Below are 57,671 nucleotides of genomic sequence, written 5' to 3' on the forward strand. Positions count from 1 at the left end.
AGCCGGAAACCGGCAACCGGCAACCGGAGAGCGAGGTCAGACGGTGGCCTGGCCCGGCTCGGGCGCGGCGGCCGTTTGCTCGGCGACCGCGCCGGGGCCGCCGCTGCCGGTCTTGACGACCGCGACGAGGGCGCAGGCGACGAGGGTGGCGATACCGCAGACCACGAGGCCCTGTGAAAGCCCGCTGCCGAGGGCTTCGAAGGCGATGTCGTGCGCGGCGTTCACGGGTGGCGTCGGGATGGCGTTGACGGCGAGTGGGCCGCTCGCGTCGAGGACACCGGCGACGGCCCCCTTGGTCTCGGCGGGAAGCGAGGAGGCAGCCAGGTCGGTGGTGATCTGGGAGGTGGCGAGCCTCATGGCGATGGCTCCGGTGACGACGGGACCGAGAGCGAAGCCGAGCATGCGCAGCATGGACGTGGACGCGGCGAGCGTGCCCGCGTCACGGGCGGGGCCGGCGTCGACGGCCATGTTGGTGACGGAGGCGATGGTGAGGGCGAAGCCGATGCCTACGGGGACGACGGCGAGGATGATCGGGGTGAGAGAGGTGTCGTTGATGTCCAGGCTGGCCGCGATGAAGTAGCCCGAGGCCATCAGGAGCAGACCGGCGCACAGCGGCCAGCGGGAGCCGGCCCGAGCCAGGAGCCGTGCGGTCACCGGCACGAGGAGCAGGGTGAAGGCCACCAACACGGTGAACGCGAAACCGGCGTGCGACGCGGCCTGGCCCTGGACGGACCGGACCCGGACGATGACCGCGTAGACCGTCCCGGAGAAGCCGAACAGGGCCACGACCGCGACGAAGGAGCTGACCGTGAACGCCCGGCTGGCGAAGAGGCGGAGCGGAAGCAGCGGGTTCTCGGTCCGCAGCTCGACGACGACGAACAGGCCGACGAAGACCGCGGCAGCGATGAAGCCGACGACGACACGGGTCTCGGACCAGGTGTGGGCGGCGCCTTCCACGAGCGCGTAGACCAGCGCGAACATGCCGACGGCGATGGTGATCTGACCGGCGAGGTCGAGCGAACGGCCTTCGGACGCCTTGGAGTCCTGAGCGAGCAGTTGACTCACCACGACGCTGACGCCCGCGAGGACGGCCAGCAGGGAGAACGACCAGTTCCAGGACTGCACGTCGCCGACCCGGGTGACGCCCAGGGCGACAAAGCCGCCGGCGCCCAGCGCGGCGGTCCACAGGGACAGGAGCATGGCCCTGCCGCGAGCGCTGCCGGAACCCGCGGTGATCAGGGCCAGGGAGGCCGGGAACAGCGCCGCCGCGCCGACGCCCGTGATGGCCTGGCCGACCCACAGCTGGTGAATGCCGTCGCCGGCCGCGGCGACGGTCTCACCGACGACGACCACAAGCGCTCCGCCGACCAACAGGCGCTTGCGCCCGAAGCGGTCACCGAGCATCCCGAAGGTGAGCGCCAGCATGACGACAGGCACCAGGAAGGAGTTCGAGACCCAGGACAGCTGGCTCCCGACGGGCTGAAGCGAGGCCTGGAGGATTTCGTTGGTCGTGTTGGTGGTGAACAGGGCCCCCTGGGCCAGGCAGACGGCCAGGCAGGCTGCGATCAGTGTCCCTTTGGACGGTTCGTTCGCGAGAACTCTGTCTTGGCCCTTGGACGGCGTTGTCTCAACGGACACGGGTGCTCTCCCAGTAGATGAGGGTCGGGTGACGCCCCGCAAGGACCGCACAATCCTGTTCCCACACCTGGGGCAAAAAGGAACACCAGGGGCAGGGCGGGGCAACTCGCATAATCCGGGAGGGTGGTGAAGAAGCTCGACGAATGTATGGCCGGATTCAACCGTCGTCAATGGACCGGTCAAAGATCGATTCTGTGAATTTCGAACGTGGCGGGGCGACCGCCTTCGCAGGTGCCGGGACCGGCGTCAGCCGACTGCTGGACGCGATGCCCGGCCCCCGTCGCGAAGACGGCGCGATGCCCGTCGAGAAGGGTGTCCTCACCCGGGGAGCGGAGCGGCTTCCGCTGCGACTTCAGGAACTTCCACTGCGGCTTCAGGAACTTCCACTGCGACTTCAGGAACTTCCACTGCGACTTCAGGACGTGGACAGGGGCGCGGGGGAGAACTGCACGGGCAGTGCGGTCAGCCCTCGTAGCCATACGGAGGGCCGCCAGACCAGCTCCTCCGGCTCCACGGCGAGCACCACGTCCGGCAGCCGCTCCAGCAGGGCCTCCACTGCCGAACGGGCGATCAACTCGGCCAGCAGCGGGGCGGGATAGGGGCAGCGGTGCTCGCCGTTGCTGAACGACAGGTGCGCCGAGTTCCCGGCCGCGCCGACATGGCTCTCCGGCCAGATCTGCGGATCGGTGTTGGCGGCTGCCAGCCCGAGGATCAGGCAGTCGCCCTCCCGGATGTGCCGGCCGCCGAGCTGGATGTCGCGCACGGCCCAGCGGCCGATGAAGTTCTGCGTCGGGGTGTCCAGCCACAGCACCTCGTTGAGGGCCTGGCCCACGCTGAGCCGGCCCCCCGACAGGTCCAGGGCGAACCGGTCGTCGGTCAGCAGCAACCGCAGGGTGTTGCCGATCCAGTTCGCGGTGGGCTGCTGGGAAGCGGCGACCACCCCGATCAGGTCATTCACGATCTCCTCGTCGCTCAGCCCGGCCGGATGGGCCAGCATCCGCGAGGTCACGTCCGCGCCCGGCTGCGCCCGCTTCTCCTTGAGCAGCTGCTGGATCCGCGCCCCGACCCTGCCGTAGGCGGCGACCGGGTCCTCGCCCTCGGCGGCGTCCCCGACCATCCGCAGATCGTCGACGAGCGCTTCGGTGTCCTCGCCGGCCACCGGCATACCGGCCATCATGACCGCGGCCCGCAGCGCCAGCGGGTGGGCGAAGTCGGCTGTCAGGTCCGCCGCGCCCCGGCCGGCGAAGCGGTCGATGAGCACATCGGCGATCCGGCGGCAGCGCGTCTCCAGCTCGAACTGGTCCACTCCGTCGAGCGCGGCGCTGATCACGCCCGCCCGCCGCTGGTGCTCCGCCCCTTCGGTGAACAGCGCCGACGGCTGGTAGGCGACGAACGGCAGCAGCGGCCAGTCGTCCGGAACGGCGTCCCAGGCGTTCCAGCGCCGCGAGTCCCGGGCGAACAGCTCGTCGTGGCTGGTGACGTAGTGCACCTCGGAGTAGCCCATGACCAGCCAGGCCGGGATGCCCCCGTCCAGCAGCACCGGAGCGACGCTCCCGTGCTCCCGCCGGAGCCTGCGGTACAGCTGGGCCGGGTTCTGCCGGTACTCGTCGCCCTCAAGGGGTACGGCGCCGGGGTGCACCGGGCAGCGGGCGGCGGGCCGGGACTCGGCGGAGGTGGGCAGCGGGTCGGTCACGGTGTCATCTCCCGGGCCAGGGACAGCTCGTACAGGTGGTTGACAAGGGTGACCAGCACGTCCTTGCCTGACGGCGTTCGGCGTGCGTCACAGTCGATGACCGGTATGTCGTCGCCCAGCGACAGGGCCTTGCGGATCTGCTCCAGGGAATGTCTGGGGGCGTCGTCGAAGCGGTTCACGGCCACCACGAACGGTGTGCGGTGGTGCTCCAGCCGGTCGATGGCGTACCAGGAGTCGGCCAGTTTCCGCGTGTCGACCAGGACGACCGCACCGAGCGTGCCGCTGAACAGCCGGTCCCACAGAAACCAGAAGCGCTCCTGGCCGGGCGCTCCGAACAGGTACAGCACCATATGGTCGTTGAGAGTGATCCGGCCGAAGTCGAAGGCCACGGTGGTGGTGACCTTCCGCCCGTCCTCGGGCAGCTCGTCGATCCCGACGCCGGCCTGCGTCATGATCTCCTCGGTGCTCAGCGGCCGGATCTCGCTGACCGAGCCCACGAGCGTCGTCTTGCCCACGCCGAAGCCGCCGACCACGACGATCTTCAGCCCGGTGTCCACGGTCTGGCCCAGCGGGGTACGGGCGGGCGGTGCGGAGATCTCCGCCGGGTCAGAGGTTTTGGAGTCCATCGAGAACCTGCTTCAGGAGCGCGGATTCGGGCAGGGCGGCGCCGGTGGGTGTCCTGCGCGGGTGACGAGCCGTGATCTTCCGGGTCGCGAGGAGATCACTCAGAAGGATCTTCACCACGGTCACGGGCAGGTCCAGTTCCGCCGCGACCTCCACGACGGCGGCCGGATGCCGGCACACCTCCAGGATCCGGCGGTGCTCCGACTGCATGCCGGGCACTGGTTCGCACTCGCTGACGATCAGGGTGACCAGGTCGAAGGAATCGTCCACACGATGCCGACCACCTGTGATCATGTAGAGCCGGTCGGGATCACCGGTGTCGACGGGCCGCCGGGGAGTCATGACTGGGGGCTCTCCAGCGATGAGCGCGGCGCGGCCCTGAGGTGGTCGGCGAGTTGCTCCACCAGCTCGCTCATACGGTGGCCCACGACACCGGGGTCAGCGGTGTCGGCGGCGACCACGGCCAGGTGTGCGCCGTCCCCCGCCTCGACGATGAACAGCAGGCCGCCGTAGAACTCGGTCATCGACTGCCGCACTCCGCCGGAGCCGTCGCCGAACTCCATCGAGGCTCCGTGCGCCAGGCTCTGTATGCCCGAGGCGACGGCGGCCAGGTGATCGGCCTGGTCGATGCCCAACTGCTCGCTCCAGCACAGCTTCAGGCCGTCTCGCGAGAGGACGAGCGCGTGCCGGGCGCCGGGCGTCTGGGAGAGCAGGTTCTCCAGCAGCCACGTCAGGCTGCGGTCTGTCGTCTGCATCGTGGTCGTAGGCCACCGACCGCTGAGCGCGGCCGGCCGGCCTGTGCCTCCAATCTCGAAGCAGGGAGAGCACCCTCCGGGGTGCCCGCCCGATGTGTGGGGTGCGGACGTACTGCTACCGAGGTACGGACCTATGGAGTGCGGGCGGGTCGGGCGCGCATGAGGCCCCGGGGCCTGCCCCCTCCCGCTAAGACGGCGGCTGCTCGGCCGAGGGGGGAGCAGCGGGGTCGTCCGCGGTGGTGCGGTCCTGGCCGGCCGACTGACTGGCCTGGCGGAAGGCGCTGAAGCGGTTGCCGATGTCCTCGGGTGAGCGCTTGGGGGCGGCCGGCGTCGGCGCCGGCCGGGCCCGGCCCTGCGAGGCCGCTGCGAGGGTCGCCCCGCGAGGCCGCTGCGGCAGGTCTCCCAGAGTCAGCTCCGCCGTCCGCTCGTCCTCCGGCTCCTCCCGGGGGCCCTCGGCCGCCGCTCCCGGCCACGTGCCGGAATCCGACCGCGTGTCCGCCACCGTTTCCGCCCCCGTCCCCGTCTCCGCCGCCGTCTCCGTCCGCGTCGCCGCGATGTCGCGTACGGTACCGCCGGCGTCCGGCGTGGCAAGGGCTCCGGTCGCCCCGGTCGAGCCCGTACCGCGGTGGGCCAGCAGCTGCTGCGGGATGAGGACGACGGCGCCGGTGCCGCCCCGCGAGGAGGGCCGGTAGGTCACGGACACGTCGAGCTTGCGCGCCAGGGTGCCGACGACCGCCAGGCCCAGCCGCGTGCCCTGCAGCTCGGCCAGGTCCGTGATTCTGCCGGACACCGCCTCCTCGGCCCGCCGCAGGGCGCCGTCGGACATCTGCAGACCGCCCTCGATCGTGACCACGATGCCCGCCATCCGCTCCTCCGCGTACACGTGCACCTCGTCGATGGGCGGCGAGAACCGGGTGGCGTTGTCCATGAGTTCGGCCAGCAGGTGCATGACGCCCTCGGCCGCGTAGCCGGCGATCGCCGCCGAACTCGTCGAGTGCAGCCGTACGCGGCGATAGGCGGCGATCCGGCCCACGGCGCCGCGCAGGATGCTCTCCATCACGATCGGCTTGGGCCAGGCGCGGCTGGCCCGGCCGCCCACCAGCAGCGCCAGCCGGTCGGTGAGCAGGCCCAGTTGGGAGGTGCTGTGATCCAGCTTGAGCAGGTCGCCGAACACCTCTTCGTTGTCCTGGCCGTAACGTTGCTGCATCTCGCGGAGGTCCGCGAGGATCGTCGTCGCCGACGCCTGTACCCGGCTGAGGCCCTTCGCGCTGGCCGCCATGGCCGCCCGGCTGCGTCGCTCGCTGGTCGCGAACTCGGCGACGACCGTGTCCTGCAGTCGCCGCAGCCGGGCATCGGCCGGGCGGCCGGCCTCCATCAGCACGGATTCCGCCGAGGCGCCCTGGTGCAGTCGCTCGATCACGTCCGGCAGCCCGGCGTCCACCAGTGCGTTGAGCTGTGCCGTCAGCTGGGCCAGTTCCTCGTCGACCGCCATACGGTCGGCGACCCCGGCGGTGGCGCGCTGCTCGGCGTCGGCCAGCAGGATGGCGAAGTGGCCCAGCAGGCTGTGCAGTTGCGGATCGGAGGGACGGCGCACCTCCGCGAGCGTCACGTCGGCCGACGCGCCGTCGCGCAGCCGCTTCGCCACAGCGGGCAGGGTGACGTTCATGAACTCGGCGACCTCGGCACTGGCGTGGGCCGCGTGCCCGCGCAGTTGTACCAACTCGACGCGCGCGGCTGCCCCTCGTTTGGCGTTCCGCCGCAGGGTCCAGGCGAGGGCGGCCGTCAGGAACGCGACGCAGCCGCCGCCCGCCGCCGCCGTCGCACCGACCCAGACGGTGCTGCTCTCCGGCGCCGCGACGGTCACCGCGACACCGGCGGCGGCCACCACGAGCATGGCCAGAAGTGCCGCGGGGACTGTGCGAGGAGACGGCGCTGCCGCCGAAGGGTGAGCCGTCACGGGGGCTGACATCAAATCGATCGGTCCTCTGCTTGGAGGGGAGGAGGCAGACCGGCCGGCGCACAACTGGCGCTCCCCGCACGGCCGCATGGTGTCGGCCCAGACGGATCACGCGGGCCGAACGCGGGCCTCATGCTAGTTACGCGGCACGGGAGTGCGAGCACCATCGGCCATTACAGAGCGAGTACGACCGAATTCGACCTGATCACAACGCTCAAATCTCCCTGATGTGGTAGTGGTGACACGCGTAATTTCCAGCTCTGGCGACACTTTGGCCGACTCTGACGGGGTCGGCCCGCACGATTCCTTCACGTCATCGGCGCACAGATGGGGAAATTTCTGATCTTGCTCAGCCTCGGCGACCCACACGTAAGGCTATTTTCAGCCAATCGCACGAGCCCGAAGAGGCGGCATACAGATCACCGCCGGATGTGCGGCACAACCGGTTTCGATGCCGGACACCGGCAGGCGCCCGGCATCGAAACCGATCCGCGGTGCTTCCCGCGCCCATCGTGTACGCCGGGAACGCGACCGCGCATTGCCGATGTCCGGCAGCGTTCATTAGGGTCTGCATGCCGGTGCCTCGTTAAGAAACCGTCACCGGTACGTCAGGAAACCGGGGGAAGAGATGACAGGACAGGAGATACCTGATCAGTATCTGGCCGGGTATGCCCAGATCCTGGCCGACGTCGCAGCCACCGGCCGCCGGCTGAGCCGGGACGAGATCGAGTCGCGGCGGGCACTGGGGGAGCAGTCCGCGGAGGCCGGACACGGACTGCGCGCGCTCGTCGGGGCGCACCTGGCCGCCGCACGTGCCGCATGGCCCAGCGCCCCCGGCTCGGCCGACAGCGTGCTCGCGGCGATGCAGCAGGCGGTGGACGCGTTCGCCGAGGGCTACGAGCGTGCGCAGCGGCTCGCCGTACGGCAGGAGGAGGCGGCCCGCCGTGAGTTCATCGACGACCTGCTCTACGGCCGCAGCGACCTGGGCCGGCTGGCCGAACGTGCCGAACGGTTCGGCCTGCGTCTCTCGCACGCCCACGCCGTCGCCGTCGCCCAGGGCTCCAGCGCCTACGACGAAGGCGACCCGGTGCCCCGGCAGGTGGAGCAGGCGCTCGTCGTCCGCTTCGGACACCGCAGCATCCTGCTCACCACCAAGGACGGCCGCATGCTGTGCATCGCGCCCGGCGACCAGGACGACGTCCTCACCCACTTCGCCAAGCAGGCCCATGCGGCGACCGACGGCGGACGCGTCGCCATCGGCCGCCCCCAGCCCGGCCCGGGCGGCGTCGTCCACTCCTACGAGGAAGCCCTGGCCGTCCTCGAACTCGCCGACCGCCTCGATCTCGGCGAGCCCGTCCTGCGCGCCGCCGACCTGCTCGTCTACCCCGTCCTCACCCGTGACCGGCAGGCCATGGCGGACCTGGTCCTCGGGACCCTCGGCCCGCTCACCGCGGCCCGCGGCGGCGCGGTGCCGCTCCTGGACACCCTCACCGCCTACTTCGACTCCGGCTGCGTCGCCGCCGAGACCGCCCGCCGTCTCTCACTGAGCGTGCGGGCGCTGACGTACCGCCTGGCACGCATCCACCAGCTCACCGGTGCCGACCCCGCCGACCCCGGCCACCGCTACATGCTGCAGACCGCGGTCATCGGCGCCCGGCTGCTGGACTGGCCGGCCAAGGACCTCTGACCGGCACCGGGCCGGCAGACAGGCAGGCAGGCAGGCAGGCAGACAGACAGGCAGAGGCAGGCAGCCGCTACGGCCTGTCCGGCGGATCATCCGGCGTCGCGAGGGCCGGCACGCCCATCCGGGGCGTTGCCATCGGTTGCCGACTCCCCCACGGCCCCCCATCGCGTCGACGCCCTCCTCCGCCGTGCAGCCGGACGCACCGGACCCCGCTCACCCGCACCGATGAGGCGCCGTTCCGTGCGGCCGGCCTGATCCGCCGGACCGGTCCCAGGCGTACGACGCGCCCCGTATGTTCCGTGTCGATGTCCTGGCCCCCGCCCCACCCGCGTACCACGCTGGGACCAGGAGCTTTACTCGGGTTCGCCGCGCGGTGTCCGCGCCGGTCACCCCCGGCCGACCTGCATTTCTGCTGGGGGTCCGGGGGGCATCCCCCGGGAAGATGCAGTACCCGCAGACGAGGAGCCTGTCGTGCGCGCACGTGACCTGGCGGTCGGATACGAGACGGTGAGCGTCGCAAGCGACGCCCTGGAGGCGGCCCGCCTGATGGCCGAGCACAAGTTGCCGGGGCTGCTGGTGCTCGACGAGCACGGCGAGCCGAAGGCGATTCTGCCCGCGTCCCAGATGATCAAGGTGCTGGTACCGGCGTATGTGCTGGAGGACCCGGCACTCGCCGCGGTCGTCGACGAGAAGCACGCCGACCGGCTGTGTCAGGCGCTGGTCGGACGCCGGGTCGGGGAGTGCCTGCCCGGCAAGGCGGCGCCGCCGCCGATCGCGGACCCCGACGACACCGCGCTGGAGGTGGCCGCGCTGATGGCCCAGGTGCGCAGCCCGGTGGTGGCGGTGGTGGAGAAGGCCAAGGGCGGGAGCCGTCTCCTGGGCGTCATCACCGCCTCGCACCTGCTCCATGAGCTGCTCGCGGCGGCCGGCACAGCCAGCGGCACCTGAGGTTGTGACGTACGCCATACGGCGCCTGCGTGACTTTTCCCCGAGGCGCTGAATCGGACGGCGCCTCCGGTCCGTACTCCTTGGTGTCAGGGCCGGACACATCAGGAGGCACGATGCGCCTGTCGCGCAACAGGGTCGGAACCGTCTTCGTGGGCGGGGCACTGAGTCTGACCCTCGCCGCACTCGCGTATCCCGCGATGCTCGGGGTCGAGAACACCGTCAGCTCGCAGGATCGCGTCATCGCGAACACCCCGTACGGTCCGCTCACCGAGGCCGACCGGGACTTCGTGGTCAAGGTACGCGCGGCCGGGCTGTGGGAGCACCCGCTGGGCCTGATGGCGATGGAGCGCGGAACCACACCGGAGATGAAGGAGGCCGGCGAGCACCTGGTCGTCGGGCACGCCCGGCTCGACGAGACCTGCCGCAAGCTCTCGACCGAGCTCGGCATCACGCTGCCCAACCAGGCGAGCCCGCAGCAGCAGCAGTTCGTGGCGACGGTGGACGCCGAGACGGGCAAGCAGTTCGACACCACGGCGGCCAACATCATGCGGGTCACCCACGGGCAGATCTTCCCGACCATCGCCAAGATCCGGGCCAACACCAAGAACTCGCTGATCAGGCAGCTCGCCGATCAAGCCAATGACACCGTCCTCGATCACATCACGGTCCTGGAGAACACCGAGACGGTCAACTTCGACCAGACGGTCTTCCAGCAGACCAGCCCGCCGAAGCTCCCCAAGGACCAGACCACCCCGCCGCCGCCCCAGCCGGGCGCCCCGGTCCTCAGCCTTGAGATACCGGAGGGCCTGGAGGTGAACACGTCCGCGCCGACGCCGAGTCCGAGCGCGGGGTGACCTCCGGCGCCTCACGGCCCCACTCCCCCGCACCCCCGGCCTATCCCCACCCGAAGTAGCGCAGCCACACGTACCCCATCGCCACCACGACCGTGACCGCCGTGACGACGAGGCCGTACTTGGTGAACTGCCAGAAGGAGATGGGCTGTCGGTTGCGTTCGGCGATGCCGAGCACGACGACGTTGGCCGAGGCGCCGATGGCGGTGGCGTTGCCGCCGAGGTCGGCCCCGAGTGCCAGCGCCCACCACATGACGTGGTCGCTGCCGCCGCCCATGTTCTGCACGAGGTCGGCGGTGATGGGGGCCATGGTGGCGACGTAAGGGATGTTGTCGACGACCCCGGACAGTACCGCGGACGCGCTGAGCATGGTCATGGAACCGGCGAGTTCGTTGGTGCCGATCACGTCGGCCAGCGCCCGGGACACCTCGTCCACGACACCCGTGTCGATGAGCCCGCCGATCATCACGAACAGGCCCGCGAAGAAGGCCAGTGTGGGCCACTCGACCTCGGCGAGGACGTCGCCGGTCTCGACCGCGGACACGGCGATGAGCAGACCGGCGCCGAGCAGGGCGACGACGCTGGGCTCGTAGTGCAGTACGGGGTGCAGGACGAACCCGGCGACCACCAGGGCGAGGACGACCAGGCCCTGGATCAGCAGCCGCGGGTCCCTGATGGCCTCCCGCTCCTCCAGCTCCATGATCTCGGCGGCGCGGTCCTCGTCGTACACGAAGGACCTGCGGAACAGCCATCGGCACAGCAGAAGCAGAAGCAGTATCAGGACCGCGGACAGCGGGGCGAGGTGGATCAGGAAGTCGTTGAAGGTCAGGCCGGCCCGGCTGGCGATGATGATGTTGGGCGGGTCGCCGACGAGGGTCGCGGTGCCGCCGATGTTGGACGCGAACACCTCGGCGATCAGGAAGGGGGCGGCGGGCAGGGCGAGGCGTTCACAGACCAGCAGGGTGACCGGGGCGATGAGCAGGACCGTGGTGACGTTGTCGAGCAGGGCCGAGGCGATCGCGGTGATGACGACGAGCATGGCCATCACCCGGTAGGGGCGGGCGCGTGCCCGCTTCACCGCCCAGATCGCCAGGTACTCGAACATGCCGGTCTTCTTCAGCACGCCGACGATCATCATCATGCCCATCAGCAGGAAGATGACGTTCCAGTCGATGCCGGAGTCCTCGGAGTAGAACGCCGTGACATCGTCGGTGGCGCCGATCGCCAGCATCAGGCCTGCGCCGCCCAGGGCCACCGCGACCCGGTGGATCTTCTCGCTGATGATCAGGGAGTACGCGCCCACGAACACGACGAGCGCGGCCCAGCTGTGCCAGTCGTTCACGGGGCCGCCGGGGGTTCGTGGACGGGCATCGGCACGCACGTCATGACGGGGTCACCACCGATCGGAAGACAGACTGCTCCTGCTCGCCGACCAGGCTTCCCGGCACACCGCTGCGAACCCTACCGGCCCCTGACGCGCCTTTGACAGCTTGCCGTGCGCGCCCGCTCAGGTGCCGTACCGCGTGATCACGGTGTACGGCCCCACATCCTGGCGCAGGAAGCGCGACGGCGGGAAGAAGCCGACCGGGAAGACGACCTCCGAGGACCGGGTCACCGGGATGCGGGGGAAGTTGTGGCGGTACAGGTAGAGGCCGTAGCCGGTGTCGGTCTGCCGCAGGACGAACACGTCCGGCGCCGGGAAGCGGCCCGAGTCCAGCCGCCGCGCGAAGTCGTCCGCGTCGCGGGCGGCGAGCCAGCGCCGTACCTCGTCGTTGCGCTTCTCGTGCAGCGCCAGGGGGTTGGAGTAGCCGGGCGTCATGGCGAGGTACGCCCAGTAGGGCTCGATGGACAGCAGCCGGTGATGGTCCGTCAGGACGGTCAGCTCGTGCGGCTGCCTGCCGGTGCCGCGGGCGATCGCGCGGACCAGGGGGCGGATCCACAGGTCGGCGGTGCCGGGGTGCTGCACGCGGGCCGTGCGGGAGGGGGCCGTGCCGTCGTCCAGGGGGTAGCTCTGCCGGTGGGCCAGGTCGACCTCGCGGCCCAGTGCGCTCTGCGCGTGCTGCACGGCGGCGACGGTGAACACCGCCGCGACGACGGCCAGTACGCCGGCGGCGGTCCGGGCCTGCGCGGGGTGCCGTCCGCGCACGGTCCGCAGCAGGTCCCACAGGGCGAGGACGCCCGCGCAGTGCAGCGCGGTGAGCAGGACCGGGTGGACGCGGAAGGAGAGGAGCGTGGTGCCGGCCGCCGCGACGGCCAGCTGGGACAGCACGCACCAGGCGTAGCATCCGGCGACCAGTGCGAGCAGGCCCGCGGCGACGGGGCGGGTGCGGCAGCGGACGACCAGCCAGACCGTGCCGGCCAGGCACAGCAGTCCGCCCGGCGTGATCTCCGTCATCGGCAGCAGATACGTCAGCTGCTGGTAGGGGATGAACTTCAGCGCCGTCGTGTCGGGGGACCCTCCGGCGGCGTGTCCGGCCAGTTCGTACGGCAGCAGGACCACGGCCGCCGACGGTGCCGCGGCGATACCGGCCAGTGCGACCCGCGCGAGCAGCGTGCGCCACCGCCGCGGGCTGCGGAGCAGCAGCACCGCCGCCATCGCCGTGAGCGTGAACACCCAGAACGCGGCGAGCATCGTGTACGTCAGCACCGCCGCGCCGACCGCGACGCCGAACGCCAGCAGCGGCCACGGGCGGACGGCGGGCGCCCGCAGCAGCTTCAGCGCGATCACCGTGAGCGGCGCCAGTGCGGAGCCGACCAGCCAGGCGTAGGGCTCGCGGATGCCGAGGGACGGCTCGACGAACGCGGCCATCGTGGTCGCCGCCGCCAGCAGTACGGCGATCCGGGGCGGCACCAGCAGCCGCCACAGCGCCAGCGCCAGCGCCGCGGCGAGCGCGGCCGAGGTGATGCACAGCGGCTTGAAGGCGGCCCACGCGTCCCAGCCCAGCAGCGCGGCGATCCGGCCGCCGGCCCAGAACCAGCCGGGCGGGTACAGGGGCGGTACGTCCCGGTAGGCGAAGTCGGCCAGGGCGGGCGAGTCGGTGAGGCGGGTGAGGTACTCGACGCGGAACTGGTTGTCCGAGGCCAGCCCGCCGAGGAACCAGCGGGTGCCGTGCAGCGGGAGGGCGAGGAGCAGGGTGGGCAGCGCGGCGACCAGCGCATAGCCGGACCAGTGGACGAGCCCGCGTACGGCCATGCCGCGCCGTCCGGCGGACAGCACCGACAGCGCGAGGAGGACCACCACGGCCGTCGTGGTCAGCGTGGTCAGGAGGGTCGGCAGCAGCGACGGTTCGGGCAGCGGGAGCCGCGGTACGACGTACTGGATGCCGAGGCTCACAACGAGCGCGACGCCCGACCCGAGGACGAGTTCGACGGCGAAGCGGCCCGCGGTGGGGCGCCGCCGCCCCGTCCGCGGCGGTGCGGTGGGCGGAGCGGGACGCCCCGCCGATCCCTGCCCTCCGATCCGCACCCCAACCGGAGCGACCACCGCCGCACCCTCCTGCCCTTCCTCACCCCACCCCGACCAAGCAGTCCCCTGCCCACCCCCCTCCGGCCCCCGCCCCCGCCGAACGGGCACCGAGCCACCGTCCCGCGCCACCTGACCCCGGTCCCGACGGGCGGTCACCGGCCCGCCGTTCTCCGGTGCCTCAGCACGCTCCTGCCGTACGGACATCGAGCCCCCGTCCCGCACTTCCCGGCCCTGTTCCTGCCGAGCGGACACCTGCCCACCGCCCTCCGGCGCCTCAACTCGCCCCGGCCGAGCGGACACCGTCTCCCCCACCAGCCCTTCTCCGCCCTGTTCCCGGCGAGCGGGCAGCGGGCCCCCGTCCCGCGCCTCCTGGCCCCGGTCGCGGTGGGCGGTCATCGGGTCACTGCTCCGCGGAGGCGGCGGGCGAGGCGGGCGAGTGTGGAGCGGTGGCGGTGGACGAACGAGGTCTTGGCGAGCGGCAGCAGGAGGCGGGCTGCCGGGAGGCCGCCTGGGAGTCGTAGGCGGGTCAGCCGGAGCAGGCCCGTGTAGCGGGTGGCGACCGTCTTGGCGCGGGCGGCTGACAGCAGTTCCTCGGCGGCGGGGCGCAGATGGGCGTACGCGACGGGCTGCATGCAGAAGGCGACGGTCGCCACCAGCCGCCGCACCTCGGCGCGGGCCTCGACGGCCCCCGGTCCCGGCAGCACGCTGTCGGCGATGACCAGCGGGATGCGGTTGCTGTTCTCGTACGGCTTCAGGCGGCGCAGGACGAGGTCCGTACCGACGCGCACGGCGGGGATGCCGTACACCGTGGTGGCGGTGAACAGGGCGGTGGAGAAGCAGCCGAGGACGACGTCCGGGCGGAGGCGTTCGTAGAGCACCTCGGCGAGGACGGGAAGGTCGACGACGTGCAGGGCCACGCCGGCGCGTGCGGCCTCCTCGCGGAGCGATTCGGTGTGCCGGCGGGGTGCGCTGGGGTGCGGCTTGAAGAGGATCGACACCGCACCGCCCCGTACCGCCTCGCGCACCATGCCGGCGTGCAGGGCGTCCTCCTCGGCGGCGCTGACGATGCCCGCCTCGGCCAGGTACTGGCCCAGCAACAGGGCGCCGCCCCGGGGCAGTTCACGTACCGCCTCCAGTTCGTCCTTGGCGGCGTCGGCGAGGACGGTGAGCGTGCGGCGCAGGGCGTCGGCGGGCAGCGGGTGGTGCTCGGCGCCGGGCCACTCGTCGAGCAGGTGCGGGCGCAGACCGGGGACCAGGTCCGGGTAGACGAACCGGGCGACGCGGCGCAGGACCTGCTGTTCCAGGCGGGTGCGCAGGGGGCCGTAGCTCATCAGGCCGTCGGCGTAGACGTGCAGGGTCGCGTCGGCGAAGACGCGGGCCAGGGTGAGGGAGGGAGGGGACTGGACCGACTCGGCGACCAGTTCGACGGGGGCGTCGGGGGCGATCCCCCAGGAGCGGCGCAGCGCCTGCTCGAACAGCGGGCGGTCCTCGGGGCGGGGCGACCAGACCGAGGGGTGGTTGGGGAAGATCGTTTCGTTCCAGGAGACGACCGCGTCGAAGTACGTCGCCAGGTGGGCGAAGCCGGGCAGTTCCTCCCACGGGGGCTGGGCCTCGGGGACGCCCGCGTTGGTGGACGTCACCAGCAGCCTCCGGCCGCCCTCCGCGAGCGGCAGCAGGCCCTGCGCGACGGCCGCGCAGACCGTGGCGAGGCCGTAGAGCGTGGAGGCTTCGACGAGCTGGACCGGGACGGGATCACAGGGCTCCGTGGGAACGGGGACGTTCATCGGGGGCACGCGGTCTTCCTCGGACGGTAGAGGGCGGTCAGGTCGGATCTGCGCTGTTCGTCCATGCCGTCGAGGACCTCGCGGAGCAGGTCCTGCGGCAGGGACGCGGCCAGGGCCCGGTACCGCCCGGGGAACTGTCTGGCCACCCGCTTGTCGAGCCGGTCGGTCCGCTTGAGGTGGAAGTGCGTCAGGCCGAGCAGGGTCCGTACGGCCTTGCGGTGCGCGCTCCGGTCCGTGCAGTGGGCGAGGGCCTCCTCGATGATCCGCTGGGAGGCCGGGAGGAAGTCGAGCTGCCGGTCGTCACCGACGCTGGTGAGGGAGTTGCCCACGTCCCTGCGGTAGAAGAGGCCCGCGAGGCCCACCACGGCGAACGTCCGGGTGTGCAGGTGCAGCCGCCAGTTCCACAGCCGGTCCTCGCAGGTCCTGAGGGAGGTGTCGAAGTACAGCAGCCCGCTGTCCCGCAGCCGGCTGTTGAAGCCGCCCGACCACGCGTTGACGTAGTCGGCCATGGTCTCCCGGTTCTCCTCGCCGATGCCCTCGACCGACGGGATCGGCACGCCGCGCCTGCTCTCCGGCGCCCGCTGCAGCGTGCGCTTCCTGCCCTGGGCGCGCAGATGGTCGACGCGGACGAAGTCGGTGCCGAGCCGGGTGCAGGCCTCGGCGAGCCTGGGGTAGTAGCCGGGCGCCAGCCAGTCGTCGCCGTCGAGGAAGGTGACGTACTCGCCGCGTGCCTCGTCGATCCCGGTGTTGCGGGCGGCGGAGGCGCCCCGGTTCTGCGGGTGGACGATGAGCCGGCTGTTGGGGAGGCGGGCGGCGGCCTGTTCGAGCAGGGCGCGGGAGCCGTCGGTGGAGTGGTCGTCGACGAAGACGTACTCGATGTCCGGGCCGGTGTTCCTGCGCAGTGAGCCCAGGCAGTCGGGGAGATAGGCGGCGACGTTGTGGCTGATGACCACGGAGGTGAGTTTCATAGGGCTCTCGGTGAGTCGTCGGCCGGTCAGCGGCTCGTCGCCGGCTGCGGCTGCCCGGACGCGGCGACGAGCACCGCGCCCGGCGTGGAAGCCGCCGGGCGGAGGCGGAGGTTGTCGCTGCCGGGCGCCTCCCCCGCGGGCCGGGCCCGCCGCGGCGCCGGCATGCCGGTGGCGAGGACGACCGTACGGCTGGGCCCCGCTGTACGCGAACCGGGGCGGCGAAGGCGGGAGTCGGCGCTCATGGCGGGGGCACTCCTCGTTGGTCGGGGGGAGGACGGGCGGGAGGCGTCGAGGAGCGGGGGCAGCGCGCGGGGGCGGGTGAGGTCGTACGGGTCGTCGATCGCCGGAACGCGGGCGGGGTCGGCGCGGACGAGTCCGGTACGGCCGAAGAAGCGGTGCCGGCGCTCGCGGAAACCGGACGCGTCCAGCGCGTAGGCGGCGCCGGTCTGCGGCAGGTCCCGGGGGCGGTTCCGGCGGCGCGGGCGGGACGACTTGTCGTGGTCGACGCCATGACCGCCGTCGGCCGGCGCCTCGAAGGGCCGCTGGGCTGGGACATGTGCGGCTCCGCCGCGCGGGCGCGACCAGCCGCGACGGCTCCGCGGACAGCCGACACATCGTCGCGGCCCCGCGGCGGAGCCGCAGATCGACACAGCCGGCGGAGCACACGGCACGCCCTCGGAGCCGCCGCGCGCGGGGATGACCGCGAGCACGGATGTCATGGGAGCTCCTTGATTCAAGGGGAGTACTGCTCTCAAACGGCCGCCGGAGTGAGGGGGTTACCTCGACTGAGGCATTCGGGGGACCCAGGCGGTCTTCGAACCCTGCCGCTGATCATTAGCGGTTGTGACGTTTCACACAGATCGCCAGGAAACATGACAAACAACCCCGCCGCCTTCCGGGCGAGTTGAGAGCAGTCGTGAGCCGGGTCAGGTTTGCAAGAGGTAAGAAACAGGGCAAGTTCCCCTTTCAACCATGGCATTTCGGACATGTCCAGCTCACTCGGACCGGCCCGGTGCAGGTCAGTTCGGACCATCAGGAGCGCGTACTCATATGCCCCATTCACCCGGAACACCGGAAGTCCCCATCGATCCCCACCCAGTTACCGCCGCCGAAGTCATCCCCGGCGACCTCGTCACCCTCTCCCCGCGGGACGCGGAGGAGCATCGGTGGTATGTCACACTGCACACGCTCCCCGAGTCGCCGGAGACGATCCGGCTGACCCTCCGCCCCCCGCTGGGCGGCCCGGACCACGACCAAGTCCTCGGCCGGGACCGGCTGGTGACCGTCGCCAGCCGGCGCATGGACGTCGACGCGGTGCCCCTCCTCTCCTCCCCCCGGCTCGACTCCGTCGAGTTCCACGACGGCGACCGGGTCGGCGCACTGCGGGCCGTCGACCCGCGGGCGGCGGAGGTGACGTACTTACGGCGCTGGGGTGTCTGGCACCGGGATCTCGACGCCGGGACGGGCGAGACCGCGTCGGACGCCGAAATACGGCGGTGGGCCGCGGAAGCCGACCGCGCGGGGAACGTCGTACGGCATCACCCGCGACCGGCGGCCGAGGCGTCCGTCCCCGGGCCGCGGCGGGTCGTCGTCACCGGGCTCGGGGCCGTCACGCCGCTCGGGATCGGAGTGGGCGAGCTGTGGCAGGGGCTGCTCGACGGGCGGCACGGGATACGGGAGCTGGCGGGCGAGGAGTTCGCGGAGCTGCCGGTGCGGATCGCCGGGACGGTGCCGGTGGATCCGGCCGCGCTGCTGCCCCGGCCGGCGGCGCGGCGGATGAACCGGGCCGCGCAGTTCGCGGTGCTGGCCGCGCGGGAGGCGTGGGCGGACGCCGGGTTCACCGAGGGCGGCACCCGGGAGAGCGGGCTCGACCCCGGGCGGGTCGGGGTGAGCCTCGGCGCCATCCTCGGCGACGCCTCCGTGCTCGTCGGCGGCGACCGGAAACTGCGGGAGAAGGGGCCGCGCGGGGTCTCGCCGCTGACGACTCCCATGACCGTGCCCTCGCAGGCCGCCTCCCAGGTCTCCCTCGACCTGCACATCACCGGCGAGGCCCGCACCGTCACCAGCGCGTGCGCCTCCGGCACCGAGGCGATCGGGCAGGCCATCGACCGCATACGGTACGGCCGCGTCGACCTCGCCCTCGCGGGCGGCGCCGAAGCGGTCGTCACACCGGCGATCATGGCGTCCTTCGCCGCGATGCGGGCGCTGGCCTCGGGAGACATGGCCGGCGGATCGCCGTCACGGCCGTTCGCCAAGGACCGGGACGGGTTCGTGAACGGGGAGGGGGCCGGGCTGCTCGTCCTCGAAGCCGAGGAGCACGCGCGGGCCCGCAGCGCGCGGATCTACTGCGAGGCCGCGGGGTGGGGGCTGTCCGCCGACGCCCACCACATGGCGGCACCCGACCCGTCCGGGAGCGGGGTCGCGCTGGCGCTGCGGCGGGCCGTGCGGGACGCGGGCGGGCACGTCGTCGACATCGTGCACATCAACGCGCACGCGACCGCCACGGTGGACGGCGACCTCGCGGAGGCGGGTGCGCTGGAGTCCGTGCTGGGGCGCCGGTCCGTGCCGGTCACCGCGCTCAAGGGGCACCTCGGGCATCTGCAGGGCGCCGCGGGCGGGGTCGAGGCGGTGGCCGCCGCACTCACGCTGCATCACGGGGTGGTGCCGCCGACGGTGGGGTGCGGCGAGGTGGACGACGCGGTCGCGCTGGATGTCGTACGGGGTGCGCCGCGGGAGTTGCCTCGGGACGGGGACCTCGTGCTCAGCAATTCGTTCGGGTTCGGGGGGCACAACGCGGTGCTGGCGCTGCGCAGAGTGCCGTAAGGGTGCCGTAGGGGTGCCGTAGGGGCGGTCAGCGGCGAGACTCGACGTATGGCGCCCATCACCGAGGTAGAAGGGCGGCGGGTCGCGCTCAGCAACCTTGAGAAGGTGCTGTATCCGGCCGCCGGGTTCACCAAGGGCGAGGTACTGCACTACTACGCGACCATCGCCGACGTACTGCTGCCGCATCTGCGGGACCGGCCGGTGTCGTTCCTGCGGTATCCGGACGGGCCCGACGGGCAGGTGTTCTTCACCAAGAACGTGCCGCCGGGTACGCCGGAGTGGGTCACCACCGCCGAGGTGCCCAGGATGGAGGGGCCGGCGCGGATGGTGCTCGTCCAGGATCTGGCGAGTCTGATGTGGGCCGCCAATCTGGTGACCGAGTTCCACACCCCGCAGTGGCTGATCAAGGCGCCCGGCGAGGCGGACCGGCTGGTGTTCGACCTCGACCCGGGGGCGCCGGCGACGGTCGTGGAGTGCTGCCGGGTCGCCGTGTGGCTGCGGGACCGGCTCGCGGCGGACGGGATCGAGGCGTGGCCGAAGACGTCCGGGGCGAAGGGGCTGCATCTGCTGGCCGCCGTGCGGGCCGCGTCGTCCGAGCAGGTCAGCGAGTACGCCAAGGAGCTCGCCGTGGAGGCGGAGCGGGAACTGCCGCGGCTGGTCGTGCACCGGATGACGAAGAGCCTGCGGCCCGGAAAGGTCTTCGTCGACTGGAGCCAGAACGCCGCGCGGAAGACCACCGCCACGCCCTACACGCTGCGGGCGCGGGCCCGGCCGCTGGTGTCGGCGCCGGTGACCTGGGAGGAGGTCGAGCAGTGCGCGGCGCCGGGGCAGCTGGCCTTCACCGCGGCGGACCTCGCCCCGCGCCTGCAGGACTACGGCGATCTGCTGGCCCCGCTGCTCGACGCGGGGCGGGCCGCGCGGTGTCCTGTGCTCAGCTAGAAGTGCCGGGGTGGGCCGTCTGCCGTCTGCGGCGCCGTGGGCGCTGGTCGCGCCCCCGCGGCAGAGCCGCACACCGATACAGCCCCGCGCCCCTTTGGGGCCGCTCCCCCTGCCCGCTCAGACCCGCTCCCACGTACGGCGGTCCCTGGCCATCGCGTGCAGGGCCTCCACATCCGCCGGCTTGAGCACGCCGCCGAGGCGGGCGAGGCCTGCGAGGTCCGTGTCCTGGAAGACGCGGACCTCGCGGAGGGGGGCGGTGATCTGGACGTCCGCGGGGCCTGCCACGGCGAGCAGCGGGTGGACCTCGGCGGTCAGGGCGTAGGAGGCGCGGTCGGCGTCGGCGCGGACGCGGCGCAGCAGCGGGCGGGATTCGCGGCGGCCCAGGGTGACCATGGGGTCGGCGATCCGGACCCGCTGCTTACGGGCGTACACGGTGTGGATCGCGAAGAGTCCGCCGGGACCGATCGCCAGGTGGTGGACGCGGTCGCCGCCGGGCAGCGGGATGGAGTGCAGGGCGTGCCAGCCCACGCCGTCCAGCCGGTCCAGGGCCTCCCCCACCGCCTGCTCGGCGGTCAGGGCCCGGCGGCGCGGGTCGGGGCGCAGCCGGTGGGCCGGTCCGGGGTCACGGTCCAGGGCGATGTGCAGGGCCTCGCCGGGGCGGTTGGGCGCCAGGTCGTCGTCCGGGTGGAGGGCGAGGCGGGCCAGTTCCGCGGAGGTCGGCACCGGGGGCGGGCCGACGGCGACGGGGCCGGTCAGGAAGGGGCCGAGGGCTTCGAGTACGCCCTCTCTGTGGTCGTCGCTGAGCAGGTGGACCCGGGCCGCCTCACGGTCGTACCAGGCGATGTTCCGCCCGTCCGTGAGGCAGACGTACAGCCGTTCCCGGCCGTGCCGCCAGGTCGGTATGACGCGCAGTCGGCTCATGCACCATCACCCCATGACCATGGGACCAGGCGGGGTGCTCCAGGGGCAAGGACCCGGTTACCTTTGGGATGAGTTGGCATGGGCTTGGGGAGGCTCGATTGCGGACCCGCGGGAACCAGCCAGACGTACCCGCTCCGGACGACCCGTGGAGCGAGATCGTGCCCGGCCTGTGGATGGGCGGGCACGAGGTCAGGGGCGCCTCGGGGCAGGTGGAGTTCGTCGTCGTGCACGACGAGTTCGATCTCGTGCAGAGCCTTCTCCGGCTGCCGGGGCACGGGCCGGACCCGGGCGTCGAGCACCATGTGTGGCCGATTCCGGACGGCCCGCTGGACGGCACGCAGCTCACGGGCGTGATGCGGCTCGCGCAGGCCGCGAGCGAGGCGCTGGACGAGGGCCGCAGGGTCCTCGTCCGCTGCTACCACGGCTACAACCGCTCCGGGCTGGTCGTCGCGCACACCCTGGTCCGGCGGGGCCGCTCCGCCGAGGAGGCGATCCGGCTGATCCGCGCCCACCGCTCGCCCTGGGCACTGCACAATGAGCTGTTCGTCGCGTACCTGCGGGCGGGGCTCTCGACGGCCCGGCTACTGGAGGAGCTGGCCGAATGACGCCGGCGCGCAGGCCGGCGGTCCCCCGGTGTACGGGACCCACGATCATCCAGGACCACAGGAGTGCCGTGCCCCTCAGCCGCCGCCGTGTCCGGGCCGTCCCGCCCGGGCGGCTACGGCGAGGGGTCGCCGTACCGCCTCCAGTGGGGGTGCCTGCTCTGCGCTCCTATGGACCAGCGTGGCGCGCGCCCCTCCTTGCGCGCTCCTAATGTGGCGATTAGTCAGATTCGCCACATTAATGGAGGTAACGGCCATGTCTCTGCGCACCGGCCTCATCCGCCGTCTCGCCATAACTGCCGCTGCCGTCGCGCTCGCCGGTGCGACCGCCGTGACGCCCGCCGTCGCGGATGACGAATGGGGCAGCAGCGGCGGTGACCCGGAGTTCAGCAGCGACGATGCAACGGACGAGTTCGGCGCCCGGGGCGACTATCGCGATCCACGCCGCTACCGGGGCGTGGTCACCGCCGACCGGCTGATCCTGCGCAGTGCGCCGGCACGTGGCAGCCGGCCGGTCCGGTCGGTCCACCGGGGCGATGTCGTCTCCATCTTCTGCAAGACACCCGGGCAGAGCGTGCAGGGCAACCCTCTCTGGTACCTCCTCACGGACGGCACCTGGGCCTGGGGTGCGGCGCGGTTCATCGACAACATCGGCCCCGCGCCACGCTGGTGCTGATGACGAAAGCTCACAAGAGGCACTATTCAGTTAAGTTCCGGATATGAGCAAGGCCGGAACCACTTCGGTAGCGGCGGCGGACCCTGTCACGGCCGTCGCACGCCTCCCCCGGCGCCGTGGCATCGAACTCGCCCTCATCGTCGTCGCCGTACTGCTGTCGGTGTACGGCTACTGCGATGTCGGCCTGGCGAAGAACGGCTCCCTCCCGCCCGGCGCCGCCGGCTACGGCGCCGGGCTGGGCGTGCTCGCGTTGCTGGCGCACTGCGCGGTCCGCCTGCGAGCCCCGTACGCCGACCCGCTTCTGCTGCCGATCGGCGTGCTGCTCAACGGGCTCGGCCTGGTGCTGATCTACCGGCTCGACCTGGAGACGCCGGACGACCGGGCGGCGCCCACCCAGCTGGTGTGGTCGACGCTGGGCGTGGGGTTCTTCATCGTCGTCGTACTGCTGCTGCGCGACCACCGGGTGCTCCAGCGCTATGCGTACGTGTGTGTCGTGGCCGCCCTCGCCCTGCTCACGCTGCCGATCTTCTTCCCGGCGGTGAACGGTGCCCGGATCTGGATCCGGATCGCGGGATTCTCCATCCAGCCGGGCGAGTTCGCGAAGGTGCTGCTCGCGGTGTTCTTCGCCGCGTATCTCGCCGCCAACCGCAACGCGCTGCGCTACACCGGCCGCCGCATCTGGCGCCTGCAGCTGCCGACCGGCCGCGTGCTCGGCCCGATCGTCGCGATCTGGCTGCTGAGCGTCGGGGTGCTGGTCCTTGAGCGCGACCTGGGGACGTCGCTGCTGTTCTTCGGCCTGTTCGTGGTCCTGCTGTACGTCGCCACCGGACGCACCGGCTGGATCGCGGTGGGGCTGCTGCTGGCCGCGCTGGGTGCGGTCGCCGTCGGCTGGCTGGAGCCGCATGTGCACAGCAGGGTCGAGGACTGGCTGCACCCCTTCGCGTCGATCGAGGCGGGCCTGGGCGCCAACCAGCTGGCCCAGTCCCTGTTCGCCTTCGCGGCGGGCGGCCTGCTCGGCACCGGCCTGGGGCTCGGCCACTCCGTCCTGATCGGCTTCGCCGCCAAGTCGGACTTCATCCTGGCGACGGCGGGCGAGGAACTGGGGCTGGCCGGCCTGTCCGCGATCTTCCTGCTGTACGGCCTCCTCGTGGAGCGCGGCTACCGGGCGGGGCTGATGCTGCGTGACCCGTTCGGCCGACTCCTCGCGGTCGGCCTCGCCTCGATCGTGTCGCTCCAGGTGTTCGTGATCGCGGGCGGGGTGACCGGCCTGATCCCGCTGACCGGCATGGCGATGCCGTTCCTGGCGCAGGGCGGCTCATCGGTGGTGACGAACTGGGCGATCGTGGCGCTGCTGGTGCGGGTCAGCGACTCGGCACGGCGGCAGTACGACGGGCAGGTGGCCCCATGACCCGGCACATCAGGCTCGCCGCGGTGTTCTGCGCCCTGCTCCTGGTCGCGCTCCTTGCGAACGCCGCCCGCATCCAGGTCTTCCAGGCCGGGCCCTACGACGACAATCCGGCCAACCGCCGCCAGAACATCGCCCGTTACGGCCAGCCGCGCGGCGACATCCTGGCCGACGGCGCCCGGCTCACCGGCTCGGAGGACACCGGCGAGCAGCTCCGCTACGAGCGGACGTACGCACACGGCCCGATGTACGCGCCGGTCACGGGCTTCGCCTCGCAGGTGTACGGCACGACGCTCCTGGAGCACGCCGAGGACGACGTCCTGTCGGGCACGGACCCGATGCTCTCGCCGTTCCCGCTGTGGAACGACTTCACGCGGTCGCAGAACGCGGGCGGCGACGTCGTGACGACGATCGAACCGGCCGCGCAGAAGGCGGCGTACACCGGGCTCGGCGGGCGCAAGGGCGCCGTGGCGGCGATCGAGCCGGCGACGGGGCGGATCCTGGCGCTGGTGTCCACGCCGTCGTACGACCCCGCCCTGCTGTCCGGGAACGGGCCGGCGGTGAAACGGTCCTGGGAGCGGCTGAACGGCGACCCGGACAAGCCGATGCTCAACCGGGCGGTGCGGCAGACGTATCCGCCGGGCTCCACCTTCAAGGTGGTGACCGCGGCGGCGGCGCTGGACGCCGGTGTCCTGAAGAACCTGGACGAGCCGACGGACTCGCCCGACCCGTACACCCTGCCCGGCACGACGACCTCGCTGACGAACGAGGCGGACGGCTGCCGGGACGCCTCGCTGCGGGAGGCGTTCGTATGGTCGTGTAACACGGTGTTCGCGAAGCTCGGCGTGCGGGTGGGCGTCGCGGACATGGCGCGGACGGCTCAGGCCATGGGCTTCAACGACACCGAGGTGAAGATCCCCTTCTCGGTGGCGCCGAGCACCTTCGACACCTCGGTGGACCGGGCGCAGCTCGCGCTGTCGTCGATCGGGCAGTACAACACGCGGGCCACGCCCCTGCAGATGGCGATGGTCGCGGCGGCCGTGGCGAACGGCGGGCAGGTGCGGTCGCCGTACCTGGTCGAGCGGACCACCCGGGCCGGCGGCGCGACCGTGGCGACGGCCGGGTCGCGTCCGATGCGGCACATGATGCACCCGTCGACGGCCGTCCGCATGAAGGAGCTGATGGCCGACGTGGTCACGGAGGGCACCGGCCGGCACGCCGCCATCCGCGGTGCGACGGTCGGCGGCAAGACCGGCACCGCCCAGCACGGCGTCGACAACTCCGGGATGCCGTACGCCTGGTTCGTGTCCTGGGCGCAGCGCGACGGCGACATGCAGCCGAAGGTGGCCGTCGCGGTGGTGGTCGAGGACGCGTCGGCACGCCGGGGCGAGATCAGCGGGGGCGGGGACGCGGCGCCGATCGCGCGGGCGGTGATGAGAGAGGTACTGAACTCGTAGGCGGGCGTGCCCGATGGGTGAGACGGGGGTACCCGTCCCCCTCCTCCCGACCTACCGTTCGGTCCATGACGCATGCCGACATCGTGTACGAACTCGCCGAGGTCAACATCGCCCGCCTCAAGTTCCCCTTGGACTCCCCCGGGTTGAAGGACTTCGTCGACGCGCTCGACCCGGTCAACGCGGATGCGGACGCCGCTGACGGATTCGTCTGGCGGCTGCAGTCGGACGGCGGCGACGCGACCGACATCCAGGTCTTCGGCGACGAGTGGCTGATCATCAACATGTCGGTGTGGCGGGACGCGAACGCGCTGACCGCGTACATGTACCAGGGCCGGCACCGCGAGATGCTCGCGCGGCGGCGAGAATGGTTCGAGCGGGTCCAGGAGGCGATGGTGGCGATGTGGTGGGTCCCGGCGGGCCACCGCCCCACCGTCGCCGAGGCGGAATCCCGCCTGCTGCACCTGCGCACGAACGGCCCGACCCCGTACGCCTTCACCTTGCGTACGTCCTTCCCCGCGCAGGGTGCGCAGCCGGTGGCCCTGGAGGTCCCGGACGGCCTGGGCTGCCCGGCGTAGCGCTCCGCGGGACGCGCGGTGACGGGCCGACGGCCGTCTGCGTGCTCGTCGTGGCTGGACGCGCAGTTCCCCGCGCCCCGCGGCTGCGGCTGACCGTACGGATGGCAGTTCACGGCCGCACCGACGGTGACCGGGCGCGCGACCCGCGGACCGCCGCCCTGGTCGAGGCTCGCGCGGCGGATGGCTGAGACTGGTGCCGTGAAGAGCGAAGACACCCCCTTCGAGGGCGGACCGATGGACGGCCGCGTCCTGCCGGTGCTGCTGGGCATGACCGGGCACCCGCCCAAGACGTACCGCATCCCCGTCCCGGCACCGGACGGCGGCGAGCCGACCGTGCTCGTCTACCGCAGGGTGCCGCGCGGGCACAGCAGGCGGCTGGGGCTGACGCAGGGGTGGAAGTACGAGTACGACCCCCAGGGAAAGCGCGGCAGCGGACTGAAGTGGCCGTGGTCCAAGCCAGACACCACGCCGGGCGGCAAGCGGGATGACGCCGACGAGTGACGGCGTTGCGCCGAACCGCGCACACCCGGCGCGCGAAACACCAGTGGCCGCCTGATGCTCGCGGTGCGGAGCGGAGGGGCCGCCCGCACCGGAGGTGATGACATGTCAGGACGCCTTCTGCGTCTGGTCTGTACGGCGGCGGTGGCGACGCAGGCCGTTCTCGCGGCCGTACCCGCCATGGCCGTACCGAAGCCCGGCGACCGTTCGGTGGCCGCGCTGCTGACGGACCTTCAGCGACTGTACCGGGAGGCCGAGCAGGCCACCGAGACCTACAACGCCACCGAGGAGCAGCTGAAGAAGCAGCGCGCCGAGGTCGGCCGCCTGGACCGCTCCCTGGCCCGCGCCAGGCTCTCCCTGCACGACAGCCGTGGGGCGGCCGGACGGCTCGCGCGGCAGCAGTACCAGAGCAGCACCGACATCTCCCCGTACGTACGGCTCCTCCTGGCCCGGGATCCACAGCGCGCGCTCGACCAGGGGCATGTGATCGGGCAGGTGGCCCGGGATCGGGCCGAGACCCTGGACCGGCTCACCGGAACCGAGCGAAGGGCCGACGACCTCGCACGCCGGGCCCGCACCGCCCTGGACCGCCAACTCGCCCTCGCCGCACGGCAGAAGAAAGAGCGCGACGAGGTACGCAGACGCCTCCACGACGTCGAGCGACTCCTCGCCTCCCTCACCGCCGAACAGCTCACCGCCCTGACCGAGTTCGAGAAGAACGACACCGAGAAGGCGCAACGGAAATTCATGTCGTCCGGCGCCCTGACCGACGACCGCCCGCCGTCCCGAAAGGGCGACGACGCGCTGCGCTACGCCGTACGGCAGCTCGGCAAGCCCTACGAATGGGGCGCCGAGGGCCCGAAGACGTACGACTGCTCGGGCCTGACCTCACAGGCCTGGGAGCACGCCGGCACCCCCATCCCGAGAACCAGCCAGGAGCAATGGGCACAGCTCCCCAGAATCCCCCTGAAGAAGCTGCGCCCCGGCGACCTGGTCATCTACTTCCCCCAGGCCACGCACGTGGCGATGTACCTGGGCGACGGCAAGGTGGTGCACGCGCCAAGAACCGGCGAGAGGATCAAGCTGGCCCCGATCGCGGCCAACCCGATCCTGGGCGCCGTACGACCGGATGACGTCAGGAAGCCCCAGCCACCGAACCGAGATAAGCCTCGGTCTTCTCCGGCTCATAGAAGTAGTTCTCAAAGTCAGCCGGATCGTCGAAGCCATTGGCGAAGCGATCAGCCACCGGCTGCAACTGCCCTGCCGCCCCGATGAGGTTCAGCACATGCTCCGGCGGCGGAGCCAGCAGCGCGTTCGTCCACTTGGTGGTGTGCCGGGCGGTGTCCCAGTACCGCTCGAAAGTCCCCCGCATCCACGCCTCGTCGAACTCCTGCTCGCCATGCTCAAGGATCGAGGCGAGGTACGAAGCGGCGCACTTGGACGCGGAGTTGGAGCCCTGGCCGGTGATCGGGTCGTTCGCGACGACGACGTCCGCGACGCCGAGGACCAGCCCTCCGCCGGGAAGACGCCCGATGGGGTTGCGGACGGTGGGCGCGTATCGCCCGGCCAGTGTGCCACCGGCGTCGGTGAGTTCGACCTGCGTGGCCCGCGCGTACTCCCACGGCGTGAACCGCTCCATGAGTTCCAGGGTCAGGGAGAGGTGCTCCGCCGGGTCCTTGACGCCGTTGAAGACGTCCAGCGGGCCGCCGGGTATGCCCTCCCAGAACAGGATGTCGGCGCGGCCGGAGGTGGTCAGGCACGGCATGACGAACAGTTCACCGACGCCCGGGACCAGGTTGCAGCGGACGGCCTCGGTGTCGGGGTGCTCGGGGCGCGGGCCCAGGCCGTGGACGTACGACACGGCGAGCGCGCGCTGCGGCTCGCTGTACGGCGAACGCTCCGGGTCGCGGGCGAACATGGACACCAGCTCGCCCTTGCCCGCCGAGACCAGGACGAGGTCGTACGTACGGGAGAAGTAGTCGAGGTCGCCGACCGCCGCGCCGTGGATGACCAGCTGGCCGCCGCGCTGCGCGAAGGTCTCCATCCAGCCCGCCATCTTCACCCGCTGGTCGACCGACTGGGCGAACCCGTCGAGCCCGCCCAGCCAGTCGATCACGCGCTGCGTGGGGCCCGGGTCGTGCGAGCCGGGGGCCGCGACCGAGACGCCGAGTCCTTCGATCTTCGGGGCCTGGGACTCCCAGAAGTTCAGCTGGAGATCGCGCTCGTGCCGCAGCGCCGTGTGGAACATGCACTGCGTCGACATGACCCGGCCGTTGCGGATCTCGTCCGCCGTCCGGTTGGACATCAGGGTGACCTCGTACCCGTGCGCCTGAAGGCCGAGGGCGAGCTGGAGCCCGGACTGGCCGGCTCCGACGACGAGTATCTTCCGCATGCGGGTGGTGGCTCCTCAGTGGCAACAGTGGCAACAGTGTCGACGGTGGCGACTACTCGGGGGTGACGTCCAGCGCGTGACCGACGAGGGCGAGGAGGGTCTCGATCACGGATATCCTCCGTCGCGCATCCATGATCATGACAGGTATGTGCGCGGGGATCGTCAGGGCCTCCCGTACGTCCTCCGGCCCGAACCGCTCGCTGCCGTCGAAGTGGTTGACCGCGACGACATACGGCAGCCCGCAGCTCTCGAAGTAGTCCAGCGCCGGGAAGCAGTCCTTCAGGCGCCGGGTGTCGGCCATGACCACGGCGCCGATCGAACCGCGCACCAGGTCGTCCCACATGAACCAGAACCGCTGCTGGCCCGGCGTGCCGAACAGGTAGAGCACCAGGTCGTCGTCGAGCGTGAGGCGACCGTAGTCCATGGCCACCGTGGTGGTCAGCTTCTCCGGCGTGCCGGTGAGGTCGTCGGTGCCCTCACTGGCCTGGGTCATCAGCGCCTCCGTCTGGAGGGGCGTGATCTCCGAGGCGGCCGTGACCAGCGTGGTCTTGCCCACACCGAAGCCGCCCGCGATGACGATCTTCGTGGCGACGGGGGCGCGGGCGAGCTGCGTCTGCCAGGACCTGAGGTTGCCCTCGGGCTCGGGCCCGGCCCCGACGGAGGGGGATACGCCTCTCGCGGCGTCAGAGACGACGGAGTCCACTCAGCACCCTTTCCAGCAGTGCCCGGTCCGGCCGGCCGGTGCCGTGGCCGGTTCCGGTGCCGTGCACACGGATCTTTCCCTGGTCCGCGAGGTCGCTGATGAGCACGCGGACCACACCGAGCGGCATCTTCAGCAGCGCGGCGATCTCGGCCACCGTGCGCATACGGCGGCACAGTTCGACGATGGCCTGCATCTCCGGCATCACCCGGCCCCGTGTACCGGTGAGGGAACCATTCAGCAGTTCCTTGCGCTCCTCGGGGGCTTCGAGCGCGGCTACGAACGTCTCCACCAGGAGGACATGCCCGAAGCGGGTGCGACCGCCGGTGAGCGAGTAGGGGCGTACCCGGGCGGGCTTGCGGTCGGCGCCGCGGACCGGGAGCCTCTTCGGCGTACTGCTGCTCATCAGGCGCTCCCCGCCGACTCGGACTCAAGGGATTTGCGGAGTTCGCTGCGGAGTTCCGGCGTCAGGACATGACCGGCACGACCGACGAACAGTGCCATGTGATATGCCACCACGCTCATGTCGCAGTCGGCCGAGCCGTACACGCCGAGCAGCGACCCGTCGCTGATCGACATCACGAACAGGCTGCCCTCGTCCATCGCGACCATCGTGTGCTTCACCGCGCCGAACTCCATGAGCTTCGCGGTACCGACGGTGAGGCTGCCGATGCCCGAGACGACGGTGGCGAGGTCGGCGGAGGAGCCGCGGGGGCCTGCCGGGCGGACGGCGCCGGCCTCGCGTGCCTTGGCCATGGGGCCCGGGTCGGAGGAGAGGAGGAGCAGGCCGTCGGAGGAGACCACCGCGACCGACTCGATGCCCGGCACCTCCTCGACCAGGTTCGTCAGCAGCCAGTGCAGATTGCGGGCTTCACTGCTCAGTCCGAAGGTACTGGGCGCGGTCAACTGCTTGCCTCCTCGACGGTGCCCCCCGTGGCTTCTTCGGCTTGTGCGGCCTGTGCGGCTTGTGCCGCTTGTGTGGCATCTGCGGCATGTGGGTCATGCGGTGCGCGGGTGGCCGGTATCTGGTTCTGCCCCGTCTTTTCGGCGATCTCCGCCTCCACGTCGCGGTAGCCGGCCTCCGCCCCCCGGCGGAAGCCGCCGAGGCGGCGGCGCAGTGCTTCGGCGTCCACGGAACCGCTGCGGGGGCGCTGCGCTTGCGTGGGCGTGGTGATCTTCGGGGTGCGCTTGGGCAGGCCCTTGTCGGTGACGAGTTGTTCGGGCGTGTCGGCGGTGCGCTGGTGTTCGGCCTGGGCCTGGGCCTCGGCTTCGCCTTCGGCGGGTTCGTTCCCACCCGCACCACCCGTGCGGGTTTCGTCGTCGGGTGCGGGTGGCCCCTGTGGGGCGTCCTCGCCATCGGCGGCCGCGGGTTCCGTCGGCGCCAAGGCGGGGATCAGGAGCTCGATCGTCGTCTCGCTCGGATGCTCCCGCGGGCCCACCGGATCCGGTACGGCCTTCTCGACGCCCTCCGTTACCCGCACGTCTGCCTCGGCACCCCGCGTCTCCCGTACGTCTGCCTCCGCGCCCCGCGTCTCCCGTACGGTCTTCTCCGCGAGCGCGACCAGCGGGTCGTCGCCGTTCTCCGAACGGCCGTACAGGACGTTGGAGTTGACCTCGGCGTCCGCGCCCGGTGACGACGAGGGGACCTCGACGGGCGGGGCGGCGGCCAGCAGGCCCTGGGGCAGGACGACGACCGAGGTGACGCCGCCCTGCTTCTGCTCGCGCAACCGGACGCGGACGCCGTGCCGGTGGGCCAGGCGAGCCACGACGTACAGGCCGAGGCCGAGACCCTGCTCGCCCTCCTGGTCGTACGACGCCTCCGGGTCGAAGTCGGCGAGGCGGGCGTTGAGCGCGACCATCCGCGCGGCGGTCATGCCGATGCCCTCGTCCTGGACGGAGAGCATGACCTCGCCGCTCTCCAGCAGCCACCCGGAGATCTCGACGGGCAGCTCGGGCGGCGAGGACGAGGTCGCGTTCTCCATCAGCTCGGCGAGCAGATGGCTCAGGTCGTCCGCGGCGAACCCGGCGACATGGGCGTGTGGCGGCAGCGCGGCGATCCGGACCCGGTCGTATCGCTCGATCTCGCTCACCGCGGCCCGTACGACGTCGATCAGCGGCACGGGACCGGGGCTGTGCTGGACGTGCTCGGTGCCGGCGAGGACGAGGAGGTTCTCGCTGTGCCGGCGCATGACGGTGGCGAAGTGGTCGAGCTTGAAGAGGGTGGCGAGCCGGTCGGGGTCCTGCTCGCGCTCCTCCAGGCCCTCGATGACGCCGAGTTGGCGTTCGACGAGGCCGAGGGTGCGCAGTGCGAGGTTGACGAAGGTGGCGCCGATGCTGTCCCGCAGCCGGTTCAACTGGGCGGTGGACTCGGCGAGTTCGGCCCGCAGCTGCTCGCGGGCGTCGGCCATCTTCTGCCGCTGGCCGACGAGGTGCTTGCGGTCGGCCTCCAGCGTGGCGATCCGCTGGTGGAGGGCGGCGGCCTGCGCGTGCAGGGCGTTGACGGAGCGGACGACCTGGGCGAACTCGTCGTCGCGGCCGGTGAAGGTGATGGGCTCCTGGGCGGCGGGGTCCTCGGCGTCCGCCAGCCGGGCCGAGCCGCGCCGCAGGACGGAGAGCGGGCGGGTGAGCGTACGCGCCATGGCCGTGGCGATGCCGATGGTGAGCAGGATCAGCGCGGCGAGGGCGGCGATCCGGATCTCCAGCCCGGTGACGTCGTCGTCGCGCAGCCGGGCGAGGTCCTTGGTCCGCCGGTCGAAGAGCGCGGACTCCGCGCCGCGCATCGCGTCGACCCGGGCGGCCATGGCGGCGCCCGCCTTCTCGGCGCTGGTGTCGAGTTCGGCGTCGGAGAGGGTGGGCTGGTCGGTGAGGGAGGCGAAGTACCTCTCGCCGGAGTCGGCCTCGGGACCGGTGACCGTGTTGTTGTACGACGTCCGGGCCGACTTGGGCGCGGTGTCGCGGAACGCGGCGAGGGCCGCGTCGGACCGCAGCCGGGCCCCCTGAGCGGCAGCGGTGAGGGCGTCGCGCTGCTCGGTGCCGGCCTCGGAGGACTGGGTGACGGTGGTGGCCAGTCCGGTGACGGGGTCGATGACCGTCTGGGTGGTGCGGGGGATGCCGAGCGCGGCGAGAAGCAGTCCGCGGGCGGCGGCGGCCTGCTGGACGGCGGAGTCCAGCTCGGCGAGGGCGTAGGCGCCGGAGCCCGCGCGGGGCGGCATCTGCTCGGCCAGCTGCTCGGCGATCCGGTGGAGGTCGGCGAGGGTGGCGGAGTAGGCGTCGTGCGCGTCGAGAGCACTGCTCGCTCCGGTGAGCGCCGCTCTCCGTACGGCCGCGATCCCGTCGAGGTCGGACCGCAGCGAGGCGGGCAGGTCCGTGTCGGCGTGCAACTCCTCGACCAGCCGGTCCACACGCGCGCTGCGCTGCTCACTCGGCGCCTTGGACTCGGGCCGCCCGGCCGCGATGTACGAGGTCACCTCGTCCCGTTCATCGGCGAGCGAGTGGGCGAGCCCGAGCACGGCCTCGGTCTGCTCGGAGAGCGTCACCAGTGACTGGGAGTCGCTCAGTTGCTCCGACGCGGCGAGGAGGGAGGGCGCTCCGGCCCCGGCGACGGCGGCGGCCACCACGGCGACGGCGACGATCAGCCGGGTGCGTACGCGGGTCGGGCGGCCCTTGCCTGCGAGCGTGTCCGACGTGTGCTCCGTGCCCCCTGGAGAGGCCGTCTGCTTGCCTGTACGACGAGGCCGCGTCTTCTGCACCGATGCTCGCATTCCTGACTCGTGATGCCCATGGGCCCGGGTGGCGCCGCGTCAACCGGTGCTCCCAGCCGGTACGTCTGGTACTCCCAGCCGGTACGTCCGCCCGGTACGGATCCCGACCCTCCCATGCCGGTGGGCGGCGGTCGCGCATCACCTGACCCGCCACCCGAAGGAGTGAACCCCGGTGGGTAGTTGGCGGGCAAGTTCCTGTGGCTCTTGCAACCGGCCTCGGCGGCGGGCCGGTTGGACGTCTGCGGCGCACGGTGGCACCATGTGCCGCCGCGCCTTCCCGGAAGGAGCCATTCCAACCCATTTCAGGCACCTGACCTGCGGAAATCCTGCACGAGTACGCCAACTCGGCGACTCTTGCGCCCCTTTGACGAACCTCGTGAAGAGCTCGTGGAGACTGGCCGAATGCGAACCGAAGTCGTCTCGGAGCCCGGCGATCCGACCCACCCCAATGAGGACTTCGCGAGTGTCGCCGTACCGGCCTCGGGACAGGGCGGCACCCTGGTCGTCCTGGACGGAGTGACACCCCCGAAGGACGGGACGGGCTGTCTGCATTCCGTCCCCTGGTACACCGCACGTCTCGGCGGAGCCCTGACCGAACTGACCGTTTCACTCCCGGATGTTCCACTGACCGAGGCCCTCTCCCGCGCCATCACGCGTACCGCAGAGTCCCATGCGCAAACCTGTGACCTTTCTCACCCTCGCACCCCACAGGCCACCGTGGTCCTGACCCGGTGGTCGCAGGAGACCGTCGAGTATCTGGTCCTCTCCGACTCGGCGCTCTTGGTGGAGTCCACCGACGGCACGGTCACGGCCCTGCTCGACGACCGCCTCGCCCGCCTCCCCCGTGCCTCCCTCAGCACCGACGCCGTCGCCGACGCCACCGTCCGCAACAAGGAGGGTGGCTTCTTCACGGCCGCGGCGGACCCTTCGGTGGCGGCACGGGCGGTGACGGGGGTGCTGCCGCGCGGTGAGGTCCGGGCCCTGGCCGCCCTGAGCGACGGGGCGACCCGGTGGGTGGAGAAGTTCCGGGCGGGCGACTGGGCGGACTGCTTCGGCCTGGTACGCAAGGAGGGAGCCGGGGAGCTGGTGGCGCGGGTACGGGCTCTGGAACTGGCCGACACGGAGCGCGTGTTCCTCCGGCGCGGCAAGACGCATGACGACGCGACCGTGGTGTACGTGGAGCTGTGACGGGGGCCCGGAGAAGCGCCCCGTCGGAGCACGGCCGTGTCGAAGAGCGCTCAGCTCTCCATCTGCCGGTTCAGCTGGTGCAGCAGCCGGGCCAGTTCGGCGACCTCGCCGCGGTCCCAGTGGGCGAGCTGGTTGACGTACCGTGCCCGGCGGGCCTCCCGGACCTTGCCGACCCGCCCGCGTCCCTCCTCCGTGAGGTGGATCAGCCAGGCGCGGCCGTCCGCCGGGTCGGGTTCGCGGGCGACCAGGCCGAGGTCCTCCAGGGCGCGGAGCTGACGGGACATGGTGGCCTTGCCGACACCGATGTAGGCGGCGAGTTCCGTGGCGCGCTGGCCACCGAGTTCATCCAGACGGACCAGCAGCCCGTACGCGGCGGACTCCAGGTCGGGGTGGACCTCGCGGGCCATCTCGCCCTGGTTGGCGCGGGCCCGGCGCAGCAGCACCGTCAACTCGCGCTCCAGGGACAGGAATTCCCGGTCCACACCACTCGGCGACGCGTCGGATTCGACCCGACGTCCGCCGCCGTTTCCGTCTTCGTGCACGTCAGCCCCTACCTTGAACTTCCCGGTCCTGAGTTTCCGCCGGCTGCGGTCATCGCCGCAGCTCCGCCAGTATTTCGCAGGGGTTGACCGACGGCAGCCGCGTTCCCCCCATCGCCTTCTCCACCGAGCACGACCGAGCCCCCGGAGGCACGCTATGACCGTGCACAGACTTGGATCGGTACGCCCCCGGCGCCTCTCCCCCGCCGGCACCCTGCTCGCAGCCCTCGCCCTCCTCCTCGCCCTCGCCGCCCCGGCCACCGCGGCCGACGACCCGCCGGACGCCGACGAGCCCGCCCGCGGCTCCGCCTACATGGGCATGGGCGTCCTCGCCCACGACGGACAGCACGGCCTGCCCGCCGGCACCCGCGCCGCCCAGACGGAGGGCGTGGACGTCTCCAGCCATCAGGGCAACGTCGCCTGGTCCACCCTGTGGAGCAGCGGCGTCCGGTGGGCCTACGCGAAGGCGTCCGAGGGGACGTACTACACGAACCCCTACTTCGCCCGGCAGTACAGCGGCTCTCACGCCGTCGGCATGATCCGCGGCGCCTACCACTTCGCCACCCCCGACACCACCAGCGGCGCCGCCCAGGCGAACTACTTCGTCGACCACGGCGGCGGCTGGACCCGCGACGGCAAGACCCTGCCCGGCGCCCTCGACATCGAGTGGAACCCGTACGGCGCCGCCTGCTACGGCAAGACGCAGAGCGGCATGGTCACCTGGATCCGGGACTTCCTGAACCGGTACAAGGCCCGCACCGGCCGCGACGCCGTCATCTACACGGCCACCAACTGGTGGACCCAGTGCACCGGCAACTACGCCGGTTTCGCCTCCGCCAACCCGCTGTGGATCGCGCGGTACGCGTCGGCCCCGGGGACACTGCCTGCCGGGTGGAGCTACCACACGGCCTGGCAGTACACGTCGTCAGGACCCACGGTCGGGGACCACAACAGGTTCAACGGCGGGCTGGACCGACTGCGAGCACTGGCCAACGGCTAGCGCTGGCCAACGGCTGGCGCTGGCCAACGGCTGGCGCTGGCCAACGGCTGGCGCTGGCCAACGGCTGGCACGACGCCGCCCCGGCCGGGGGTCCGGAGGTCGCCCGCGCCGCGCTCGCCAACGGCTGGCGGTGCGCCGTACGGCGAAGGCCCGGGTCTCCCTCACGGGGCCCGGGCCCTGCCTTCCCGGTCGCGTCCTCCCCCAGTGCTCAACGCCTGGGAGGTGCCCCCATCGCCGCGACCGGAACCTCCGGCGCCGCGCCGTGGGTGGCCGGCGACAGGGCCAGTTCCAGAACCTGGCGGACGTCGGTGACGGCGTGGACGTCGAGCTTGTCCAGCACCTCGGCCGGGACGTCGTCCAGGTCGGGCTCGTTGCGCTTGGGGATGACCACGGTGGCGACGCCCGCCCGATGGGCCGCGAGGAGCTTCTGCTTCACGCCGCCGATGGGGAGGACCCGGCCGGTCAGCGACACCTCGCCGGTCATCGCCACGTCCGTACGGACCAGGCGGCCGGACAGCAGCGAGGCGAGGGCCGTCGTCATCGTGACGCCCGCGCTCGGGCCGTCCTTCGGCACCGCGCCCGCCGGGAAGTGGATGTGCACGCCCCGGTCCTTCAGGTCGGCGACCGGCAGCTCCAGTTCGGCGCCGTGCGAGCGGAGGAAGGACAGGGCGATCTGCGCGCTCTCCTTCATCACGTCACCCAGTTGGCCGGTCAGCGTCAGGCCCGCCGCGCCCGTCTCCGGGTCGGCCAGCGACGCCTCGACGAACAGGACGTCGCCGCCCGCGCCGGTCACCGCCAGGCCGGTGGCGACACCGGGTACCGCGGTACGGCGCTCCGCCGGGTCCTGCGCTGACTCGGGCACGTGGTGCGGCCGGCCGATCAGGCCACGGAGATCACCCTCGCCGACCGTGAACGGCAGCTCCCGCTCACCCAGTTCGTGCTGCGCCGCGACCTTGCGGAGCAGCCGTGCGACGGAGCGCTCCAGGTTGCGCACGCCCGCCTCGCGCGTGTACTCGCCGGCGAGCCTGCGCAGCGCGTGCTCGTCGATGACGACCTCGTCCGGGCTCAGGCCGGCCCGTTCCTGCTGGCGCGGGAGCAGGTGGTCGCGGGCGATGACGATCTTCTCGTCCTCGGTGTATCCGTCGAGGCGGATCAGCTCCATGCGGTCGAGCAGGGCCTCCGGGATGGCCTCCAGGACGTTCGCCGTGGCGAGGAAGACGACATCGCTCAGGTCGAGTTCGACCTCCAGGTAGTGGTCGCGGAACGTGTGGTTCTGGGCCGGGTCCAGGACCTCCAGCAGAGCGGCGGCCGGGTCGCCGCGGAAGTCCGAGCCCACCTTGTCGATCTCGTCCAGCAGGACGACCGGGTTCATCGACCCGGCCTCCTTGATGGCGCGGACGATACGGCCGGGCAGTGCGCCGACGTACGTACGCCGGTGGCCGCGGATCTCGGCCTCGTCCCGGACACCCCCGAGGGCGACCCGGACGAACGTGCGGCCCATGGCGTGCGCGACCGACTCGGCGACCGAGGTCTTGCCGACGCCGGGCGGACCGACGAGCGCGAGGACGGCACCGCCACGGCGCCCGCCCACGACCCCGAGCCCCCGCTCACTGCGGCGCTTGCGCACCGCCAGGTACTCGGCGATCCGCTCCTTCACGTCCTCAAGCCCGGAGTGCTCGGCATCGAGGACAGCCTTGGCACCCTGGATGTCGTAGGCGTCCTGCGTCCGCTCGTTCCACGGCAGTTCGAGGACGGTGTCGAGCCAGGTGCGGATCCAGGAGCCCTCCGGGGACTGGTCGCTGGACCGCTCCAGCTTGCCGACCTCCTTGAGCGCGGCCTCGCGGACCTTCTCGGGCAGGTCGGCGGCCTCGACGCGGGCGCGGTAGTCGTCGGACTCCTCGGCCGAATCCTTGGAGTTCTCGCCGTTCAGCTCGCGCAGTTCCTTGCGTACGGCTTCCAGCTGACGGCGGAGCAGGAACTCGCGCTGCTGCTTGTCGACGCCCTCCTGCACGTCCTTGGCGATGGTCTCCGCGACGTCCTGCTCGGCGAGGTGGTCGCGCAGCTGCTGGGTGGCGAGCTTGAGGCGGGCCACCGGGTCGCCGGTCTCCAGGAGTTCGACCTTCTGTTCGGTGGTGAGGAAAGGCGAGTAGCCGGAGTTGTCGGCGAGCGCGGCGACGTCGTCGATGGCCTGCACCCGGTCCACGACCTGCCAGGCGGCGCGCTTGCGCAGCCAGGCGGTGGCGAGGGCCTTGTACTCCTTGACCAGTTCGGCGACGTGACCGGGCAGCGGCTCGGGCACGCTCTCGTCGACCCTGGTCGCCTCGACCCACAGCGCCGCGCCCGGCCCGGTGGTCCCGGCCCCGATCTTCACGCGCCCGCGCCCGCGGATGAGGGCGCCCGGGTCACCGTCGGCGAGCCGGCCGACCTGCTCGACGGTGCCGAGCACGCCCGTGCCCGCGTACGTCCCGTCGATCCGCGGCACCAGCAGCACCCTCGGCTTCCCCGGCTCCGACCGAGCGGCGGCCTGGGCGGCCTCCACCGCGGCCCGTACATCGTTGTCGTTCAGGTCCAGTGGCACCACCATCCCGGGCAGCACGACCTCGTCGTCGAGCGGCAGCACGGGGAGAGTGAGCGGTGAGGACGTCGAAGCCATGATCTCCCTTTCGGCAGTCAAGTTGAGCTATGCCGACTCAATGCTTGTGAGCCTACGAATGTTCCCCCGGGCGCCCCGGAGCGTGTTCGCTGTCAGCGATCGAGGTGACTGTGCTGGTGGGAGGGTTGGGCCGCACGGAGAAGTGGGCCATACGGGGAGCAAGCCATATGGAGAGTGGGCCATATGGGGAAGTGGGCCATATGGGGAAGCGCGTCCTCAAACGACCGGCAAGCGCTGCCGCGGGTAACCGCCACCGCCACCGCCACCGCTGCCCCGGAGCCGGCCGCATTCCCCGGGCTACGCCAGGGCTACTCGGGGCCACTCAGGGCTACTCAGGCTGGTGCTCCGGGCCTCCGAAGTCCGGGCTGGTGTAGTCCGGGCTGGTGAAGCTCGGGCGGGTGCCCGCGGTGGATCCGTCCTCGGGGCTGCTGAAGCCCGGGCTGCTGTAGCCGACGCGGGGGGTGCGGCCTGCTGTCGGCGTGGGGTGGGGGGCCGCCGGGGCGCCGGGTTCGCTGAGCGCCTCCCGGAGGAACGGCAGGATGCCGCGTTCCAGCAGGGCCTCGCGCCAGGCATCTCTGGCCATGGCCACCCTGTCGCCCGGCTCACCGGAGGCGCCGGCCGCCGACGAGGGACCGTTGCGCAGGGCGGTGAGCAGCAGCCCGACGGCGGCGACGAGGATCGCGACGGCGGTCACCGCGCCGAAGACCCACCCGGTGGTCAGCAGGGTCTGGGCGATGCCCGACGCGGGTTCGAGCAGCTTCAGGAAGTACCCGACGACCAGGAAGACGGCCGCGGAGGTGCCGGCCAGGATGGGGGCCAGGACCGCGGCGACGGCGACGACACCCGCGCCGGCGCTCTCGGAGACCCCGTCCGTCTCGGCGGGCCGACCCAAGGAGGACGGCACCGGCCGGCGCGCTTCCTCACGGACGCGGACGTAGTCCTCGTACTCGGTCGCCGCAGCCGCCGTGATGAATCCGATCGCGTTGAGCGCCATGGTGCGCAGCTGTTCGGAGTTGAACCGCTGTACGACGGGGATCAGTTCAGGGCGGTGCGGGGCGGTGCGCAGCGCATCGTCGAGGATCTGCTCGAAATCCCGGCGGTCCTCGCTCAGGAGGCGCTGCGGAGCGCTGCCGGTTCTGTACGGCGCACGGGGGGCGCTCCTCGGCGGGGTCCACGGCGGTTCGGGGGGCGTCTCCCCGGGCGGCTGGCCCTGAACCCAGGCGGGCGGTGGCGCTGGTGACGCCGGGGCCAGGCGCAGCCTCGGTGGCGGGGGAGGAATCGGGGACGGGGCCGGATTCGGTGGCGCCGGCGGATTCGGGGACGGGGCCGGATTCGGTGGCGCCGACGGATTCGGTGGCGGGGCCGGATTCGGTGGCGCCGACTCCGGTTGTACGCCCGCGTCCTCGGCTGAGGCCGCGACCTGCCCCGGGCCCACGCCCACCCGTACCCCCAGGACCGCCGCCAGCACCCGTCGCCCGAACGGGAGTTCACGCCGTGCCCCCGCCTCCGCCGGCCCGCGTCCGGGACGCTCCATACCGAGCACGGCCGCCGCGAGGCGACGCCGCACCGAGCGTCTGGTGGTCATGGCGCCCCCTCCTCACCGACGACCGGACCGCCGTGCGGCAGCGATGGTGTCCCCCGGACGCCGCGGCCCCGGCTCGGCCCGCCCGCCGGATCCGCGGGCCGCCCGTTCGGCGGGGGCTGTTCCGCGGGCCCCGCCGGCACCGCCTGTACGTCCGGCGCGGCGATGTCCGTCCCGCCCGCCGCCACCTGCCCGCCCGCGACCGCCTGCCCGCCCGCGACCGCCTCGCTCACGGACTGGACGCGGGCGAGCTGGGTCAGGATCACCGGTGCCGAGATGCCGACGACGATCGCGGCGAAGGGGCCGCTGATCTGACCGGTGCCGCCCAGGAGCGCCGCCAGGCCGGCGCCCAGCACGCTGTGCACGGCGGCTGCCACCAGGTCGACCGCGGGATCGACGTACTCCTGGAACCGGGGTGCCGGAAGCTGCGGCCCCTGCGACTGCCCCTGCCCCGGCTCCCGCCCCGCCCGGCGGTGGGCGTTGCGGGCAGAGCGCCAGTTGGCGAACTGGATGTAGAAGTCGAGGGCACCTCGCAGCGCACCTCCTGCCGCTCCCAGCAGGATCAGCGTCGGCACGTCCACGTCGCCCCCGAGTGTCACGGACGGCTGGGTTCCATCGACCGGAACCCACGTCAAGAGCCTAGGACGACCGTGGGGGGCGAGGAAGACGCTTCCAGAAATCCGCTCGCCGACGTTGCGGGGGCAGCCCGGAGGTGTACCGCCGAACTGCGACCGCATGCATGTCTCGTCAACACGACGTCTGTATTTCCATCAACAATCCGTCAAAGAAGTGCCACGATGGGTCGATGCCCACCGCATACGACCCGCCCGAAGTCCTGGACCGTCGTGAGGGCCCGCACGGAGAGGTCGTCCTGCGCCGCCACGGCGAGCTGCTGCAGATCATCGCGAACGGCTGCTTCCTGATGGACACCTCCGACGGCCGCTCGGAGCGGCGGCTCGTCGATGTCGCACTCGACGCCTTGGACGCCCTGGACGCCCTGGACGCCCGTGCGCGGCCGAATCTGCTGATCGGAGGCCTGGGCGTCGGTTTCTCGCTCGCACACGCCGCGCAGAACCCGCGCTGGGGCCGCATCACCGTCGTCGAACGTGAACCGGCCGTCATCGACTGGCACCGCGAAGGCCCCCTGTCCGCGCTGTCCGCGAAGGCCCTCGCGGATCCCCGCACGGAGATCGTCGAAAGTGACCTGATCTCTTACGTCAATGAGATTTCCGACACGTACGACGCACTGTGCCTCGACATCGACAACGGGCCCGAATGGACCGTCACCGAGGACAACGACGGACTGTACTCACCGGCCGGACTGGCAGGCTGCGCAAGGGCGTTGAGGTCCGGGGGCGTGCTGGCCGTCTGGTCGGCGAAGCCCTCTCCGGAATTTGAAGGAACCCTATGGAATGCCGGTTTCCAACGGGTGCGTACCGAAGAGATCCCCGTTGCCCGGGGCGTTCCGGACGTCGTACATCTCGGCGTCCGACCTGGATAGCAAAGGGCAGGTGACTCCCCGTACTCTGCTTCCCTGGCGCCGATCATTCACGTGCCAATCGCAGACATGCGCAGTCATAAGGGATCACCCCACGGATTCCGGAACGCAACTTCAGGGGCGGGCGATGGAGCAGACACACACCTCCCACAACGGCACGGCGACGGCCACCCCGGGCGCACAGCGCCGGGTGCTGGTGGTCGAGGACGACCCCACGATCGTGGACGCCATCGCCACCCGCCTGCGTGCCGAAGGATTCCTCGTACAGACGGCGGGCGACGGCCCGGCCGCGGTCGACACGGCCGAGGCCTGGCAGCCCGACCTGCTGATCCTCGACATCATGCTGCCCGGCTTCGACGGCCTGGAGGTCTGCCGGCGCGTGCAGGCCGCGCGGCCGGTGCCGGTGCTGATGCTCACGGCACGCGACGACGAGACGGACATGCTGGTCGGGCTCGGCGTCGGCGCCGACGACTACATGACCAAGCCGTTCTCGATGCGTGAGCTGGCCGCCCGGGTGCACGTACTGCTGCGCCGGGTGGAGCGGGCCGCGATCGCCGCGTCCACACCGCGCAGCGGCATCCTGCGCCTCGGCGAGCTGGAGATCGACCACGCGCAGCGCCGGGTGCGGGTCAGGTCCGAGGACGTGCACCTCACGCCCACCGAGTTCGACCTGCTGGTCTGCCTGGCGAACACCCCGCGCGCGGTGCTCTCCCGTGAGCAGCTGCTCGCCGAGGTGTGGGACTGGGCGGACGCCTCCGGCACCCGGACCGTCGACAGCCACATCAAGGCGCTGCGGCGGAAGATCGGCGCCGAGCGGATCCGTACGGTGCACGGCGTGGGCTATGCGCTGGAGACGCCGACGCCATGAACGACGGGCCGGCCCCGCGGAGAGGCCCCGGGGAGCCCTGGGGCGGTGTGCGTCCGTTCTCGATCAAGACCAAGCTGGGTGCGCTCGTCGTCATCTCGGTCCTGATCACCACCGGCCTGATGATGATCGCCATGCGCACCGAGACCGAGCTGCGCTTCATCACGGTCTTCTCAATGATCGCCACGCTGCTGATCACGCAGTTCGTGGCGCACTCGCTGACCGCGCCGCTGGACGAGATGAACGCGGTGGCCCGGTCGATCGCGCAGGGCGACTACACACGCCGGGTGCGTGACAACCGGCGCGACGAGCTGGGCGACCTGGCCGAGACGATCAATGCCATGGCCGACGAGCTGGAGGAGCAGGAACGCCAGCGCAAGGAACTGGTGGCGAACGTCTCGCACGAGCTGCGCACGCCGATCGCGGGCCTGCGCGCGGTGCTGGAGAACATCGTCGACGGCGTGACCGAGGCCGACCCGGAGACCATGCGGACGGCCCTGAAGCAGACGGAGCGGCTCGGACGGCTGGTCGAGACCCTGCTCGACCTCTCCCGGCTCGACAACGGCGTGGTACCGCTGAAGAAGCGGCGTTTCGAGGTGTGGCCGTATCTGTCGGGCGTGCTGAAGGAGGCCAACATGGTCTCCTCGGTCCGCGCGGGCATGGCGTCCGGATCCGGCAGCCACACCCGTACGGACGTCCATCTGCACTTGGACGTGTCACCGCCGGAACTGACCGCGCACGCCGACCCCGAGCGGATCCACCAGGTCGTCGCCAACCTCATCGACAACGCGGTCAAGCACAGTCCGCCGCACGGCCGGGTGACCGTGAAGGCCCGGCGCGGGAACTGCCCCGAGTCGCTGGAGCTGGAGGTCCTCGACGAGGGGCCCGGTATCCCCAGGTCGGAGTGGCACCGCGTGTTCGAGCGGTTCAACCGGGGAGCCGTCAACCGCCCGCACGGACCGGGCAGCGACGGCGGCACGGGGCTGGGCCTGGCGATCGCCCGCTGGGCGGTGGATCTGCACGGCGGCCGGATCGGCGTGGCCGAATCTGCGCGAGGTTGCCGGATTCTGATCACCCTTCCGGGCGAGCCATCTATGCCAAGTTGACGTAAAGTTCGAACCGGAGCCAGAAGATCCATGTCGGTCCCCGCTGATGGACACGTGTGATCAGGCAGATGCCCGCGCCATGATCGCGCCGGGTCGGGGCCGAGCCATCCCTTCCGCACCAGAACCACGCTTGTTTCCCGCCATTTCCACCACCGAAACACGCGGTTCAGTGTGACTTACACGACGATGAGCAGGCCCGGACTGACCTTCGCGGCCATGGGGGCGTAGCCTTGATTCCCGCTGTCCATCACCTTGTGAAGCGGAAGAGGGCGGTTGCCGCCGTGTCGCCACAGTCCCCCAGTAACTCGAACATCTCGACCGACACCGACCAAGCGGGGAAGAACCCCGCGGCCGCGTTCGGTCCGAACGAGTGGCTCGTCGACGAGATCTATCAGCAGTACCTCCAGGACCCGAATTCCGTAGACCGCGCCTGGTGGGACTTCTTCGCCGACTACAAGCCCGGGGCCACCGCCCCGTCGGCTCCGGCGGGTACCACGGCCGCGGGGGCCGCGGGCACCACCACGGCTCCGCCGGCGCAGGCCCCGGCCGCGCCCGCCGCCCCGGCTCCGGCCCCGGCGGCCCCGAAGCCCGCCGCCGCGGCTCCCGCCCCGGCGAAGGCGCCCGCCAAGCCCGCCCAGCCCGCCGCCGCGCCGAAGGCCAAGGCCGAACCAGCCCCCCAGGCCCCCGACGGCCCGGAGTTCGTGACGCTGCGCGGCCCGTCCGCCGCGGTCGCCAAGAACATGAACGCCTCGCTGGAGCTGCCCACGGCCACGTCCGTGCGCGCGGTCCCGGTGAAGCTGCTGTTCGACAACCGCATCGTCATCAACAACCACCTCAAGCGCGCCCGGGGCGGGAAGATCTCCTTCACGCACCTGATCGGCTACGCGATGGTGCAGGCCATCAAGGCCATGCCGTCGATGAACCACGCGTTCGGCGAGAAGGACGGCAAGCCGACCCTCATCAAGCCGCCGCACGTCAACCTCGGCCTCGCCATCGACCTGGTCAAGCCCAACGGCGACCGCCAGCTGGTCGTCGCGGCCATCAAGAAGGCCGAGACGCTCAACTTCTTCGAGTTCTGGCAGGCCTACGAGGACATCGTCCGTCGGGCCCGCGACAACAAGCTGACGATGGACGACTTCACCGGCGTCACGGTCTCGCTGACCAACCCCGGCGGCCTCGGCACCGTCCACTCGGTCCCCCGCCTGATGCCCGGCCAGTCGGTCATCATGGGCGTCGGCTCCATGGACTACCCGGCGGAGTTCCAGGGCACCTCCCAGGACACGCTGAACAAGCTCGGCATCTCCAAGGTCATGACGCTCACGTCGACGTATGACCACCGGGTGATCCAGGGCGCGGCCTCCGGCGAGTTCCTGCGCGCGGTCGCCAACCTGCTCCTCGGCGAGAACGAGTTCTACGACGAGATCTTCGAGGCGCTGCGCATCCCCTACGAGCCGGTCCGCTGGCTCAAGGACATCGACGCCTCGCACGACGACGACGTGACGAAGGCCGCCCGGGTCTTCGAGCTGATCCACTCCTACCGGGTCCGCGGCCACGTCATGGCCGACACCGACCCGCTGGAGTACCGCCAGCGCAAGCACCCCGACCTCGACATCGTCGAGCACGGCCTCACACTCTGGGACCTGGAGCGCGAGTTCGCCGTCGGCGGCTTCGCCGGCAAGTCGATGATGAAGCTGCGCGACATCCTCGGCGTGCTGCGCGACTCGTACTGCCGCACCACCGGCATCGAGTCCATGCACATCCAGGACCCCAAGCAGCGCAAGTGGATCCAGGACCGGGTGGAGCGCGGCCACACCAAGCCGGAGCGCGAGGAGCAGCTGCGCATCCTGCGCCGGCTGAACGCCGCGGAAGCCTTCGAGACCTTCCTGCAGACGAAGTACGTCGGCCAGAAGCGCTTCTCCCTGGAGGGCGGCGAGTCCGTCATCCCGCTGCTGGACGCGGTGCTGGACTCGGCCGCCGAGTCCCGCCTGGACGAGGTCGTCATCGGCATGGCCCACCGCGGCCGGCTGAACGTCCTGGCCAACATCGTCGGGAAGTCGTACGCCCAGATCTTCCGCGAGTTCGAGGGCAACCTCGACCCGAAGTCGATGCACGGCTCCGGTGACGTGAAGTACCACCTGGGCGCCGAGGGCACGTTCACGGGCCTGGACGGCGAGCAGATCAAGGTCTCCCTGGCCGCGAACCCGTCCCACCTGGAGACGGTCGACCCGGTCATCGAGGGCATCGCCCGCGCCAAGCAGGACATCATCAACAAGGGCGGCACGGACTTCACGGTCCTGCCGGTGGCGATCCACGGCGACGCGGCCTTCGCGGGCCAGGGCGTGGTGGCCGAGACCCTGAACATGTCGCAGCTGCGCGGCTACCGCACCGGCGGCACGGTCCACGTCGTCATCAACAACCAGGTCGGCTTCACCGCCGCGCCGGAGTCGTCCCGCTCGTCGATGTACGCCACCGACGTCGCGCGCATGATCGAGGCCCCGATCTTCCACGTGAACGGCGACGACCCGGAGGCCTGCGTGCGCGTCGCGCGGCTGGCCTTCGAGTTCCGCCAGGCCTTCAACAAGGACGTGGTGATCGACCTCATCTGCTACCGCCGCCGCGGTCACAACGAGTCGGACAACCCGGCGTTCACGCAGCCGCTGATGTACGACCTGATCGACAAGAAGCGCTCGGTGCGCAAGCTCTACACCGAGTCCCTGATCGGTCGTGGCGACATCACCCTGGAAGAGGCCGAGCAGGCGCTGCAGGACTACCAGGGCCAGCTGGAGAAGGTCTTCACGGAGGTCCGTGAAGCGGTCTCCCAGCCGGTGACGGCTCCGGTGTCGGACCCGCAGGCGGAGTTCCCGGTCGCCGTGGGCACCGCGATCTCCACAGAGGTCGTGAAGCGGATCGCCGAGTCCCAGGTCAACATCCCGGACTCCTTCAGCGTCCACCCGCGTCTGCTGCCGCAGCTGCAGCGCCGGGCGGCGATGGTCGAGGACGGCACGATCGACTGGGGTATGGGTGAGACCCTCGCGGTCGGCTCCCTCCTGCTGGAGGGCACCCCGGTCCGCCTTTCCGGCCAGGACTCCCAGCGGGGCACTTTCGGCCAGCGCCACGCGGTTCTCATCGACCGTCAGACGGGCGGGGAGCACACCCCGCTGCAGTACCTCGCCGAGGACCAGGCGCGTTACAACGTCTACAACTCCCTGCTGTCCGAATACGCGGTCATGGGCTTCGAGTACGGCTACTCGCTGGCCCGCCCCGACGCGCTCGTGATGTGGGAGGCGCAGTTCGGCGACTTCGTCAACGGCGCGCAGACGGTGGTCGACGAGTACATCTCGGCGGCCGAGCAGAAGTGGGGCCAGACGAGCGGCGTGACGCTGCTCCTCCCCCACGGCTACGAAGGCCAGGGCCCGGACCACTCCTCGGCCCGTGTCGAGCGCTTCCTCCAGCTCTGCGCCCAGAACAACATGACGGTCGCGATGCCGACGCTCCCGTCGAACTACTTCCACCTCCTGCGGTGGCAGGTGCACAACCCGCACCACAAGCCGCTGGTGGTCTTCACGCCGAAGTCGATGCTGCGCCTCAAGGCCGCCGCGTCGAAGACGGAGGAGTTCACGTCGGGTCAGTTCCGCCCGGTCATCGGCGACTCGACGGTGGACCCGGCCGCGGTCCGCAAGGTCGTCTTCGTGGCGGGCAAGCTGTACTACGACCTGGAGGCCGAGCGCCACAAGCGCGGCGCCACCGACGCCGCATCTGCCGCGACGGCGATCATCCGCCTTGAGCGGCTGTACCCGCTGCCGGGTGCCGAGCTCCAGGCCGAGATCGCCAAGTACCCGAACGCCGAGAAATACCTGTGGGCCCAGGAGGAGCCGGCGAACCAGGGCGCCTGGCCGTTCATCGCCCTCAACCTGATCGACCACCTCGACCTCGCGGTCGGCGCCGACGTCCCCCACGGCGAGCGGCTGCGGCGCATCTCGCGTCCGCACGGCTCGTCCCCGGCGGTCGGCTCCGCGAAGCGGCACCAGGCCGAGCAGGAGCAGTTGGTGCGTGAGGTGTTCGAGGCGTAGTCCTCGCTGACGGCACGCACGGCGAAGGGCCCGGTTCCGGAGTTTCTCCGGGGCCGGGCCCTTCACTGTGTGTGCCGTCAGCCCAGGAAGGGCTCGAAGTCCCAGTAGGGGCGCGTGCGCTGGCGGGCCGAGATGGTGTGCGGGTGCTGCGCGCCGAGCGTCCGGGTCAGCGCCAGCAGGCCGTCTTCCTCAAGTTTCCCGGCCTCCTCCTGCTCGCGCGCCGCGCGCAGGTCCGCGGCCAGGGCCACCTGCCCGGACAGCGTGAGCGGATGCTCGTCGCCCAGCGCGTGCCGGGACCGGCGCAGCGTGTCCCGGCTCAGCTCGACGGCCTCGGCGATACGGCCGTTGAAGTTCCGCCCGCTCGCGGCGTTGAGGGCGCAGCCCAGGACCCACGGGTGGTCCGGGCCGAGCGTGGCGGTGAGGCCGGCCAGCGCGGCCTCGAACATCGACATGGCCTCGGCGCGTTCACCGGCGGCCTGCATGACGAGGCCGCTGTTGGAGAGCATGCCGGTGGCGACCGGGTGCGCGGGGCCGAGGAGGGAGCGGTAGCCCGCCTCCGCCTCGTCGATCAGGTCCCGGGACTGGCTGAGGTCACCGTGTTCGCGCAGGTAGTTGCCGTAGTTGCAGATGAAGGCCAGGGTGCGGTAGTGCCCGCGGCCGTGCACCTGCGCCAGCTGTTCGAGGAGGCTGGCCATCTCGGGGCCCACGTCCTGGGTCTGGCCGCCGTCGCGGCGGCGGCAGATGACCAGCTGGCCGCGGGCGGAGAGGGTCTGCGGATGCTGCGGGCCGAGCACCTGCACATGCAGCCGGACCAAGGGCTCCTGACGCGTGAGCGCGTCGCGCCAGCGGCCGAGGAAGCGCAGGTCCTGCACGACCGCGTTGCCCGAGCTGAGCGTGTTGATGTGCCGGGCGCGCAGCACGCTCTCCCGCCGGGCGAGGGTTTCCAGATCGAGGTCGTACGCCTCCTGGTACCTGCCCAGGAGCCGCAGGCCGACGCCGAGGTTGTGCCGGGCGATCAGCGTGACGGCCTCGTCCGGGCCGAGTTGCCGGTGGTAGCCGTCGAAGGCCTCCCGCTGCAGCTCGTGCGCGTCGCCGTAGCGGCCCAGGTGACGCAGGTCGGCGGCCATGGAGCCCTTGGTGGAGAGTTCGGCCAGCTCGTTGCGCGGCTCGGCGGTGTGCAGCTGCTCGTGGACGCCGCGGTCCAGCTCGTAGGCGTCGCGGAAGCGGCCCATCGCCCGCAGGATGTTGCCCTCCTGCGTGGTCAGGTCGAGCATGGGCTGGGCCAGCGGATCCATGAACCGCGACCAGTGGTCGCGGATCCGCTGCGCCAGGTCCAGGCCGCTCTTGTACTCCCCGCTGCGGAAGCAGTACCGCAGGCAGTTCAGGACGGTCTCCTGGACCCGGGTCTGGGTGCTGCTGAGCGCGCCGGAGGGCTCCAGATGCGGCACCAGTTCGGCGTAGAGCGGCCAGTTCCTGCTGTCCAGCGGGTTGCCGGGGTCGGCCTGCGCGATCAGGACGCGGACCGCCCGGCGATGGGTGGTGCGGCTGTCCTCGCTGGTCAGCTTGGAGACGATGTCGTGGACGAGCCGGTGCATGTGCACCGACTCCTGGTGCGGGCCCATCTCCGCGCCGACCGGGCCCCGGGTCTCGCGGGTGAGCACCGAGTAGTTGACCAGGGTGTCCAGGGCGCGGGTCCAGGCGGCCAGGTCGGTCGACATCCACCGCAGCTCCTCGGGGAGGTCGGCCTGCGGGTAGGCGCGGATGAGGCCGAGCGGGATGCGTCCGGGCGCGAACGAGGTGCACAGGCCCAGGACGTCGATGGCCTGCGGCTGCGCGTTGCGCAGGCGGTTGAGCAGTATCGACCAGGAGGTCATGGACGACTGCGGGAAGCCGTCGCCGGTGATGGGCTCGTCGACCGTGGTGAGCCTGCGCTCACGGACCATCCGCAGATACTCCGGTACCTCCATGCGCGACTCGCCGAGCCAGGAGGCGGCCTGGACGAGCGGCAGCGGTACGTCGCCGAACTCGGCCGCGACCTCGTCCGCCTGGTCGGCGGTGATGTGAGGAGCGCGGCGCATCAGATAGGCGGTGGACTCCGGGCGCAGGAAGGCGGGGATTTCGAGGACGTCGGTGTACTCGCTCCAAGCGCGGTTGCGTGAGGTGACGAGGACGTGCCCGGAACCCTGCGGGAGCAGCGCGTTGATCCCGTCGGTGTCGTCCCAGCCGTCGAAGATCAGCAGCCAGTTGGCGTGCGGCTCGCCGCGTCGCAGGGCGTCCCGCACGGCGCGGATGCGTTCGCCGGGCTCGCTGCCGATGCGCAGCCCGAGTTCCACGGCGAGTTCGCCGAGCCGGTCCCGCTGGATGTTGCGGTCGTCGGAGTTGACCCACCACACCACGTCGTAGTCGGGGCTGAACCGGTGCGCGTATTCGGCGGCGAGCTGGGTCTTGCCGATGCCGGACATGCCGAGCAGGGTGCATACGGCGGCGCCGCGGTCGGCGTCGGCGAGGCGCTGGTGGATGCCGGTCAGCAGGTCGTCGCGGCCGGTGAACCGCGGGTTACGGCGCGGCACCTCGCCCCAGATCTCGCACCGTGTCTCGGGGTAGCGGACCCTGATGGCGGGCGGCCTGGGGGTACGGCGGCGTTCCAGGCCCAGCCGCCGCAGCAGGCGCTCCTCGGCGGCCTCCTCGCCGAGCCCCCACAGGCTCGCGGGTTCGAGGACCGCGGTGGCCGGCAGGAGCGGCCGGTTGGTGAGGTTGACGGCGGCGAACCGGTCGGAGTGAGCGGCGACGAAGCCGCGCAGGGCGTCGTTCCACTCGCCGGCCGGGCGCGGGCCCAGTTCGAAGAACCAGTCGTCGAGGACGAGGAGCACCGGGCCGGAGGACAGCAGCAGGTCGCCGAGCGAGTCCTCCAACGGGACCTCGCGCGGCGGATCCCAGCGCTGCAGTGTGGCCTGGTTTCCGTGACTCTCCAGGCACTGGGCGATCCATGTCGCCCACGAGCGGTGGTAGCCCGGGAAGACCACCAGGACGCGTTCGGGTGCCGAGGCACCGTCCCCGCCCGACCGCCGCTGTTCCGCCATCGCACGCTCCCTGTTCCCGCGTCTGCCGCTTTTCGCGCCACACGCTAACGCAATGCACTCATATCCACACGAAGTGTCACAGAACGTTTTGGGCCGTCACCCCGAGGCTTGCGTGGTGCCTACCCATCTCCTGGACGAACTCCCTTCCGGCACAGGTCAGTTCATCGGATTCCAGCAGGAGGGACAAGGCCTCACCCACCTCTTCCCGCTGCGCTTCGAATCGCTCCCGGGCCCTGCGCCGCCACTCCGCGGGTGCCCGGGATCCATGGCCCGTCCGCCACCACAGGTCGGCGAGCGCCAGATGCGCATAGGCGCCCTGGAGCACCGCCGGAACGGGCCGGGGATCGGAGCGCCACGCCACCCGGTGCGCGGTGCCCCGGCCGGGACGGCACAACGGGACGAGCCCGTCGAGGGCGGCGAGCTTGCTGTGGTGCGTCTCGTGCACCAGGGACTCGGCAAGCTCCCGCCCCTCGTCGGGCAGCTGGGTCAGAGCGGCCCCCGGGGCGGCCCGGAGGGTGGCGCCCATCGAGGTGCCTCCCGGGCGCTCCGCGGGCGCCAGTGGCACCACGGCACGCAGCAGCGCCCGCAGTTCGGCGGCGCGGTCCGGATCCGTCGCCGACAGCAGCGCCGAGGCCTCGCGCCACCGACGGGCCCACATCCGGTAGGAGCTGTCGGGGCGTTCGGCCGCGAGCAGGGACTGCGGCCCTATGCCACGCGGCGGCACCCGGTACGGGTCGAGGTCGTCGAAGACGACGGTGCCGCCGGGCAGGGTGCGCAGCGCGGACCAGCCGGGTCCGCGCCCGGCCCCGCCGGGTGCGCCGCCGTCCGGCCGGGCCACCGGCCGCGGCAGCAGGACGTCGTTGCGGCCCGCCTCGTCCGTGATCCGCACCAGCCCCGGGTGCCCGCCCAGACGCGCGTGGCCGGACGGGCAGCGCAGCACGCCGAGGCCGGGCAGCACCAGCGCTCCCGAGGGCGTCGGGAGCGTACCGTCGACCGGGCAGCCCGCACGGACGGCGGCCGCGACGGCCACTCCGCCCGCATGGGCCAGCTGCAGTGCGAAGGCCGCTCCCTCCGGAGCGGCGAGCGCCTCGGTGAGCCAGGCTCCGGTCATCGGGTAGTCGACGACGTCCCGGACCGCGGCGGCGTCGGCCCGCTCCGCCCGCACCAGCAGCGCCCAGTCCCGCTCGAAGCGACGCCGGACCGCCGGGGTGAGCGCGGCGGACTGCCGTTCGACGCGGACGAGGAGGGACTTGACGAGCAGCATGCGACGCGCGTGGAGTGCGACACGCAGTACCGTCGTGGCCTTCGGCGCGGGCCGGGTCCTCGCGAGCGCCGTGAAGACTTCGGAGGAGACCGGAGCCTGCGTCATCCCCGGTCTTCCTCGGCCTGCCCGACCCCGGCGAGTCCGACTGAAAACGTACGCTCGTCACGCTCTCCCGGGCTGGACTGCCCCCCTTCGCCGTCCCCGTACCAGACCTCCCGGAACTCGGTGGCGCCGCACAGCACTTGCTCGACTGCCGCGCTGAGCCCCGGGTCGTCCATGGCACGCAAGGTCCGCAGGTCCACGTCGGTGAGGTCGGGCAGGGGCGCGGTACGTCCGGCGTCCTCACCGGGGCCGGCCGCCCTCTTCCGCTGCTCCGCCACCCTCGGCTCCTCCCTGCCTGTCGCCTGCCCCGCCCGGTCGCCGTAGCTGCCGTCTTCTTCCCGACCGGCCGGAAACAGAAACCCCGCGCGAATCAACTCCAGTCAAACCCCGCCCAGTCGACCCACTCCAACGACCACGACCACCACGACGACACCACCCACCCCCACACCCGCTCCGGCACCACCCGTACCCACACCCACCCCGCCCCGACGCCGCAGCCGCCCACCTCTTCCCGACCGACCAGAAACAGAAACCCCGCGCGAATCAACTCCAGTCAAACCCCGCCCGATCAACCCACTCCAACGACCACGACCACCACGGCGGCGCCGCGCGCCCCCACGCCTGCTCCGGCATCGTCCGTGCCCCGCCCGGCCGATCCGGTGCCGCCGCGAGTTCCTGCTCCGCGCGCCGCGTCGACTCCACGTCTGTCCAGTCGACCTCGCGCAACGCGGCGACCAGCTCCTGCCACCGCTCCCGGGCCGACCGGTAGGCCGTCAGTGCCGCCCCCGGCCGCCCCATGAGCACGAGGACCGTGCCGCGTCCGTGCCGGGCCCGGGCCGCTGTCACCGAGCCCGGATCGGTGCCGTGGGCCGCCCCGGCCTCGCGCTCGGCGTTCTCGTACGCCTGGAGCGCTTCGACGAGGACGGGCGCCCCGGCGCGGTACCACCCTTCGAGGCGCACCCGGCCGAGCTGGAGCCAGGCCTCGGCGCGTACCCCGGCGTCGGCCGCGGCGCGCACCGCCTGGGTGAGCAGATGCCGGCTCTCGAACAGGTCCGGCAGGAAGCCCAGATGACGGAACCGCTGCGCCAGCGCGCTGCCGACGAGCCCCTGCAGCCGGCCGCGCTGCGTGGACCACGCGGGCAGCGCCTTGAGCGCTTCGCGCAGCACGTTCTCGGCACGGTCCACGATCCGCGCACCGTCCCGCGCCGAGGCCCGCCGGAGCAGCGACTCGCCCCAGGCGGTGAGGAGTTCGCAGCGCCGCGGGCTGTCGGGCGGGGCGAGCAGAGCGGCCGTCTCGTACGCTTCGTCGGCCTCCCGGGTCTCGCCCGCGGCGTCGTGGAACGCGGCCAGGGCGGTTAGGCAGGGCAGCCGCAGTTCAGGGTCGTCGCCCGCGGCGCGTTCGGCCCGTACGAGGGCCTCGCGCGTCCTGGCGTCCTCGGCACCGGCCGCGCGCAGCGCCCGCGCCAGATCGAGCAGGGCGGGACTGCGTACGGCTCCGGGGGCGCCGTCGGCGTCCAGCAGGGCGCATGCCTCCTCCAGTTCGCCAGTGGCGGCACCGGGCCGGGCCAGATCGAGCAGGATCCGCCCGCGGCGCAGCAACCGCGCCCGGTGAACGACCCGGAAACGCCCGGCGCCCGCCGGTTCGCTCTCCGGGACCGCCCCCGTCTCCCCCGCCCGACTCCCCGCCCCGGCCGGACGAGCCACCGTCGGCCAGGGAGCGGTCTCGGGTGCGAGTACGTCCAGCGCGGCCGTCAGCTGGTCGGTTTCGCCCGTCAGACGCCACAGCTCATGGCGGCCCGCCGCGAGTTCGAGCGCGGCGTCGGCCTGTTCCACGCTGTCCGCCGTGGCCGCGGAATGGGCCGCCGCCAGCTCCTCGACCGCGGTGCGCAGCAGTTCGGTCCGGCGGCCCGCGCCGCGCGCCGCCGACGTCCCGGCCTCGGCACGCAGGACCCGGCCGAGGACCAGCCGGGCCCGTACCCCGTCGTCGCCGGCCGGCACGGGGGCGCGTACCGCGGCCTCCGCCTGTTCCCGCGCCCGGTGCAGCACCTCCGGGTCGGCCATCGCCTGCCACTGGCCGTACAGCCGCTCCGCCTCCTCGACGGGCCGGGGGGTCACCAGATCGGGCAGGTAGAAGCGCAGCACCCGCGCGGGGATGCGTGCGAACAGCTCGGCCTCGACTCCCCCTTCGGCGTCTCGCGGCCCGTCGGCGTCCAGGGACGGGCCGCCGACGGTGGGAGCGTGGTCGGCGAGCCGGGCCGCGGCGAACGCGGCGAAGTTGCGGGTCCCCTTGCCGAAGTGGCGTTCCACGTAGGCGGAGCAGTGTTTGAGGACCAGTCCGGCCGTGTCCTGGTCGAGGGAGGAGAGCAGCAGGTCCTGCACCCGGCCCGGGTAGGCGAAGCAGGGCTGGGCCTCGGTGCCGGGCAGCTGCCGCAGCAGTCCGCCGAGCAGCACCTCGGCCAGTTCCATGGGTCCGGTGTCCGGGAGCATGGCCCGCTGGACGAGCTGCATGACCGGCAGGGTGAGCGGCGCCGCCGCCAGGTACACGGCCAGCCGGAGCGCGCCGGGCGAGGCACCGGCCCGGAAGGCGCGCAGGAGTTCATCATCGCCGCGCGGGCCCTGTCCGGGTGGGGATGCCGCACTGCGGGCGACGGCCTCGGACGGCACCTGAGGGGTCGTCCAGGCGGCCCACGCCCGCTCGCGGGTCGGCCCGGTGCCCGACAGCAGCCGGGCCCACGCCTCGAACGCCTCGGCACTGGGCTGGAGCACCGGCACGGGACGGGCGTCGGCGGCCGGTTCGTCCCAGGGCTCGTCGTCGGGCAGGAAGGTGATGCGGCCACCGAGTTCGGCGGGCCGCAGGAGCAGGCCCGGTTCGGCGGGCAGGGCGGTACGGCCCCACAGGCGCGGCGGCAGCGGCTGGATCACGGCGAGCGGCGAGGCACGGGGCCAGGTGTGCAGGAGCCGCTGTGCGGCGCCGTTCTGCCACAGGGGGCCGACGCAGTCGCTGATCACGAAGGTGAGGCAACGGCCCGACGGGTCGTGCAGTTCGTCGGCCGAGCGCAGCCGGGTGTGCCGGGCGGGCCCGGCGGTCGTACCGACGAGAGGGGTACCGGATCCGTCGTCGTAGAGATGGTGGACGCGTACGGACGCGAAGGCGCCGGACTGCTGGCAGGCCTGCCGCAGTTCCTCGACCAGCCTGCCCCAAACGGCCATCGCGGGTCCGGTGTCCATCAGCAGCTGGACGTCGCAGCGCTGCCGGCGCCCGAGCCGTGGCACGGGCAGCAGGAGCCCGCTGGCGGCGGCGTGTTCGGCGGTCTTCTCCTCGTCGATCCCGGCTTCCTGGGATGCCGAGGCCTCGACCCGGTAGCGGCCGAGGGCGCGTAACGCCTTCTCCAGGCCGAGCAGTCCGGGCAGGGCGGTGGCGGCGGGCGCACGCACCGGGAAGGCGTGCTGTGTGCCGTCGGCCGGGGCGGCGCCGGATGCGCCGGCGCGATCGCCGCTCGTGCCCCGCAGCTCCGTGTGCAGCGGGACCGGGGTGGACGGGGCCCGGTCGTCGCCGGTCCGCCGTCCGCCGGGCGGGGCCGGCTCCGCGGGGCGGCCCGGCCGTTCCTCCGGCAGGACGGGTTCCGGCTCCGGGATGTGCTCCGCGCCGCCGGGGTCGTCGGGGGAAGCCGCCGCGCCGAGCCTGCGGGCCAGCCAGACCGCGTCCGCGACCTGTTCGGCGGTCAGGTCCAGGCCGCCGCGGCGCAACCTGCCTATCAGCTCGTCCAGACGCATTCCATGCATCCGCCCCTCACCTCGTACGGTCGAGCGGCTGCATGAGCAGGTCCGCGATCCGCTCCCGGGTGAGGCGTTCGGTGTTCGGCGCGTGCTGGGTGAGGAAGAGGGCGCCCAGCAACTGGTCCGCGGCGACGACCTCGCCCGGCTCGCGGTCCAGGAACCGGGCGATCAGATCACGGCCGGCGGCGACGCCCTCGTCACCGAGGTGCGCCTCGACCATGGCGGTGAGCTGCTCCTCGCCGGGCGGCTCCAGTTCGAGCTGGACGCAGCGCCTGAGCAGCGGGGCGGGGAAGTCCCGTTCGCCGTTGGACGTCAGGACGATCACCGGGAAGGCGGTGCAGGCGATCCGTCCGTCCCGTACGGACACGCGCTCGCCGTCGTGGGTGAGCACCTCCACGACGGGTTCGCGGTCCGCGAGCCGTTCCAGCTCGGGGATGGCGAACTCGCCCTCCTCCAACGTGTTCAGCAGGTCGTTGGGCAGGTCGAGGTCGCTCTTGTCGAGTTCGTCGATGAGCAGGACGCGGGGCCGCTCCGCGGGCAGCAGCGCGGTGCCGAGCGGCCCGAGCCGGATGTACGACCCGATGCCGGACGGGGCCGCCGCGGGCCCGGCGCCGCCCTGGGCCCGCTCCAGTTGGACGTCCTGGAGCCGGCCTATCGCGTCGTAGCGGTACAGGCCGTCCTGGAGGGTGGACCGGCTGACGATCGGCCAGCGGAGCACCCGCCCCAGGCCCAGCTCGTGGGCCACCGCGTAGGCGAGGGTGGACTTGCCGGTGCCCGGGTTGCCGGTGACGAGGAGAGGGCGGCGCAGATAGAGGGCGGCGTTGACGGCGTCGACCTCGGCGGCACGCGGCGCGTAGTTCTCCACGAGGCGGCGGCGGACGCCGAGCCGGCGGGCGCTGCTGGGGTCCTCCTGGCCGGTGTCCGGGCCGCTGCGCGCGCCCTCGAAGTCCCGCCAGGGCGGCGGCGCGGGCAACCGCTGTACACCGTCGTGCGGCTGACCCACTCCGCGGTAGATCCGCCAGTCGTTCACCTTGGGCTCCTCCCGGCTTGGTGATCATGCAGCGGGCCCGGCCGTTCGACGTATGACGTTACCGCCCAACTACCGTGCCTGTACCGTGCGTGCCGAGGTTGCAGGGCGTCCGGTCTTCCGATCCGGTCGGCCAACGCCCTTGTCTCATATGCCCTTGCCTCATATGCCGGTTGACGGTCCGCTCAGCTGTCGGGTCCGGCCGGCGAGGGCGGTCGCATGGGCTCCCTTCCGTAGGGCGGACGGTCCGGTGGATCCAGGAGTACGGCGATTCTGCCCCGCAGGCCTTGAGCCCGCGCGGTGTCGGCATCGGCCGCCCTGATGCGCAGTTCGCGCACCGGGGCGTGCAGGGCGTCCACCCGGCCGGCCGCCTGCAGCAGACCGGCGGCCTGTCCGTGAAAGGCGCGGCACTCGTCGTGATCGTGGCCGTCCCGGCGCCAGAGCACCACGGAGTGACCGGTCATCAGCGCCGCCTCCAGGGCCACCCTGGCGTCCCCGCTGCCGACGGGGCCGCAGAGCACCGGGACACGCCCTTCCGCCATACCCAGCATGCGGCCGTAGACAGCCCATTTGCGCTGCTGCCCGCCGGCCGTCTCGCCGTCCTCCCGCGCGTCGGCGGACAGCGGTTCGGCGGACAGCCGGCCGCGTTGCGTGCCTCTCCAGCGGCGGCGCCAGTCGGGCTTCGGCAGACCGCTGTTGCGCTTCAGGTCGCGGATGACGACGGTTCTGCGCAGTCCGAGTGGTACGGACCGCTCGTCGAACAGGTCGGCTTCGTCGTCCTCGGGATCGTCCGGGGCCAGCTG

43 protein-coding genes and 2 pseudogenes (1 of these 45 running past the window's edge) are annotated in these 57,671 nt (G+C 71.9%); 18 read left to right on the plus strand and 27 right to left on the minus strand.

Features of this window, described 5'->3' with window-relative positions; translation table 11 throughout:
• Positions 1-36: 36 nt before the first annotated feature.
• The 6 genes from GFH49_RS17550 to GFH49_RS17575 all read right to left on the minus strand — a co-directional run bounded on the left by GFH49_RS17550 (position 37) and on the right by GFH49_RS17575 (position 6,604).
• On the minus strand, positions 37-1,638 hold the full coding sequence (locus GFH49_RS17550) for an MFS transporter (RefSeq protein ID WP_155056843.1): 1,602 nt from the start codon (positions 1,636-1,638) through the stop codon (positions 37-39).
• Between the two features lie 415 nt (positions 1,639-2,053).
• Positions 2,054-3,319: a cytochrome P450 gene (locus tag GFH49_RS17555; RefSeq protein ID WP_155056902.1), complete on the minus strand. Its 1,266-nt coding sequence runs from the start codon at positions 3,317-3,319 to the stop codon at positions 2,054-2,056.
• Between the two features lie 8 nt (positions 3,320-3,327).
• A complete protein-coding gene (locus tag GFH49_RS17560) occupies positions 3,328-3,957 on the minus strand; it encodes a GTP-binding protein (protein ID WP_155056844.1) in 630 nt (209 codons plus the stop codon).
• The gene (locus GFH49_RS17565; RefSeq protein ID WP_155056845.1) at positions 3,938-4,297 is read right to left on the minus strand and encodes a DUF742 domain-containing protein; all 360 of its coding nucleotides are present in this window, start codon (positions 4,295-4,297) and stop codon (positions 3,938-3,940) included. The genes GFH49_RS17560 and GFH49_RS17565 overlap by 20 nt, the downstream gene beginning before the upstream one ends.
• Positions 4,294-4,710, minus strand: coding sequence for a roadblock/LC7 domain-containing protein (locus GFH49_RS17570; RefSeq protein ID WP_155056846.1), 417 nt, complete (start codon positions 4,708-4,710; stop codon positions 4,294-4,296). The genes GFH49_RS17565 and GFH49_RS17570 overlap by 4 nt, the downstream gene beginning before the upstream one ends.
• Before the next feature lie 187 nt (positions 4,711-4,897).
• The gene (locus GFH49_RS17575) at positions 4,898-6,604 is read right to left on the minus strand and encodes an ATP-binding protein (RefSeq protein WP_230396354.1); all 1,707 of its coding nucleotides are present in this window, start codon (positions 6,602-6,604) and stop codon (positions 4,898-4,900) included.
• Positions 6,605-7,295: 691 nt separating this feature from the next.
• Here GFH49_RS17575 and GFH49_RS17580 point away from each other — a divergent pair.
• The 3 genes from GFH49_RS17580 to GFH49_RS17590 all read left to right on the plus strand — a co-directional run bounded on the left by GFH49_RS17580 (position 7,296) and on the right by GFH49_RS17590 (position 10,153).
• Positions 7,296-8,354 carry a PucR family transcriptional regulator gene (locus GFH49_RS17580; RefSeq protein ID WP_155056848.1) on the plus strand — a complete coding sequence of 353 codons (1,059 nt, stop codon included), beginning with the start codon at positions 7,296-7,298 and terminating at the stop codon, positions 8,352-8,354.
• A 468-nt stretch (positions 8,355-8,822) separates the two neighbouring features.
• Positions 8,823-9,299 carry a CBS domain-containing protein gene (locus GFH49_RS17585; RefSeq protein WP_155056849.1) on the plus strand — a complete coding sequence of 159 codons (477 nt, stop codon included), beginning with the start codon at positions 8,823-8,825 and terminating at the stop codon, positions 9,297-9,299.
• Positions 9,300-9,412: 113 nt separating this feature from the next.
• Positions 9,413-10,153 (plus strand): DUF4142 domain-containing protein, encoded by a 741-nt coding sequence (locus GFH49_RS17590; protein ID WP_155056850.1) that lies wholly within the window; start codon positions 9,413-9,415, stop codon positions 10,151-10,153.
• Positions 10,154-10,193: 40 nt separating this feature from the next.
• Here GFH49_RS17590 and GFH49_RS17595 read toward each other — a convergent pair whose 3' ends face one another.
• The 5 genes and pseudogenes from GFH49_RS17595 to GFH49_RS17615 all read right to left on the minus strand — a co-directional run.
• On the minus strand, positions 10,194-11,492 hold the full coding sequence (locus GFH49_RS17595; RefSeq protein WP_155056851.1) for an ArsB/NhaD family transporter: 1,299 nt from the start codon (positions 11,490-11,492) through the stop codon (positions 10,194-10,196).
• 165 nt (positions 11,493-11,657) lie between these two features.
• Entirely contained in the window at positions 11,658-13,634 is a 1,977-nt protein-coding gene (locus tag GFH49_RS17600) for an arabinofuranosyltransferase (protein WP_196218031.1), read from the minus strand.
• 374 nt (positions 13,635-14,008) lie between these two features.
• A complete protein-coding gene (locus GFH49_RS17605) occupies positions 14,009-15,400 on the minus strand; it encodes a polysialyltransferase family glycosyltransferase (RefSeq protein WP_155056905.1) in 1,392 nt (463 codons plus the stop codon).
• Positions 15,397-16,368: a glycosyltransferase family 2 protein gene (locus tag GFH49_RS17610; RefSeq protein WP_155056853.1), complete on the minus strand. Its 972-nt coding sequence runs from the start codon at positions 16,366-16,368 to the stop codon at positions 15,397-15,399. The genes GFH49_RS17605 and GFH49_RS17610 overlap by 4 nt, the downstream gene beginning before the upstream one ends.
• A gap of 254 nt (positions 16,369-16,622) precedes the next feature.
• A pseudogene (locus tag GFH49_RS17615) lies at positions 16,623-16,901 on the minus strand (transferase); the annotation flags it as partial.
• Positions 16,902-17,418: 517 nt separating this feature from the next.
• Between GFH49_RS17615 and GFH49_RS17620 the strand changes: the two are divergent.
• Positions 17,419-19,191: a beta-ketoacyl-[acyl-carrier-protein] synthase family protein gene (locus GFH49_RS17620; protein ID WP_155056854.1), complete on the plus strand. Its 1,773-nt coding sequence runs from the start codon at positions 17,419-17,421 to the stop codon at positions 19,189-19,191.
• Between the two features lie 48 nt (positions 19,192-19,239).
• Positions 19,240-20,130: a non-homologous end-joining DNA ligase gene (gene ligD, locus GFH49_RS17625; protein ID WP_155056855.1), complete on the plus strand. Its 891-nt coding sequence runs from the start codon at positions 19,240-19,242 to the stop codon at positions 20,128-20,130.
• Between the two features lie 117 nt (positions 20,131-20,247).
• Here ligD and GFH49_RS17630 read toward each other — a convergent pair whose 3' ends face one another.
• Positions 20,248-21,051, minus strand: a complete 804-nt coding sequence (locus tag GFH49_RS17630; protein ID WP_155056856.1) for a nuclease-related domain-containing protein — start codon at positions 21,049-21,051, stop codon at positions 20,248-20,250.
• Between the two features lie 98 nt (positions 21,052-21,149).
• Here GFH49_RS17630 and GFH49_RS17635 point away from each other — a divergent pair, with 98 nt between their 5' ends.
• From GFH49_RS17635 to GFH49_RS17665, 7 genes and pseudogenes are all read left to right on the plus strand, one after another.
• Positions 21,150-21,656 (plus strand): protein-tyrosine phosphatase family protein, encoded by a 507-nt coding sequence (locus tag GFH49_RS17635; protein WP_155056857.1) that lies wholly within the window; start codon positions 21,150-21,152, stop codon positions 21,654-21,656.
• A 253-nt stretch (positions 21,657-21,909) separates the two neighbouring features.
• On the plus strand, positions 21,910-22,329 hold the full coding sequence (locus tag GFH49_RS17640) for an SH3 domain-containing protein (protein ID WP_155056858.1): 420 nt from the start codon (positions 21,910-21,912) through the stop codon (positions 22,327-22,329).
• A gap of 43 nt (positions 22,330-22,372) precedes the next feature.
• Positions 22,373-23,737, plus strand: a complete 1,365-nt coding sequence (locus GFH49_RS17645) for an FtsW/RodA/SpoVE family cell cycle protein (protein WP_155056859.1) — start codon at positions 22,373-22,375, stop codon at positions 23,735-23,737.
• Positions 23,734-25,191: a penicillin-binding transpeptidase domain-containing protein gene (locus GFH49_RS17650; RefSeq protein ID WP_155056860.1), complete on the plus strand. Its 1,458-nt coding sequence runs from the start codon at positions 23,734-23,736 to the stop codon at positions 25,189-25,191. Before GFH49_RS17645 ends, GFH49_RS17650 begins: the two co-directional genes overlap by 4 nt.
• A 65-nt stretch (positions 25,192-25,256) precedes the next feature.
• Positions 25,257-25,766, plus strand: coding sequence for a DUF3291 domain-containing protein (locus GFH49_RS17655; RefSeq protein WP_155056861.1), 510 nt, complete (start codon positions 25,257-25,259; stop codon positions 25,764-25,766).
• Positions 25,767-25,964: 198 nt separating this feature from the next.
• Positions 25,965-26,267, plus strand: a complete 303-nt coding sequence (locus tag GFH49_RS17660) for a DUF8847 domain-containing protein (RefSeq protein WP_155056862.1) — start codon at positions 25,965-25,967, stop codon at positions 26,265-26,267.
• A gap of 102 nt (positions 26,268-26,369) precedes the next feature.
• Positions 26,370-27,410: pseudogene (locus GFH49_RS17665) on the plus strand (C40 family peptidase); the annotation flags it as partial.
• Here GFH49_RS17665 and GFH49_RS17670 read toward each other — a convergent pair.
• Genes GFH49_RS17670 through GFH49_RS17690 form a run of 5 tightly spaced genes read right to left on the minus strand, consistent with a single transcriptional unit; the run spans position 27,400 to position 33,105 of the window.
• Positions 27,400-28,656 (minus strand): styrene monooxygenase/indole monooxygenase family protein, encoded by a 1,257-nt coding sequence (locus GFH49_RS17670; protein WP_196218033.1) that lies wholly within the window; start codon positions 28,654-28,656, stop codon positions 27,400-27,402. The pseudogene GFH49_RS17665 and the gene GFH49_RS17670 sit on opposite strands and share 11 nt — an antisense overlap.
• 52 nt (positions 28,657-28,708) lie before the next feature.
• Positions 28,709-29,359, minus strand: a complete 651-nt coding sequence (locus tag GFH49_RS17675; protein ID WP_155056864.1) for a GTP-binding protein — start codon at positions 29,357-29,359, stop codon at positions 28,709-28,711.
• Positions 29,340-29,762, minus strand: coding sequence for a DUF742 domain-containing protein (locus tag GFH49_RS17680; protein WP_155056865.1), 423 nt, complete (start codon positions 29,760-29,762; stop codon positions 29,340-29,342). Before GFH49_RS17680 ends, GFH49_RS17675 begins: the two co-directional genes overlap by 20 nt.
• On the minus strand, positions 29,762-30,262 hold the full coding sequence (locus tag GFH49_RS17685) for a roadblock/LC7 domain-containing protein (RefSeq protein WP_155056866.1): 501 nt from the start codon (positions 30,260-30,262) through the stop codon (positions 29,762-29,764). The genes GFH49_RS17680 and GFH49_RS17685 overlap by 1 nt, the downstream gene beginning before the upstream one ends.
• Positions 30,259-33,105 carry a sensor histidine kinase gene (locus GFH49_RS17690; RefSeq protein ID WP_230396355.1) on the minus strand — a complete coding sequence of 949 codons (2,847 nt, stop codon included), beginning with the start codon at positions 33,103-33,105 and terminating at the stop codon, positions 30,259-30,261. The genes GFH49_RS17685 and GFH49_RS17690 overlap by 4 nt, the downstream gene beginning before the upstream one ends.
• 414 nt (positions 33,106-33,519) lie before the next feature.
• Here GFH49_RS17690 and GFH49_RS17695 point away from each other — a divergent pair, with 414 nt between their 5' ends.
• The gene (locus tag GFH49_RS17695) at positions 33,520-34,305 is read left to right on the plus strand and encodes a protein phosphatase 2C domain-containing protein (protein WP_155056868.1); all 786 of its coding nucleotides are present in this window, start codon (positions 33,520-33,522) and stop codon (positions 34,303-34,305) included.
• Positions 34,306-34,355: 50 nt separating this feature from the next.
• Here the strand turns inward: GFH49_RS17695 and GFH49_RS17700 are convergent, their stop codons facing one another.
• On the minus strand, positions 34,356-34,847 hold the full coding sequence (locus GFH49_RS17700) for a MarR family winged helix-turn-helix transcriptional regulator (protein ID WP_155056869.1): 492 nt from the start codon (positions 34,845-34,847) through the stop codon (positions 34,356-34,358).
• A 154-nt stretch (positions 34,848-35,001) separates the two neighbouring features.
• Here GFH49_RS17700 and GFH49_RS17705 point away from each other — a divergent pair, with 154 nt between their 5' ends.
• Positions 35,002-35,844 (plus strand): lysozyme, encoded by an 843-nt coding sequence (locus GFH49_RS17705; protein ID WP_155056870.1) that lies wholly within the window; start codon positions 35,002-35,004, stop codon positions 35,842-35,844.
• A 208-nt stretch (positions 35,845-36,052) separates the two neighbouring features.
• On the opposite strand, the gene lon is transcribed toward GFH49_RS17705, so the two are convergent.
• From lon to GFH49_RS17720, 3 genes are all read right to left on the minus strand, one after another.
• Complete coding sequence (gene lon / locus GFH49_RS17710) at positions 36,053-38,497, minus strand: endopeptidase La (RefSeq protein ID WP_155056871.1); 2,445 nt, start codon at positions 38,495-38,497, stop codon at positions 36,053-36,055.
• A gap of 328 nt (positions 38,498-38,825) precedes the next feature.
• Entirely contained in the window at positions 38,826-39,608 is a 783-nt protein-coding gene (locus GFH49_RS17715) for a hypothetical protein (protein WP_155056907.1), read from the minus strand.
• Between the two features lie 470 nt (positions 39,609-40,078).
• The gene (locus GFH49_RS17720) at positions 40,079-40,678 is read right to left on the minus strand and encodes a hypothetical protein (RefSeq protein WP_155056872.1); all 600 of its coding nucleotides are present in this window, start codon (positions 40,676-40,678) and stop codon (positions 40,079-40,081) included.
• Between the two features lie 206 nt (positions 40,679-40,884).
• Between GFH49_RS17720 and GFH49_RS17725 the strand changes: the two genes are divergently transcribed.
• From GFH49_RS17725 to GFH49_RS17740, 4 genes are all read left to right on the plus strand, one after another.
• Positions 40,885-41,580: a spermine/spermidine synthase domain-containing protein gene (locus GFH49_RS17725; protein WP_155056873.1), complete on the plus strand. Its 696-nt coding sequence runs from the start codon at positions 40,885-40,887 to the stop codon at positions 41,578-41,580.
• A 124-nt stretch (positions 41,581-41,704) separates the two neighbouring features.
• Entirely contained in the window at positions 41,705-42,445 is a 741-nt protein-coding gene (locus GFH49_RS17730; protein ID WP_155056874.1) for a response regulator transcription factor, read from the plus strand.
• Complete coding sequence (locus tag GFH49_RS17735; protein WP_155056875.1) at positions 42,442-43,548, plus strand: HAMP domain-containing sensor histidine kinase; 1,107 nt, start codon at positions 42,442-42,444, stop codon at positions 43,546-43,548. Before GFH49_RS17730 ends, GFH49_RS17735 begins: the two co-directional genes overlap by 4 nt.
• A 281-nt stretch (positions 43,549-43,829) precedes the next feature.
• Positions 43,830-47,618, plus strand: coding sequence for a multifunctional oxoglutarate decarboxylase/oxoglutarate dehydrogenase thiamine pyrophosphate-binding subunit/dihydrolipoyllysine-residue succinyltransferase subunit (locus GFH49_RS17740; protein WP_155056876.1), 3,789 nt, complete (start codon positions 43,830-43,832; stop codon positions 47,616-47,618).
• A 77-nt stretch (positions 47,619-47,695) separates the two neighbouring features.
• Here the strand turns inward: GFH49_RS17740 and fxsT are convergent, their stop codons facing one another.
• From fxsT to GFH49_RS17770, 6 genes are all read right to left on the minus strand, one after another.
• On the minus strand, positions 47,696-50,698 hold the full coding sequence (fxsT, locus tag GFH49_RS17745; protein ID WP_155056877.1) for an FxSxx-COOH system tetratricopeptide repeat protein: 3,003 nt from the start codon (positions 50,696-50,698) through the stop codon (positions 47,696-47,698).
• Between the two features lie 76 nt (positions 50,699-50,774).
• On the minus strand, positions 50,775-52,067 hold the full coding sequence (locus GFH49_RS17750) for an aKG-HExxH-type peptide beta-hydroxylase (protein ID WP_155056878.1): 1,293 nt from the start codon (positions 52,065-52,067) through the stop codon (positions 50,775-50,777).
• Positions 52,064-52,342: an FxSxx-COOH-like cyclophane-containing RiPP peptide gene (locus tag GFH49_RS17755; RefSeq protein ID WP_155056880.1), complete on the minus strand. Its 279-nt coding sequence runs from the start codon at positions 52,340-52,342 to the stop codon at positions 52,064-52,066. The genes GFH49_RS17750 and GFH49_RS17755 overlap by 4 nt, the downstream gene beginning before the upstream one ends.
• Positions 52,343-52,607: 265 nt before the next feature.
• A complete protein-coding gene (locus GFH49_RS17760) occupies positions 52,608-55,847 on the minus strand; it encodes an SAV_2336 N-terminal domain-related protein (protein ID WP_155056882.1) in 3,240 nt (1,079 codons plus the stop codon).
• Between the two features lie 7 nt (positions 55,848-55,854).
• Positions 55,855-56,871: an AAA family ATPase gene (locus GFH49_RS17765; protein WP_155056884.1), complete on the minus strand. Its 1,017-nt coding sequence runs from the start codon at positions 56,869-56,871 to the stop codon at positions 55,855-55,857.
• Positions 56,872-57,053: 182 nt separating this feature from the next.
• Positions 57,054-57,671, minus strand: partial view of a VMAP-C domain-containing protein gene (locus GFH49_RS17770; RefSeq protein ID WP_155056886.1) — the final stretch only. 1,959 nt of this gene lie beyond the right edge of the window; only the last 618 of its 2,577 coding nucleotides appear in the window; the start codon falls outside the window, past its right edge — the gene reads right to left on this strand; the stop codon is at positions 57,054-57,056.

The organism is Streptomyces blattellae, from assembly GCF_009709555.1.
Classification (GTDB): domain Bacteria; phylum Actinomycetota; class Actinomycetes; order Streptomycetales; family Streptomycetaceae; genus Streptomyces; species Streptomyces blattellae.

Coding starts and splice junctions, on each gene's coding strand:
- GFH49_RS17730 (WP_155056874.1), top strand. CDS start 41,705: ATGGAGCAGACACACACCTCCCACAACGGCACGGCGACGGCCACCCCG.
- GFH49_RS17750 (WP_155056878.1), bottom strand. CDS start 52,067: ATGACGCAGGCTCCGGTCTCCTCCGAAGTCTTCACGGCGCTCGCGAGG.
- lon (WP_155056871.1), bottom strand. CDS start 38,497: ATGGCTTCGACGTCCTCACCGCTCACTCTCCCCGTGCTGCCGCTCGAC.
- GFH49_RS17575 (WP_230396354.1), bottom strand. CDS start 6,604: ATGCTCGTGGTGGCCGCCGCCGGTGTCGCGGTGACCGTCGCGGCGCCG.
- GFH49_RS17695 (WP_155056868.1), top strand. CDS start 33,520: ATGCGAACCGAAGTCGTCTCGGAGCCCGGCGATCCGACCCACCCCAAT.
- GFH49_RS17565 (WP_155056845.1), bottom strand. CDS start 4,297: ATGACTCCCCGGCGGCCCGTCGACACCGGTGATCCCGACCGGCTCTAC.
- GFH49_RS17610 (WP_155056853.1), bottom strand. CDS start 16,368: ATGAAACTCACCTCCGTGGTCATCAGCCACAACGTCGCCGCCTATCTC.
- GFH49_RS17620 (WP_155056854.1), top strand. CDS start 17,419: ATGCCCCATTCACCCGGAACACCGGAAGTCCCCATCGATCCCCACCCA.
- GFH49_RS17630 (WP_155056856.1), bottom strand. CDS start 21,051: ATGAGCCGACTGCGCGTCATACCGACCTGGCGGCACGGCCGGGAACGG.
- GFH49_RS17580 (WP_155056848.1), top strand. CDS start 7,296: ATGACAGGACAGGAGATACCTGATCAGTATCTGGCCGGGTATGCCCAG.
- GFH49_RS17645 (WP_155056859.1), top strand. CDS start 22,373: ATGAGCAAGGCCGGAACCACTTCGGTAGCGGCGGCGGACCCTGTCACG.
- GFH49_RS17735 (WP_155056875.1), top strand. CDS start 42,442: ATGAACGACGGGCCGGCCCCGCGGAGAGGCCCCGGGGAGCCCTGGGGC.
- GFH49_RS17605 (WP_155056905.1), bottom strand. CDS start 15,400: ATGAACGTCCCCGTTCCCACGGAGCCCTGTGATCCCGTCCCGGTCCAG.
- GFH49_RS17640 (WP_155056858.1), top strand. CDS start 21,910: ATGTCTCTGCGCACCGGCCTCATCCGCCGTCTCGCCATAACTGCCGCT.
- GFH49_RS17655 (WP_155056861.1), top strand. CDS start 25,257: ATGACGCATGCCGACATCGTGTACGAACTCGCCGAGGTCAACATCGCC.
- GFH49_RS17570 (WP_155056846.1), bottom strand. CDS start 4,710: ATGCAGACGACAGACCGCAGCCTGACGTGGCTGCTGGAGAACCTGCTC.
- GFH49_RS17705 (WP_155056870.1), top strand. CDS start 35,002: ATGACCGTGCACAGACTTGGATCGGTACGCCCCCGGCGCCTCTCCCCC.
- GFH49_RS17725 (WP_155056873.1), top strand. CDS start 40,885: ATGCCCACCGCATACGACCCGCCCGAAGTCCTGGACCGTCGTGAGGGC.
- GFH49_RS17670 (WP_196218033.1), bottom strand. CDS start 28,656: ATGCGGAAGATACTCGTCGTCGGAGCCGGCCAGTCCGGGCTCCAGCTC.
- GFH49_RS17760 (WP_155056882.1), bottom strand. CDS start 55,847: ATGCATGGAATGCGTCTGGACGAGCTGATAGGCAGGTTGCGCCGCGGC.
- ligD (WP_155056855.1), top strand. CDS start 19,240: ATGGCGCCCATCACCGAGGTAGAAGGGCGGCGGGTCGCGCTCAGCAAC.
- fxsT (WP_155056877.1), bottom strand. CDS start 50,698: ATGGCGGAACAGCGGCGGTCGGGCGGGGACGGTGCCTCGGCACCCGAA.
- GFH49_RS17680 (WP_155056865.1), bottom strand. CDS start 29,762: ATGAGCAGCAGTACGCCGAAGAGGCTCCCGGTCCGCGGCGCCGACCGC.
- GFH49_RS17590 (WP_155056850.1), top strand. CDS start 9,413: ATGCGCCTGTCGCGCAACAGGGTCGGAACCGTCTTCGTGGGCGGGGCA.
- GFH49_RS17560 (WP_155056844.1), bottom strand. CDS start 3,957: ATGGACTCCAAAACCTCTGACCCGGCGGAGATCTCCGCACCGCCCGCC.
- GFH49_RS17650 (WP_155056860.1), top strand. CDS start 23,734: ATGACCCGGCACATCAGGCTCGCCGCGGTGTTCTGCGCCCTGCTCCTG.